This window comes from Pseudomonas sp. B8(2017) (assembly GCF_002113575.1).
GTDB classification, from domain to species: Bacteria; Pseudomonadota; Gammaproteobacteria; order Pseudomonadales; family Pseudomonadaceae; genus Aquipseudomonas; species Aquipseudomonas putida_Z.
The window spans coordinates 1-57,371 of record NZ_NEIO01000025.1 but is presented as its reverse complement, the minus strand read 5'-3'; the positions used below and the strand labels follow the sequence as shown (position 1 = coordinate 57,371).

The 57,371-nt window shown below is 62.6% G+C and carries 51 protein-coding genes and 2 tRNA genes (1 of these 53 running past the window's edge); 35 read left to right on the top strand and 18 right to left on the bottom strand.

Annotated elements, in window-relative coordinates; all coding sequences use genetic code 11:
- The 3 genes in view from carB to CAG22_RS24570 are tightly spaced (each overlapping or abutting the next) and all read left to right on the top strand, a layout consistent with a single transcriptional unit that may run on beyond the window.
- Positions 1-890: the 3' portion of a carbamoyl-phosphate synthase large subunit gene (gene carB, locus CAG22_RS24580; RefSeq protein WP_015271865.1), read on the top strand. It extends 2,332 nt beyond the left edge of the window; 890 of the gene's 3,222 nt are visible here — the last part of the coding sequence; its start codon lies beyond the left edge, outside the window; the stop codon is at positions 888-890.
- Positions 887-1,369 carry a transcription elongation factor GreA gene (gene greA, locus CAG22_RS24575; RefSeq protein WP_013974292.1) on the top strand — a complete coding sequence of 161 codons (483 nt, stop codon included), beginning with the start codon at positions 887-889 and terminating at the stop codon, positions 1,367-1,369. Before carB ends, greA begins: the two co-directional genes overlap by 4 nt.
- Positions 1,347-1,787, top strand: a complete 441-nt coding sequence (locus CAG22_RS24570) for a hypothetical protein (RefSeq protein ID WP_049798463.1) — start codon at positions 1,347-1,349, stop codon at positions 1,785-1,787. Before greA ends, CAG22_RS24570 begins: the two co-directional genes overlap by 23 nt.
- Before the next feature lie 141 nt (positions 1,788-1,928).
- On the opposite strand, the gene yhbY is transcribed toward CAG22_RS24570, so the two are convergent.
- Positions 1,929-2,237 (bottom strand): ribosome assembly RNA-binding protein YhbY, encoded by a 309-nt coding sequence (gene yhbY / locus CAG22_RS24565; RefSeq protein ID WP_003249945.1) that lies wholly within the window; start codon positions 2,235-2,237, stop codon positions 1,929-1,931.
- 102 nt (positions 2,238-2,339) lie between these two features.
- Here yhbY and rlmE point away from each other — a divergent pair, with 102 nt between their 5' ends.
- The 16 genes from rlmE to CAG22_RS24480 all read left to right on the top strand — a co-directional run bounded on the left by rlmE (position 2,340) and on the right by CAG22_RS24480 (position 18,320).
- On the top strand, positions 2,340-2,966 hold the full coding sequence (gene rlmE / locus CAG22_RS24560) for a 23S rRNA (uridine(2552)-2'-O)-methyltransferase RlmE (RefSeq protein ID WP_025340705.1): 627 nt from the start codon (positions 2,340-2,342) through the stop codon (positions 2,964-2,966).
- A 203-nt stretch (positions 2,967-3,169) separates the two neighbouring features.
- Positions 3,170-5,074, top strand: coding sequence for an ATP-dependent zinc metalloprotease FtsH (gene ftsH, locus CAG22_RS24555; protein ID WP_025340704.1), 1,905 nt, complete (start codon positions 3,170-3,172; stop codon positions 5,072-5,074).
- A gap of 8 nt (positions 5,075-5,082) precedes the next feature.
- A complete protein-coding gene (gene folP / locus CAG22_RS24550; protein WP_075046426.1) occupies positions 5,083-5,934 on the top strand; it encodes a dihydropteroate synthase in 852 nt (283 codons plus the stop codon).
- 16 nt (positions 5,935-5,950) lie between these two features.
- Entirely contained in the window at positions 5,951-7,291 is a 1,341-nt protein-coding gene (glmM, locus tag CAG22_RS24545; RefSeq protein ID WP_085591700.1) for a phosphoglucosamine mutase, read from the top strand.
- Between the two features lie 65 nt (positions 7,292-7,356).
- On the top strand, positions 7,357-8,112 hold the full coding sequence (tpiA, locus tag CAG22_RS24540; RefSeq protein WP_025340701.1) for a triose-phosphate isomerase: 756 nt from the start codon (positions 7,357-7,359) through the stop codon (positions 8,110-8,112).
- Positions 8,113-8,116: 4 nt separating this feature from the next.
- Positions 8,117-8,515, top strand: a complete 399-nt coding sequence (gene secG / locus CAG22_RS24535) for a preprotein translocase subunit SecG (RefSeq protein WP_015271857.1) — start codon at positions 8,117-8,119, stop codon at positions 8,513-8,515.
- A 21-nt stretch (positions 8,516-8,536) separates the two neighbouring features.
- Positions 8,537-8,622 (top strand) — tRNA-Leu (locus CAG22_RS24530).
- A 100-nt stretch (positions 8,623-8,722) separates the two neighbouring features.
- Positions 8,723-8,799, top strand: a tRNA-Met gene (locus tag CAG22_RS24525).
- Positions 8,800-8,929: 130 nt separating this feature from the next.
- Positions 8,930-9,388, top strand: a complete 459-nt coding sequence (gene rimP / locus CAG22_RS24520; RefSeq protein ID WP_003249960.1) for a ribosome maturation factor RimP — start codon at positions 8,930-8,932, stop codon at positions 9,386-9,388.
- Between the two features lie 59 nt (positions 9,389-9,447).
- On the top strand, positions 9,448-10,929 hold the full coding sequence (gene nusA, locus CAG22_RS24515; RefSeq protein ID WP_003258062.1) for a transcription termination factor NusA: 1,482 nt from the start codon (positions 9,448-9,450) through the stop codon (positions 10,927-10,929).
- Between the two features lie 27 nt (positions 10,930-10,956).
- Positions 10,957-13,497, top strand: a complete 2,541-nt coding sequence (infB, locus tag CAG22_RS24510; protein WP_075046424.1) for a translation initiation factor IF-2 — start codon at positions 10,957-10,959, stop codon at positions 13,495-13,497.
- Positions 13,498-13,613: 116 nt separating this feature from the next.
- Positions 13,614-14,012 (top strand): 30S ribosome-binding factor RbfA, encoded by a 399-nt coding sequence (rbfA, locus tag CAG22_RS24505; RefSeq protein ID WP_025340699.1) that lies wholly within the window; start codon positions 13,614-13,616, stop codon positions 14,010-14,012.
- A 3-nt stretch (positions 14,013-14,015) separates the two neighbouring features.
- A complete protein-coding gene (truB, locus tag CAG22_RS24500; protein ID WP_013974284.1) occupies positions 14,016-14,933 on the top strand; it encodes a tRNA pseudouridine(55) synthase TruB in 918 nt (305 codons plus the stop codon).
- A 147-nt stretch (positions 14,934-15,080) separates the two neighbouring features.
- The gene (gene rpsO / locus CAG22_RS24495) at positions 15,081-15,350 is read left to right on the top strand and encodes a 30S ribosomal protein S15 (protein ID WP_003249971.1); all 270 of its coding nucleotides are present in this window, start codon (positions 15,081-15,083) and stop codon (positions 15,348-15,350) included.
- Between the two features lie 250 nt (positions 15,351-15,600).
- Positions 15,601-17,706 (top strand): polyribonucleotide nucleotidyltransferase, encoded by a 2,106-nt coding sequence (gene pnp, locus CAG22_RS24485; protein ID WP_085706351.1) that lies wholly within the window; start codon positions 15,601-15,603, stop codon positions 17,704-17,706.
- Positions 17,707-17,969: 263 nt separating this feature from the next.
- Positions 17,970-18,320: a BON domain-containing protein gene (locus tag CAG22_RS24480; RefSeq protein ID WP_025340697.1), complete on the top strand. Its 351-nt coding sequence runs from the start codon at positions 17,970-17,972 to the stop codon at positions 18,318-18,320.
- Positions 18,321-18,398: 78 nt separating this feature from the next.
- On the opposite strand, the gene CAG22_RS24475 is transcribed toward CAG22_RS24480, so the two are convergent.
- Positions 18,399-18,701, bottom strand: a complete 303-nt coding sequence (locus CAG22_RS24475) for a putative quinol monooxygenase (RefSeq protein WP_085706350.1) — start codon at positions 18,699-18,701, stop codon at positions 18,399-18,401.
- 60 nt (positions 18,702-18,761) lie between these two features.
- On the opposite strand from CAG22_RS24475, the gene CAG22_RS24470 reads away from it, so the two are divergent.
- Positions 18,762-19,175 carry a VOC family protein gene (locus CAG22_RS24470; protein ID WP_010955354.1) on the top strand — a complete coding sequence of 138 codons (414 nt, stop codon included), beginning with the start codon at positions 18,762-18,764 and terminating at the stop codon, positions 19,173-19,175.
- Between the two features lie 121 nt (positions 19,176-19,296).
- On the opposite strand, the gene CAG22_RS24465 is transcribed toward CAG22_RS24470, so the two are convergent.
- The 13 genes from CAG22_RS24465 to dksA all read right to left on the bottom strand — a co-directional run bounded on the left by CAG22_RS24465 (position 19,297) and on the right by dksA (position 38,272).
- Positions 19,297-22,233: a DUF748 domain-containing protein gene (locus tag CAG22_RS24465; protein ID WP_085706349.1), complete on the bottom strand. Its 2,937-nt coding sequence runs from the start codon at positions 22,231-22,233 to the stop codon at positions 19,297-19,299.
- A gap of 78 nt (positions 22,234-22,311) precedes the next feature.
- Entirely contained in the window at positions 22,312-23,181 is an 870-nt protein-coding gene (locus CAG22_RS24460) for an oxygenase MpaB family protein (RefSeq protein ID WP_085617914.1), read from the bottom strand.
- 42 nt (positions 23,182-23,223) lie between these two features.
- Positions 23,224-25,158: an acetate--CoA ligase gene (gene acs, locus CAG22_RS24455; protein WP_085706348.1), complete on the bottom strand. Its 1,935-nt coding sequence runs from the start codon at positions 25,156-25,158 to the stop codon at positions 23,224-23,226.
- 242 nt (positions 25,159-25,400) lie between these two features.
- Entirely contained in the window at positions 25,401-27,065 is a 1,665-nt protein-coding gene (gene pgi, locus CAG22_RS24450) for a glucose-6-phosphate isomerase (protein ID WP_025340692.1), read from the bottom strand.
- A gap of 355 nt (positions 27,066-27,420) precedes the next feature.
- Entirely contained in the window at positions 27,421-28,284 is an 864-nt protein-coding gene (gene panC / locus CAG22_RS24445; RefSeq protein ID WP_085706347.1) for a pantoate--beta-alanine ligase, read from the bottom strand.
- Entirely contained in the window at positions 28,281-29,081 is an 801-nt protein-coding gene (gene panB, locus CAG22_RS24440) for a 3-methyl-2-oxobutanoate hydroxymethyltransferase (RefSeq protein ID WP_075046418.1), read from the bottom strand. Before panB ends, panC begins: the two co-directional genes overlap by 4 nt.
- Positions 29,082-29,343: 262 nt before the next feature.
- Entirely contained in the window at positions 29,344-29,823 is a 480-nt protein-coding gene (gene folK, locus CAG22_RS24435) for a 2-amino-4-hydroxy-6-hydroxymethyldihydropteridine diphosphokinase (RefSeq protein ID WP_013974273.1), read from the bottom strand.
- Positions 29,820-31,208, bottom strand: coding sequence for a polynucleotide adenylyltransferase PcnB (locus CAG22_RS24430; protein ID WP_015271847.1), 1,389 nt, complete (start codon positions 31,206-31,208; stop codon positions 29,820-29,822). The genes folK and CAG22_RS24430 overlap by 4 nt, the downstream gene beginning before the upstream one ends.
- Positions 31,209-32,048: 840 nt before the next feature.
- Positions 32,049-33,491 (bottom strand): sigma-54 dependent transcriptional regulator, encoded by a 1,443-nt coding sequence (locus tag CAG22_RS24425; protein WP_013974271.1) that lies wholly within the window; start codon positions 33,489-33,491, stop codon positions 32,049-32,051.
- A 4-nt stretch (positions 33,492-33,495) separates the two neighbouring features.
- Complete coding sequence (locus tag CAG22_RS24420; RefSeq protein ID WP_170929334.1) at positions 33,496-36,471, bottom strand: sensor histidine kinase; 2,976 nt, start codon at positions 36,469-36,471, stop codon at positions 33,496-33,498.
- Positions 36,455-36,631, bottom strand: coding sequence for a hypothetical protein (locus CAG22_RS28285; RefSeq protein WP_003250005.1), 177 nt, complete (start codon positions 36,629-36,631; stop codon positions 36,455-36,457). The genes CAG22_RS24420 and CAG22_RS28285 overlap by 17 nt, the downstream gene beginning before the upstream one ends.
- A 245-nt stretch (positions 36,632-36,876) precedes the next feature.
- A complete protein-coding gene (gene gluQRS / locus CAG22_RS24415; RefSeq protein WP_085706355.1) occupies positions 36,877-37,764 on the bottom strand; it encodes a tRNA glutamyl-Q(34) synthetase GluQRS in 888 nt (295 codons plus the stop codon).
- A 64-nt stretch (positions 37,765-37,828) separates the two neighbouring features.
- Positions 37,829-38,272, bottom strand: coding sequence for an RNA polymerase-binding protein DksA (dksA, locus tag CAG22_RS24410; protein WP_025340685.1), 444 nt, complete (start codon positions 38,270-38,272; stop codon positions 37,829-37,831).
- A 210-nt stretch (positions 38,273-38,482) separates the two neighbouring features.
- Here dksA and CAG22_RS24405 point away from each other — a divergent pair, with 210 nt between their 5' ends.
- Positions 38,483-39,655 (top strand): pyridoxal phosphate-dependent aminotransferase, encoded by a 1,173-nt coding sequence (locus CAG22_RS24405; RefSeq protein WP_075046415.1) that lies wholly within the window; start codon positions 38,483-38,485, stop codon positions 39,653-39,655.
- Positions 39,655-40,368, top strand: coding sequence for a DNA/RNA nuclease SfsA (sfsA, locus tag CAG22_RS24400; protein ID WP_085692854.1), 714 nt, complete (start codon positions 39,655-39,657; stop codon positions 40,366-40,368). Before CAG22_RS24405 ends, sfsA begins: the two co-directional genes overlap by 1 nt.
- Here sfsA and CAG22_RS24395 read toward each other — a convergent pair.
- Positions 40,358-40,675 (bottom strand): Rieske (2Fe-2S) protein, encoded by a 318-nt coding sequence (locus tag CAG22_RS24395; RefSeq protein WP_025340682.1) that lies wholly within the window; start codon positions 40,673-40,675, stop codon positions 40,358-40,360. The genes sfsA and CAG22_RS24395 overlap by 11 nt on opposite strands.
- 148 nt (positions 40,676-40,823) lie before the next feature.
- On the opposite strand from CAG22_RS24395, the gene CAG22_RS24390 reads away from it, so the two are divergent.
- The 4 genes from CAG22_RS24390 (at position 40,824) to CAG22_RS24375 (ending at position 44,558) form a co-directional block, all read left to right on the top strand.
- Positions 40,824-41,708, top strand: coding sequence for a hemin ABC transporter substrate-binding protein (locus CAG22_RS24390; RefSeq protein WP_085692855.1), 885 nt, complete (start codon positions 40,824-40,826; stop codon positions 41,706-41,708).
- Between the two features lie 50 nt (positions 41,709-41,758).
- Positions 41,759-42,742, top strand: a complete 984-nt coding sequence (locus CAG22_RS24385; RefSeq protein WP_162276790.1) for an iron ABC transporter permease — start codon at positions 41,759-41,761, stop codon at positions 42,740-42,742.
- On the top strand, positions 42,742-43,509 hold the full coding sequence (locus tag CAG22_RS24380; RefSeq protein ID WP_085591731.1) for a heme ABC transporter ATP-binding protein: 768 nt from the start codon (positions 42,742-42,744) through the stop codon (positions 43,507-43,509). The genes CAG22_RS24385 and CAG22_RS24380 overlap by 1 nt, the downstream gene beginning before the upstream one ends.
- A gap of 167 nt (positions 43,510-43,676) precedes the next feature.
- Entirely contained in the window at positions 43,677-44,558 is an 882-nt protein-coding gene (locus tag CAG22_RS24375; RefSeq protein ID WP_085706346.1) for a ChaN family lipoprotein, read from the top strand.
- Between the two features lie 179 nt (positions 44,559-44,737).
- Here the strand turns inward: CAG22_RS24375 and CAG22_RS24370 are convergent, their stop codons facing one another.
- Positions 44,738-45,016, bottom strand: coding sequence for a TfoX/Sxy family protein (locus CAG22_RS24370; RefSeq protein WP_013974260.1), 279 nt, complete (start codon positions 45,014-45,016; stop codon positions 44,738-44,740).
- A 240-nt stretch (positions 45,017-45,256) separates the two neighbouring features.
- A complete protein-coding gene (locus CAG22_RS24365) occupies positions 45,257-46,819 on the bottom strand; it encodes a bifunctional aminoglycoside phosphotransferase/ATP-binding protein (protein ID WP_085692857.1) in 1,563 nt (520 codons plus the stop codon).
- 116 nt (positions 46,820-46,935) lie between these two features.
- On the opposite strand from CAG22_RS24365, the gene mrcB reads away from it, so the two are divergent.
- The 9 genes from mrcB (at position 46,936) to msrQ (ending at position 56,812) form a co-directional block, all read left to right on the top strand.
- Complete coding sequence (gene mrcB, locus CAG22_RS24360) at positions 46,936-49,257, top strand: penicillin-binding protein 1B (RefSeq protein ID WP_085706345.1); 2,322 nt, start codon at positions 46,936-46,938, stop codon at positions 49,255-49,257.
- A 15-nt stretch (positions 49,258-49,272) separates the two neighbouring features.
- A complete protein-coding gene (locus CAG22_RS24355; protein ID WP_038408278.1) occupies positions 49,273-50,091 on the top strand; it encodes a M48 family metallopeptidase in 819 nt (272 codons plus the stop codon).
- Positions 50,091-50,423 carry a YqcC family protein gene (locus tag CAG22_RS24350; RefSeq protein WP_025340674.1) on the top strand — a complete coding sequence of 111 codons (333 nt, stop codon included), beginning with the start codon at positions 50,091-50,093 and terminating at the stop codon, positions 50,421-50,423. Before CAG22_RS24355 ends, CAG22_RS24350 begins: the two co-directional genes overlap by 1 nt.
- Before the next feature lie 408 nt (positions 50,424-50,831).
- Positions 50,832-52,556 (top strand): acetolactate synthase 3 large subunit, encoded by a 1,725-nt coding sequence (locus tag CAG22_RS24345; protein ID WP_015271834.1) that lies wholly within the window; start codon positions 50,832-50,834, stop codon positions 52,554-52,556.
- A gap of 1 nt (position 52,557) precedes the next feature.
- Positions 52,558-53,049 carry an acetolactate synthase small subunit gene (gene ilvN / locus CAG22_RS24340; protein WP_003250040.1) on the top strand — a complete coding sequence of 164 codons (492 nt, stop codon included), beginning with the start codon at positions 52,558-52,560 and terminating at the stop codon, positions 53,047-53,049.
- Between the two features lie 55 nt (positions 53,050-53,104).
- Positions 53,105-54,121 carry a ketol-acid reductoisomerase gene (ilvC, locus tag CAG22_RS24335; protein ID WP_013974255.1) on the top strand — a complete coding sequence of 339 codons (1,017 nt, stop codon included), beginning with the start codon at positions 53,105-53,107 and terminating at the stop codon, positions 54,119-54,121.
- Positions 54,122-54,271: 150 nt separating this feature from the next.
- Entirely contained in the window at positions 54,272-55,123 is an 852-nt protein-coding gene (pssA, locus tag CAG22_RS24330) for a CDP-diacylglycerol--serine O-phosphatidyltransferase (RefSeq protein ID WP_003250045.1), read from the top strand.
- A gap of 79 nt (positions 55,124-55,202) precedes the next feature.
- Positions 55,203-56,216 (top strand): protein-methionine-sulfoxide reductase catalytic subunit MsrP, encoded by a 1,014-nt coding sequence (msrP, locus tag CAG22_RS24325; protein WP_085706344.1) that lies wholly within the window; start codon positions 55,203-55,205, stop codon positions 56,214-56,216.
- On the top strand, positions 56,216-56,812 hold the full coding sequence (msrQ, locus tag CAG22_RS24320; protein ID WP_085692861.1) for a protein-methionine-sulfoxide reductase heme-binding subunit MsrQ: 597 nt from the start codon (positions 56,216-56,218) through the stop codon (positions 56,810-56,812). Before msrP ends, msrQ begins: the two co-directional genes overlap by 1 nt.
- Positions 56,813-57,371: the final 559 nt, after the last annotated feature.

Below are 57,371 nucleotides of genomic sequence, written 5' to 3'. Positions count from 1 at the left end.
TGCAGCACATCGAACAGGCCGGCGTTCACTCCGGTGACTCGGCGTGCTCGCTGCCACCTTACTCGCTGAGCAAGGAAGTGCAGGACGAAGTCCGCGTACAGGTCAAGAAAATGGCCCTGGAGCTGGGCGTGGTCGGCCTGATGAACGTGCAGCTTGCCCTGCAGGGCGACAAGATCTACGTGATCGAAGTCAACCCGCGTGCTTCGCGTACCGTGCCGTTCGTCTCCAAGTGCATCGGCACCTCCCTGGCGATGATCGCAGCCCGCGTCATGGCCGGCAAAACCCTCAAAGAGCTGGGCTTCACCCAGGAAATCATCCCGAACTTCTACAGCGTCAAGGAAGCCGTCTTCCCGTTCGCCAAGTTCCCGGGGGTTGACCCGATCCTCGGCCCTGAGATGAAATCGACCGGTGAAGTCATGGGTGTCGGTGACAGCTTCGGTGAAGCCTTCGCCAAGGCCCAGATGGGTGCCAGCGAAGTGCTGCCGACCGGCGGTACCGCCTTCATCAGCGTGCGTGACGACGACAAGCCGCAAGTGGCTGGCGTTGCCCGCGACCTGATCGCCCTGGGCTTCGAAGTGGTTGCAACTGCCGGCACTGCCAAGGTTATCGAGGCGGCTGGCCTGAAAGTGCGCCGTGTGAACAAGGTGACCGAAGGTCGCCCGCACGTGGTCGACATGATCAAGAACGACGAAGTGTCGCTGATCATCAACACCACCGAAGGCCGCCAGTCGATCGCCGATTCCTACTCGATTCGTCGCAATGCGCTGCAGCACAAGATTTACTGCACCACTACCATTGCGGCCGGTGAAGCCATCTGCGAGGCGCTGAAATTCGGTCCGGAAAAGACCGTTCGTCGCCTGCAGGATCTGCATGCAGGACTGAAAGCATGAGCATTACCAAGTACCCGATGACCGTCCAGGGCGCTCGCGCCCTGGAAGAGGAGCACCTGTTCCTGAGCAAGACCGAGCGCCCGCGCCTGAGCCAGGCCATCGGCGAAGCGCGCGAACTGGGCGACCTCAAGGAAAACGCCGAATACCATGCCGCCCGTGAAGAGCAGGGCATGGTCGAGGCGCGTATCCGCGATATCGAAGGCCGCCTGCAGAACTCGGTGGTGATCGACGTGACCACCATCCCTCACACCGGCAAGGTGATTTTCGGTACCACCGTGGTACTGGCCAACACCGAAACCGATGAGGAGGTGTCCTACCAGATCGTCGGCGAGGATGAAGCCGACGTGAAACAGGGCAAGCTCTCGAGCGGAGCGCCGATTGCCCGTGCCATCATCGGCAAGGAAGAAGGTGATACTGTCGTCGTCAAGACGCCTAGCGGCACGGTCGAGTACGAGATTGTCGAAGTCAAGCACATCTGACCGGCGCCTGCGGGCGCCATCCCTCGAGGGGATCCTCTGGCAGCTGGCCCAGGTTTTCTGGGTCGGTGGCTTGTGGGTGTTTCACGTGGGGCTGGTGCCCGCGCTCAAGGTCAGTGGCCTGGCGCCGCTGCTTGTGCAGGATATCGCCGGGCAGATCGACCGCTGGTTGATCGGTGTGGCGCTGCTTGGCTTGTTGACCCAGCTGGCGGTGCTGGCAAGGGTGGACGGCCTGTCGGCCTGGTGGCAGCAGTTCCGTGGCCAGATGCTGTTGCTCGGCTTCGGTGCCTGCGTGGGGTATTACACCTTGCGCTACGGTATTTCCGTTGGCGAGCGCTGGCAGCTGCTCTGTTTCCTGGTGCTGGGCTTTTCCGGCATCGTGCTGGTGGCCCAGCCGGTTCCGGTCAAGGTGCGCCGCTAAGCAGCTCGAGATCGCTGGGGCCGCTTTGCGGCCCATCGCCGGCAAGCCGGCTCCCACACCGACCGCATCGAATTCAGGCCATGCGCCGTACCTGTGGGAGCTGGCTTGCCGGCGATGGGCTGCGCAGCAGCCCCCGTGCTGTTACTTGTAACGGTGGATATTGGACAGCTGCTTGTTCGGCTGTGGGTTCTTGCGGTAGATCAGGGCTTTCTTGCCAATGGTCTGCACCAGCTCGGCACGGCCGGCCTTGCACAGTTCGGCAATGGTCTCGGCCCGCTCTTCGCGGTCTTCCGAGCGAATTTCGACCTTGATCAGCTCATGGTCGACCAGGGCGCGCTCCAGTTCGGCGATGACGCCTTCATTCAAACCGTTGCCAGCAACGATCAGGACCGGCTTCAGGTCATGACCAATGGACTTGTATTGCTTCTTCTGCTCGTTATTGAGCGGCATAATCTGACCCTTTCCGTCTGATTCTGTAAAATTGACCGGCATTTTACCCGAGGGCCACCGGCTCCGCCCAGTCAATCACGACGCATATCATCGAGGTGCCCCGTGGTACAACGTTCCAAAAGCAGCGCAAACTGGCTGCGAGAGCATTTCAACGATCCTTTTGTGAAACAGGCACAAAAGGATGGCTACCGTTCGCGTGCGAGCTACAAATTGCTGGAGATCCAGGAAAAGGACCGGCTGATCCGCCCAGGCATGAGCGTGATCGACCTCGGCGCGGCTCCTGGTGGCTGGTCGCAGGTGACCAGTCGTCTGATTGGTGGCCAGGGCCGCCTGATCGCTTCCGACATCCTGGAGATGGACTCGATCCCCGATGTGACCTTCATCCAGGGCGATTTCACCCATGATGAAGTGCTGCAGCGCATTCTCGAGGCCGTCGGCGATTCGCACGTGGACCTTGTGATTTCCGACATGGCCCCCAATATGAGTGGTACGCCTGCGGTGGACATGCCGCGTGCCATGTTCCTCTGCGAGCTGGCCCTCGATCTGGCAACCCGCGTGCTGAAGCCCGGCGGCGATTTCCTGATCAAGATTTTCCAGGGCGAAGGTTTTGACGTGTACCTCAAGGACGTGCGCAGCAAGTTCGACAAGGTACAGATGCGCAAGCCGTCGTCGTCGCGTGACCGTTCCCGCGAGCAGTACCTGCTGGGCAGGGGTTTCAAAGGGGCATGAAAGGCGTGAAGCGTGGTGGCCGATAGTTATTTCCAATCGGCCGCTGCGTCAGGATCGTCCGAACTTCGTGTAGTCTAGCTTTCACAAAGGGTTACAGACGGTGCCTGCGGCTGCGTAGGTAATGTAGTAAGTTAGGGCGATGAATATCATGCGAGGAACGGCTGCGTCGTGCGCCGACCTCAGAGGGTAGCGAATTGAACGACATGGCAAAGAATCTGATCCTGTGGTTGATCATCGCAGCTGTCCTGGTGACAGTGATGAACAACTTCTCCAGCCCTAACGAGCCGCAGACCCTCAACTATTCCGACTTCATCCAGCAGGTCAAGGATGGCAAGGTCGAGCGTGTGACCGTCGACGGCTACATCATTACCGGCAAGCGCGCCGACGGCGACAATTTCAAGACCGTTCGCCCGGCCATTACCGACAACGGCCTGATCGGCGACCTGGTCGACAACCACGTCATCGTCGAAGGCAAGCAGCCTGAGCAGCAGAGCATCTGGACCCAGCTGCTGGTGGCGAGCTTCCCGATCCTGGTGATCATCGCCGTGTTCATGTTCTTCATGCGCCAGATGCAGGGCGGCGCGGGCGGCAAGGGCGGGCCGATGAGCTTCGGCAAGAGCAAGGCGCGCCTGCTGTCCGAAGACCAGGTCAAGACCACCCTGGCCGACGTTGCAGGTTGCGACGAAGCCAAGGAAGAGGTTGGCGAGCTGGTCGAGTTCCTGCGCGACCCGGGCAAGTTCCAGCGCCTGGGCGGCCGTATCCCGCGTGGCGTGCTGATGGTCGGCCCGCCCGGTACCGGTAAGACCTTGCTTGCCAAGGCCATCGCCGGCGAGGCGAAGGTGCCGTTCTTCACCATCTCCGGTTCGGACTTCGTGGAAATGTTCGTCGGTGTCGGTGCCAGCCGTGTGCGCGACATGTTCGAGCAGGCCAAGAAGCACGCCCCGTGCATCATCTTCATCGACGAGATCGACGCCGTTGGTCGTCACCGTGGCGCCGGCATGGGTGGCGGTCACGACGAGCGTGAGCAAACCCTCAACCAGTTGCTGGTGGAGATGGACGGCTTCGAAATGAACGATGGCATCATCGTCATCGCTGCTACCAACCGTCCGGACGTGCTCGACCCGGCTCTGCTGCGCCCCGGCCGCTTCGACCGCCAGGTGGTGGTTGGCCTGCCGGACATTCGTGGTCGCGAGCAGATCCTCAAGGTGCACATGCGCAAGGTGCCGGTCGGCGAGAACGTCAACCCGGCGGTCATTGCCCGTGGTACCCCTGGCTTCTCCGGTGCAGACCTGGCCAACCTGGTCAACGAGGCCTCGCTGTTTGCCGCGCGCGCCAACAAGCGCCTGGTCGAAATGAAAGAGTTCGAGCTGGCCAAGGACAAGATCATGATGGGCGCCGAGCGCAAGACCATGGTCATGTCCGAGAAAGAAAAGCAGAACACCGCCTACCACGAGGCTGGCCACGCCATTGTCGGTCGCCTGGTGCCTGAGCACGATCCGGTCTACAAGGTTTCGATCATTCCGCGCGGTCGTGCCTTGGGCGTGACCATGTTCCTGCCGGAAGAAGACCGCTACAGCCTGTCCAAGCGCGCACTGATCAGCCAGATCTGTTCGCTGTACGGCGGCCGTATTGCCGAAGAAATGACCCTGGGCTTCGACGGTGTCACTACCGGCGCGTCCAACGACATCATGCGTGCCAGCCAGATCGCCCGAAACATGGTGACCAAGTGGGGCCTTTCCGAAAAACTCGGCCCGCTGATGTACGCCGAGGAAGAAGGCGAGGTGTTCCTGGGTCGCAGTGCTGCCAGCCAGCACGCCAGCGTTTCTGGCGAAACCGCCAAGCTGATCGACTCGGAAGTGCGCAGCATCATCGACCAGTGCTACGCCACGGCCAAGCAGTTGCTCACCGACAACCGTGACAAGCTCGATGCCATGGCCGAAGCGCTGATGAAGTACGAGACCATCGACGCCGAGCAGATTGACGATATCATGGCCGGCCGTACCCCCCGCGAACCGCGCGACTGGGATGATGACTCGGCTTCGGGCAAGCCTGCAGCCCAGGGTGATCGCCCGGAATCGCCGATCGGCGGTCCAGCGGCTCAACACTAAGGGCATCTATGAGCTCAGCGCAGTACCCGACCCGGTTGCCTTGCGGCAACCGGGTTCTTGATTTGTCGCGTACCCATGTCATGGGTATTCTCAATATCACCCCTGATTCCTTCTCCGATGGCGGGCGCTTCAACCAGCGCGACGAGGCGTTGCGTCATGCCGAAGCGATGGTTGCCGCAGGCGCCACGCTGATCGATATCGGCGGCGAGTCCACGCGTCCGGGCGCGCGCGCGGTATCGGTGACCGAGGAGCTGGAGCGGGTAGCCCCCATGGTCGAGGCGATCAACAGCCGCCTCGATGTGGTCATCTCGGTCGATACCTCCACCCCGGCGGTCATGCGTGAATCGGCGCGCCTCGGTGCCGGGCTGATCAACGACGTGAGAGCCCTGGAGCGCGATGGCGCCCTGGACGCTGCCGCGGATACCGGCCTGCCGGTATGCCTCATGCACATGCGCGGCGAGCCGGGTAACATGCAGGACGACCCACATTACGAAGATGTGACCGCCGACGTTACGCGTTACCTTGAGCAGCGAATGGCCGCCTGCGCTGCGGCGGGCATCGACGCAAACAGAATCATCCTTGATCCGGGCTTCGGTTTCGCCAAGACACTGGCGCACAACCTGAGCCTGTTCAAGCATATGGAAGCGCTCTATCGCCTTGGGCGCCCGCTGCTGGTGGGTGTTTCACGCAAGAGCATGATCGGCCTGACGCTGGAACGTCCGGTCGGCGAGCGGTTGTACGGCAGCCTCGCGCTGGCGGCGTTGGCCATGACCAAGGGGGCGAGCATCCTTCGTGTCCATGACGTGGCCGAAACCGTTGATGTGGTGCGCATGATCGCTGCGGTGCAAAACGCCGAATAAGAACATTGGAGTCCCTATGAGCAGAAAATACTTTGGTACCGACGGCATTCGTGGCCGTGTCGGCGAATACCCGATCACGCCTGACTTCATGCTGAAGCTTGGTTGGGCGGCCGGCATGGCCTTCCGCAAGCAAGGCCACTGCCGGGTGCTGGTTGGCAAGGACACGCGTATTTCCGGCTACATGTTCGAGTCCGCACTCGAAGCCGGCCTGTCCGCGGCAGGTGCCGACGTGATGCTGCTCGGGCCGATGCCTACGCCGGCCATCGCCTACCTGACGCGTACCTTCCACGCCGAAGCCGGCATCGTCATCAGCGCCTCGCACAACCCGCACGATGACAACGGCATCAAGTTCTTCTCGGGCCAGGGGACCAAGCTGCCGGACGAAGTCGAGCTGATGATCGAGGAATTGCTCGACCAGCCGATGACCGTTGTCGAGTCGGGCAAGCTGGGCAAGGTTTCGCGCATCAACGATGCCGCCGGCCGCTACATCGAGTTCTGCAAGAGCAGCGTGCCGAGTAGCACCAGCTTCGACGGCCTCAAGCTGGTGGTCGATTGCGCCCATGGCGCCACCTACAAGGTCGCGCCAAGCGTGTTCCGCGAGCTGGGTGCCGACGTGACCGTGCTGCATGCCCAGCCCGACGGCCTGAACATCAACGAAGGCTGTGGCTCGACTCACATCGAATCGCTGCAGGCTGCCGTGCTGGTCGGTCATGCCGACCTGGGCATCGCCTTCGACGGTGATGGCGACCGCGTGCTGATGGTCGACCACACCGGCGCCATCGTCGATGGTGACGAACTGCTGTTCATTATCGCCCGCGATATGCAGGAGCGGGGCAAGCTGCAGGGCGGGGTAGTGGGCACGCTGATGAGTAACCTGGGCCTGGAGCTTGCGCTGAAGGAGCTGGATATCCCGTTCGTGCGGGCCAAGGTCGGTGACCGTTATGTCATGGCCGAGCTGCTGGAGCGTGAGTGGCTGGTCGGTGGTGAAAACTCCGGTCACGTCGTGTGCTGCAATCACACCACCACTGGTGACGCGATCATCGCTGCGCTGCAGGTGCTGATGGCACTCAAACGTCGTGGCGAAACCCTGGCCCAGGCTCGTCAGGCCCTGCGCAAGTGCCCGCAGGTGCTGATCAATGTGCGCTATGGCGCCAGCAAGGTCGACCCGCTGGAGCACCCGGCGGTCAAGGAAGCCAGTGCCAAGGTGACCGAGGCCTTGGCCGGCCGCGGCCGCGTGCTGCTGCGCAAATCCGGTACCGAGCCGTTGGTGCGGGTGATGGTCGAGGGCGAGGACGAAAGCCAGGTGCGTGCGCACGCAGAAGCGTTGGCCAAACTGGTCGGCGAAGTTTGTGTCTGAAGGCGCTTGCCAGCGCAGATAGGGTTGGGTACTATCTGCGCCCACTTTGACCGACGAGGTAAAGCATGCGTCGCCCTATGGTAGCTGGTAACTGGAAGATGCACGGTACCCGCGCTAGCGTCGCTGAGCTGACCGAAGGCTTGAGAAATCTGGCCTTGCCGAGCGGAGTGGAAGTCGCGGTGTTTCCACCGGCCTTGTTCATCAATCAAGTGATCGATGGCCTGGCAGGCAAGGAAATTACTGTCGGCGCACAGAATTCTGCAGTACAACCCGAACAGGGTGCGCTGACCGGAGAAGTTGCTCCGGAACAGCTGGTTGAAGCAGGCTGCAAGTTGGTGTTGATTGGTCATTCGGAGCGTCGCCAGATCATTGGTGAAACCGACGAAGTGCTCAATCGCAAGTTTGCAGCGGCCCAAGCCAAAGGTTTGAAGCCAGTGCTTTGCATCGGGGAAACCCTTGAAGAGCGCGAGGCCGGCAAAACGCTCGAAGTTGTCGGGCGTCAACTAAGCAGTATCATCGAGGCATTCGGTGTTAAGGCTTTTGCCAATGCAGTAATTGCCTATGAGCCTGTATGGGCCATTGGCACTGGCCTTACGGCCACGCCACAGCAGGCCCAGGATGTGCATGCAGCCATCCGCGGCCAGCTGGCGGCAGAAGATGCTGAAGTGGCTGCGAAGGTGCAGTTGCTCTACGGCGGCAGCGTGAAGGCGGCCAATGCGGCCGAACTGTTCGGCATGCCGGATATCGATGGGGGGCTCATTGGTGGAGCTTCCCTGAACGCAGACGAATTCGGTGCAATTTGTCGCGCCGCAGGAAACTGAACAAATGCTGGAAACAGTCATCGTTGTTTTTCATCTGTTGGCAGCGCTGTCGCTTGTAGTGCTGGTTCTGTTGCAACAGGGTAAAGGTGCGGAAGCAGGTGCATCTTTCGGCGCGGGTGCTTCAAATACCGTGTTCGGGAGCCAGGGCTCTGCAACGTTCCTGAGTAAATTAACTGCTATACTCGCTGCCACTTTCTTTTTGACAGCACTTGGGTTAGGATACTTCGCGAAGCAACAAGCTCACCAGCTTAGCCAAGCAGGTCTTCCAGATCCAGCAGTGCTAGAAGTGAAAGAGCCGCAGAAACCGGCAGTTAATGATGATGTACCGGTGCTCCAGCAGCAGAAGAGCGAAACCACTCCTAATACGGGTGATGTACCTCCTCCAGCACAAGAGCAGAAGTAACGGGTTTCAAGTAGTAGTATTGCCGAGGTGGTGGAATTGGTAGACACGCAACCTTGAGGTGGTTGTGCCCATAGGGTGTAGGGGTTCGAGTCCCCTTCTCGGTACCAATTAAAGCTTGAGAGCCCGCTTTAGCGGGCTTTCTTGCAGGTGAAGGTTCGGATTTGACCCTCAGGAGGGTTCGGTCTTATACTTTTGCCCCAGCTTTGTCGCGGGGTGGAGCAGCTTGGTAGCTCGTCGGGCTCATAACCCGAAGGTCGTTGGTTCAAATCCAGCCCCCGCAACCAGCTTCAGCGGAGCCCCTTTTCAGGGGCTTTTTGCTAACCGAACAGTTTTCGGCGTCGTTGTCCAACGGCGCTTTCAGGGATGGGCGCTTCGCCCATTTTTTATTTGCACAGCATGCACGAGGGGGTTCAGGTGTCGAGCAAGCTAGAACAGTTGCAGGCCTTGTTGGCCCCGGTTGTCGAGGGTCTGGGCTATCAATGCTGGGGGATCGAATACGTTTCCCAGGGTAAGCATTCGGTACTGCGCATCTACATCGACAAGGAAGGCGGCATCCTGGTGGACGACTGCGAAGCGGTCAGCCGTCAGGCCAGCGCAATTCTCGATGTGGAAGATCCAATCAGCAGTGAATACACCCTCGAGGTGTCTTCTCCAGGCATGGATCGCCCACTGTTCACTCTGGAACAGTTTGCCTCGCATGCCGGCGAACAAGTGAAGATCAAGCTGCGCTCACCCTTCGAGGGTCGTCGTAACTTCCAGGGCCTTCTCCGCGGTGTGGAGGAGCAGGATGTGGTGGTCCAGGTGGACAATCAAGAGTTCCTGTTGCCGATCGACTCGATCGACAAGGCCAATATTATTCCCAGTTTTGACTGAGACGTGCCGGGCCCGGCGGACTATCCGGGCCCAATGGCTTGCGCAAGGCGAGGCGTACGATGAGCAAAGAAGTACTGCTGGTTGTTGAATCGGTATCCAACGAAAAAGGTGTACCGCCCGGCGTCATTTTCGAAGCGCTGGAAGTGGCACTGGCCACTGCAACCAAAAAACGTTTTGAGGACGAAGTCGACCTGCGTGTGGAAATCAACCGCCACACCGGTAGCTACGAGACCTTCCGTCGCTGGACCGTGGTCGACGAAGCCGATCTTGATGATCCGGCGATCGAGACCTGGTTGAGCAAGATTCACGAAACCCACCCTGAAGCCAAGGTCGGTGACGTGATCGAAGAGAAGATCGAGTCCATCGAGTTCGGTCGTATCGCCGCCCAGACCGCCAAGCAGGTCATCGTGCAGAAGGTCCGTGAGGCCGAGCGTGCCCAGGTGGTCGATGCCTACCGCGAGCGCGTTGGCGAGATCATCTCCGGTACCGTCAAAAAGGTTACCCGCGACAACGTCATCGTTGACCTGGGCAACAACGCAGAGGCCCTGCTGGCCCGCGAAGACATCATTCCGCGTGAGACCTTCCGTGTTGGCGTGCGCCTGCGTGCGCTGCTCAAGGAAATTCGCACCGAGAACCGTGGCCCTCAGCTGATCCTGTCGCGCACCGCGCCACAGATGCTGATTGAGCTTTTCCGCATCGAAGTGCCGGAAATTGCCGAAGGCCTCATCGAAGTCATGGCTGCCTCCCGTGATCCGGGTTCGCGAGCCAAGATCGCCGTCCGCTCCAAGGACAAGCGCATCGACCCGCAAGGCGCCTGCATCGGCATGCGTGGTTCGCGCGTCCAGGCCGTATCCGGGGAGCTGGGTGGTGAGCGTGTGGATATCGTCCTGTGGGACGATAACCCGGCGCAGTTTGTCATCAACGCCATGTCGCCGGCTGAAGTCGCGGCGATCATCGTTGATGAAGATGCCCATGCCATGGACATCGCCGTTGCCGAGGACAACCTGGCCCAGGCCATTGGTCGTGGCGGTCAGAACGTTCGCCTGGCCAGTCAGCTGACCGGCTGGACCCTGAACGTGATGACCGAGAAGGACATCCAGGCCAAGCAGCAGGCCGAAACCGGTGACATCCTGCGCAATTTCATCGATGAACTGGAAGTCGACGAGGAGCTGGCCCAAGTGCTGGTCGACGAAGGCTTCACCAGCCTCGAAGAAATTGCCTACGTACCGTTGGAAGAAATGCTCAACATCGATGGCTTTGACGAAGATATCGTCAACGAGCTCCGCGCTCGAGCCAAGGACCGTTTGTTGACCAAGGCCATCGCTACCGAAGAAAAACTGGCAGACGCCCATCCGGCTGACGACCTGCTCTCCCTCGAGGGCATGGACAAGGACCTGGCGGCGGAACTGGCGGTGCGCGGCGTGGTTAACCGCGAAGACCTGGCCGAGCAGTCGATCGACGATCTGCTCGACATCGACGGCATCGACGAAGAGCGTGCCGGCAAGTTGATCATGGCCGCCCGAGCCCACTGGTTCGAGTAATTAGGCGCGGCCTGAGGAGAGAAGTGCATGACGCAAGTCACGGTGAAAGAACTGGCCCAAGAGGTCGAGGCACCGGTAGAGCGCCTGCTGCAGCAGATGCGTGAGGCAGGTCTGCCGCACACCGACGCCGGTCAGGTAGTGACCGACAATGAGAAGCAGACCTTGCTGACTCATTTGAAGAGCAGCCACAAGAGCAAGGCGGAAGAACCGCGCAAGATTACCTTGCAGCGCAAAACCACCAGCACCCTGCGTGTCGCCGGTAGCAAGAGCATCAGCGTAGAAGTACGCAAGAAGAAAGTATTCGTGCAGCGCAGCCCGGAAGAAATCCAGGCTGAGCAGAAGCGTGAACTGGAAGAGCGCCGCGCGGCTGAAAACGCCGCTCGCGAGAAGGTCGAGGCCGAAGTTCGCCAGCGCAACGAAGAGCAGGCTCGCCGTCAGGCCGCCGATACCGCTGCTGCAGCCCCTGCGCCTGCCGCCAAGCCAGAGGCGGCGCCTGCCGCTGCCCCGGCCCCGGTAGTTGCCGATGCCCCGGCGTCCGAAGACGCCGCAGCCCGTGCTGCCGAGCGCAAGAAGGACGAAGCCCGTCGCAACGAAGGCCGCACCCGTGACGAAGACCGTCGTGGTGGCGAGCGTCGTGGCGAGGCCCCGCGCGTGTCGATCAAGGTCAAGGTCAAGGAGAAGGAAAAGGCTCCGACTCCTCGTGCCGCACCGCGCACCACCGATGAAGAGAGCGATGGCGTACGCCGTGGCCGCGGTGGCAAGAGCAAGCTGAAGAAGCGCAACCAGCACGGCTTCCAGAACCCGACCGGTCCAGTCATCCGTGACGTGACCATCGGCGAGACCATCACCGTCTCGGAACTGGCCCAACAGATGTCGGTCAAGGCCGCTGAAGTGGTCAAGTTCATGTTCAAGCTGGGTACCCCGGTCACCATCAACCAGGTGCTCGACCAGGAAACCGCTCAGCTGGTCGCCGAAGAACTGGGCCACAAAGTGACCCTGGTCAGCGATACCGCCCTGGAAGACTCCCTGGCCGAATCGCTGAAGTTCGAAGGTGAAGTCGAATCGCGTGCGCCGGTCGTTACCGTCATGGGTCACGTTGACCACGGCAAGACCTCGCTGCTCGACTACATCCGTCGTGCCAAGGTTGCCGCTGGCGAAGCCGGTGGTATTACCCAGCACATCGGTGCCTACCACGTGGAAACCGACCGCGGCATGGTCACCTTCCTCGATACCCCAGGCCACGCTGCGTTCACCGCAATGCGTGCCCGTGGTGCCAAGGCTACCGACATCGTCATCCTGGTGGTGGCGGCGGACGACGGCGTGATGCCGCAAACCCGCGAAGCCGTTCAGCATGCCAAGGCAGCTGGCGTTCCGCTGGTGGTTGCGGTGAACAAGATCGACAAGCCGGGTGCCGACATCGATCGCATCCGCAACGAGCTGGCCGTCGAAGGCGTGACCTCCGAGGACTGGGGTGGTGACACGCCGTTCGTCAAGGTTTCGGCGAAGATGGGTACCGGCGTCGACGAGCTGCTCGAAGCTGTCCTGCTGCAGGCCGAGATCCTCGAGCTGACCGCTACCCCGACCGCTCCAGGTCGTGGCGTGGTTGTCGAATCGCGTCTGGACAAGGGCCGTGGCCCGGTGGCTACCATCCTGGTTCAGGACGGTACCCTGCGTCAGGGCGACATGGTCCTGTGCGGTTCCAACTATGGCCGCGTGCGCGCCATGCTCGACGAGAACGGCAAGCCTGTGAAGGAAGCCGGCCCGTCGATCCCGGTCGAGATCCTCGGCCTGGACGGTACCCCGGAAGCCGGTGACGAGCTGTCCGTGGTTGCCGACGAGAAGAAGGCCCGTGAAGTTGCCCTGTTCCGTCAAGGCAAGTACCGCGAGGTCAAGCTGGCCCGTGCTCACGCCGGCAAGCTGGAAAACATCTTCGAGACCATGGGTCAGGAAGAGAAGAAGACCCTCAACATCGTCCTCAAGACCGACGTGCGTGGTTCCCTGGAAGCACTGCAGGGTTCGTTGTCGGGCCTGGGCAACGACGAAGTTCAGGTACGCGTGATCGGTGGCGGCGTCGGTGGTATCACCGAAAGCGACGCCAACCTGGCGCTGGCTTCGAATGCAGTACTGTTCGGCTTCAACGTGCGTGCCGATGCCGGCGCGCGCAAGATCGTCGAGCAGGAAGGTCTGGATATGCGTTACTACAACGTGATCTACGACATCATCGAAGACGTCAAGAAGGCCCTGACCGGCATGCTCGGCAGCGATGTTCGCGAGAACATCCTGGGTGTCGCCGAAGTACGTGACGTGTTCCGTTCGCCGAAGTTCGGCGCCATCGCTGGCTGTATGGTCATCGAGGGTACCGTGTACCGCAACCGTCCGATCCGCGTACTGCGCGAAGACGTTGTGATCTTCGAAGGCGAACTGGAGTCGCTGCGTCGCTTCAAGGACGACGCCTCCGAAGTGCGTAACGGCATGGAGTGCGGTATTGGCGTGAAGAGCTACAACGACGTCAAGGTCGGCGACAAGATCGAAGTCTTCGAGAAAGTCCAGGTTGCTCGTACCCTTTAAGGGTGAGCAGGGCGCCAGCCCCCGCCGCAGGGCGGTGGGCAGTGCCTCAGTAGGTAGCGCCCGGTCAGGCATCAGCCTGACCGGGCGTTTGCCGCTTTAAGTTACAGGTAGCAAGAATGGCCAAAGAATACAGCCGTACCCAACGTATCGGTGATCAGATGCAGCGCGAGCTGGCCGAGCTGATCCGCCGTGAAGTCAAGGACCCCCGCGTCGGTCTGGTCACCATCACCGCTGTGGATGTCAGCCGCGACCTAGGCCATGCCAAGGTCTTCATCACCGTCATGGGCGAAGAAACGCCAGACGCAGTGCAGCAGTCGCTCAAGGCCCTGAACAGCGCCGCCAGCTTCCTGCGCCTGCACCTGGGCCGCTCGATGCAGCTGCGCAGCGTGCCGCAACTGCATTTCCACTTCGACGAAAGCGTCAGCCGCGGTGTCCACCTGTCGGCACTGATCGAGCGCGCGGTCGCCGAAGACCGTCTGCACAAGGATGCCGACAAGCCGGACGCCGAGGAGTAAGCGGTGGCCCAGGTCAAACGTATCCGCCGCAACGTCAGCGGCATCATCCTGCTCGACAAGCCGCTGGGCTTCACCTCCAACGCTGCCCTGCAAAAGGTGCGCTGGCTGCTCAACGCGGAAAAGGCCGGCCACACCGGCAGCCTCGACCCGCTGGCAACCGGCGTGCTGCCGCTGTGCTTCGGCGAAGCGACCAAGTTTTCGCAGTACCTGCTCGATTCCGACAAGGGCTACGAAACGGTCATGCAGATGGGGCAGACTACCAACACCGGTGATGCCGAAGGTGAGGTGCTGCAGACCCGCGAGGTGACCGTTGGTCGCGCCGACATCGAGGCCCTGCTGCCGCGTTTTCGTGGCCAGATCAGCCAGATACCGCCGATGTACTCGGCGCTCAAGCGTGACGGCCAGCCGCTGTACAAGCTGGCACGTGCAGGAGAGGTAGTGGAGCGCGAGGCGCGTTCTGTTACTATTGGCCGCTTGGAGTTGCTCGAGTGCGAAGGCACCCGTGCACGGTTGAGCGTAGGATGCAGCAAAGGCACTTATATCCGCACTCTGGTGGAGGATATCGGCGAGGCCCTTGGCTGCGGCGCCTATGTCGCCGAGCTGCGCAGGACCCAGGCCGGGCCTTTCGCGCTGGCACAGACGGTCACCCTCGAGGAACTCGAACAGGCCCACGCCGAAGGCGGCAACGAAGCGCTCGACCGCTTCCTCATGCCCTCGGACAGCGGCCTGCAGGACTGGCCGCTGGTGTGCCTGTCCGAACACAGTGCGTTCTACTGGCTGCATGGGCAGGCGGTACGCGCGCCGGACGCGCCACAATTTGGCATGGTCCGGGTACAGGATCACAATGCACGCTTCATCGGTATCGGTGAAGTGAGCGAAGACGGGCGCATTGCGCCGCGTCGGCTGATTCGGTCGGAATGACCGAAACCGCGGGGCCAGGCAGTTGCCAGGCCCCACGGCACCAAGGGTGGCTGTCAGTAGGCACGGTCACACCTTTTTTATTAATACAGGGATTTGTCCCTGGCCTATTGGACCCCGCATGCGGGATCCGTTATCAGGAGAAGCCAAATGGCCCTCAGCGTTGAAGAAAAAGCTCAGATCGTTGCCGAATACCAGCAAGCCGCCGGCGATACCGGTAGCCCGGAAGTGCAGGTTGCTCTGCTGACCGCCAACATCAACAAGCTGCAAGGCCACTTCAAGGCCAACGACAAAGACCACCACTCCCGTCGTGGTCTGATTCGTATGGTCAACCAGCGTCGTAAGCTGCTGGACTACCTGAAGGGCAAAGACACCACTCGTTACAGCGCCCTGATCGGTCGCCTGGGTCTGCGTCGCTAATAGCGGCCTGGCCAGTGGTGTGCATGGCGTGTCGCAGGCTTCGGCAGGGCTGTTTTGCAGTGCTGCCGTTGGACACGCCACGCGTATCTCCGAGGTTGGCAGCCTGGCAATGCTGAGCGGATTTTCCGCTTGGTGCCAGGCTCCCAGCCTCGTGTTGTATCTGGACGGTCAATGGGGCCGATTCCCCGTTCTGCCCAAGAATTCGCAAGAAACCAGTTCCCCCAAGAGCCACTGAAAAAGGTAGGAAACCGTGAACCCGGTAATCAAGACTTTCCAGTTCGGTCAATCGACCGTTACTCTCGAAACGGGCCGTATTGCCCGTCAGGCAACCGGCGCCGTGCTGGTGACCGTCGACAACGACGTCACCGTGCTGGTGACTGTGGTAGGCGCCAAACAGGCCGATCCGGGCAAGGGCTTCTTCCCGCTGTCGGTCCACTACCAGGAAAAGACCTACGCCGCCGGCAAGATCCCGGGTGGCTTCTTCAAGCGTGAAGGCCGTCCTTCCGAGAAAGAGACCCTGACCTCGCGCCTGATCGACCGTCCGATCCGTCCGCTGTTCCCGGAAGGCTTCATGAACGAAGTGCAGGTCGTCTGCACCGTGGTTTCCACCAGCAAGAAGACCGACCCGGACATCGCTGCGATGATCGGTACCTCGGCTGCCCTGGCCATTTCCGGCATTCCGTTCGAAGGCCCGATCGGCGCCGCTCGCGTTGCCTTCCACGAAAGCACCGGCTACCTGCTGAACCCGACCTACGAGCAACTGGCTGCCTCGAGCCTGGACATGGTCGTAGCCGGTACCTCCGACGCTGTACTGATGGTTGAATCGGAAGCCAAAGAGCTGACCGAAGACCAGATGCTGGGCGCCGTACTGTTCGCCCACGACGAATTCCAGGCCGTGATCCAGGCCGTCAAGGAACTGGCCGCCGAAGCCGGCAAGCCGACCTGGGACTGGAAACCAGCCCCAGCCAACGTCGAGCTGATGAACCTGGTGCGTGGCGAGTTCGGCGAAGCCGTTTCGCAGGCCTACACCATCACCCAGAAGGCTGACCGTTACAACCGCCTGGGCCAGCTGCGCGACGAGGCTGTTGCCCGTCTGAGCAACGAAGAGACCGGCCCTTCCGCCGGCGCCATCAAGGACATCTTCGGCGAGCTGGAATACCGCACCGTCCGCGAGAACATCGTCAACGGCAAACCGCGTATCGACGGCCGTGACACCCGCACTGTCCGCCCGCTGAACATCGAAGTCGGCGTATTGCCGAAGACCCACGGTTCGGCACTGTTCACCCGTGGCGAAACCCAGGCCCTGGTCGTCGCGACCCTGGGTACTGCCCGTGACGCCCAGCTGCTGGACACCCTGGAAGGCGAGAAGAAAGACCCGTTCATGCTGCACTACAACTTCCCGCCATTCTCGGTGGGTGAGTGCGGCCGCATGGGCGGCGCCGGCCGTCGTGAAATCGGCCACGGCCGCCTGGCCCGTCGTGGCGTGCAGGCCATGCTGCCGAGCGACAGCGACTTCCCGTACACCATCCGCGTGGTATCGGAAATCACCGAATCCAACGGTTCCAGCTCCATGGCTTCGGTCTGTGGTGCTTCCCTGGCCCTGATGGACGCCGGTGTACCGATGAAGGCTCCGGTTGCCGGTATCGCCATGGGCCTGGTCAAGGAAGGTGACAAGTTCGCCGTCCTGACCGACATCCTGGGTGACGAAGACCACCTGGGCGATATGGACTTCAAGGTAGCCGGTACCGCCAAGGGTGTTACTGCGCTGCAGATGGACATCAAGATCAACGGCATCACCGAAGAGATCATGGAAATCGCCCTGGGCCAAGCCCTGGAAGCGCGCCTGAACATCCTCGGCCAGATGAACCAGATCATCGCCCAGTCGCGTAGCGAGCTGTCGGCCAACGCCCCGACCATGATCGCGATGAAGATCGACACCGACAAGATCCGTGACGTCATCGGTAAAGGTGGCGCCACCATTCGCGCCATCTGCGAAGAGACCAAGGCTTCGATCGACATCGAAGACGACGGCTCGATCAAGATCTTCGGCGAAACCAAGGAAGCGGCAGAGGCTGCCAAGCAGCGCATCCTGGGCATCACCGCCGAGGCCGAGATCGGCAAGATCTACGTCGGCAAGGTCGAGCGCATCGTCGACTTCGGTGCCTTCGTCAACATCCTGCCTGGCAAGGACGGCCTGGTGCACATCTCCATGCTGAGCGATGCTCGCGTCGAGAAAGTCACCGACATCCTGAAAGAAGGCCAGGAAGTCGAAGTACTGGTACTGGACGTGGACAACCGCGGCCGTATCAAGCTGTCGATCAAGGACGTTGCCGCGGCCAAGGCCTCGGGCGTCTAAGCGACTGCCACGCAACAGGAAAAGGGCCCTTCGGGGCCCTTTTTTCATGGGCGAAAGGGAACCTTTTGCGGACTTGCATCTTGCATGCAGGTTTACCGTGCAGATTGCAAAATGCACGACGACCGGAATGCTGGTTTTTCGCTAACTTATTGATTTTAAAGGAAACAAGCGAAGCGGAAAATCTGGCACAGCGCGTGCAACTACCTTCATATCTGACGCCAGGACATACGGCGCAGACCTTTCGAAAAACAGGAGTGACTCACATGAAGAAGTTCGCCATTGCTGCCGCTACTGCTACCGCCCTGACCCTGACCATGGCTAACGGCGCGTTCGCTGCAGAGCCAACCCAGGCTCCAGTCATGTTGGCCGCCAATACCGTGGACAACGCCAAGCAGGAAGGTTCTGACACCTGGATCACCACCAAAGTGAAAGCGGACCTGCTGACTGAAAAAGGTATTCCAGGCAGCGACATCAAAGTCGAGACCAGCCAAGGTGTCGTCTCGCTGTCGTCTGACGTGGCGGTGACTCAGTCCCAGAAAGAAGAAGCTGTACGTATTACCAAGAACATCAAAGGCGTCAAGAGTGTGATGTCGGACGGCCTGAAAGCCGAATAAGGAATGTCCCGTCGGCCAAAAGGATTTGGCCACCTTCGCTCCGAGCCCCGGCTATTTGCCGGGGCTTTTCATTGGTGGCTAGTACACCGGATTACGCGCAATCACATCACTCTCGAAGCATTCCTGCTCGACGATCAGCGGCTCGACCAACGGCCGGCTATCGCGAAAGTGCGCAGTCTGCGTATGCGCGTCATACGCCGCATCATCGCGGTAGATCTCGTACAGGTAGATGACCTCCGGCTCGACCCGGTCCTGCGACACATCGAACACCAGACAGCCAGGTTCGTTGGCAACGGAAGCCGCGGCATTGACCTTGATCGCAGTCAGAAATTCATCGGCGTAACCGGGCTTCACTCGGGTCTTGATGAACAGGCTATACACAAGGCTCTCCTTTTGTTTTAAATTCTATTGTGAATTGTATACAAAAATGGAGCCTCGCCAATGTCCGAATTGCCTGCACGCCCTGGCCGCCTGAACGGCCTGCGTCATATTGCCTTGTTGGTACCCAACCTGGAGGAGTGTGAACGCTTCTACGTCGATGTGCTGGGCATGGAAGTGCTGAACCGCGCCAACGAAGACCTGGTGTATCTCACTTGTGGTAACGACAACCTGTCGCTGGGGCGTGGGGCAGGGGCGGCCAATGGGTTGCAGACCCTGGACCACTATGGGTTCATCGTCGATAGCGTGGAGGAGCTGGAAGCCTGGTACCAGTACTTCAAGGCGCACGGCGTGACCTTGCTGGACCGGCCGTTCAACCATGGTGACGGGGCGCGCAGCTTCCACCTGTTGGACCCGGCAGGGAACAAGGTGCAGCCGTTGTACCATCCGGCGGTGTCGGGGCAGCGTTTGGTGTGAAGCCTGTACCGGCCTCTTCGCGGGCTTGCCCGCTCCCACAGGTACTGCACAGGCCTTGAACTGTGTGCGGTCCCTGTGGGAGCGGGCAAGCCCGCGAAGAGGCCAGACCTGCTAGTAGAAGTTACTCGGCATCCAGATGCATCGGCGTCACCACCCGCCCATCGCTCTCGGCCTGGCCCAGGTTGGTATCGATGAAGTACACCCGGTCATCTTCCAGCTGGCCTTTGTCCACCAGGTAATCCTTGATGCTGCTGGCCCGCTCCTGGCCCAGCGTGCGCAGTAGCGCAGTACTCTCGGCCCAGGACTTGATCACCGCCTCGCGCAGCTTGGCGGTGCGCTCGTCGCGGCCCAGTTGCTCCCATTCGGCAGGCGGCTGCTGCTTCAGGCGGTTACGGTAGATGCCTTCGAGCATCGCCGGTTTGTCACTGTCGTCGACCACCAGCATCGAGGCATTGGCCGGCACCTTGTCACCGCGACGCTGCAGGATCTTGTACCAGGTGGCCTGGTACTCGCGCTCCAGGCGCTGCTGGGCGATCAGCGGGCCATCGCTGGCCTGGGCGCTGGTGCCTTCGATTTCCAGGCGCAGTTCCGGGCGTTCCTTCAGGGCCGACGCCAGCTTGTCCAGCGATGCCTGGGCGTCGCTACCGAGCTCGCTGGAGCCCGGGGCGAAGGCCACGTTGCCCAGGTCTTCCGAACCACCGCCGGCAACCAGCCCGCCAATGAACTTGAACGGTGCCTGCGCCGCACGCAACACCAGGTTGCGCAGGGTTTGCCAGACGATCGGCATCACGCTGAACTGCGGGTTGTTGAGGTCGCCCGACACCGGCAGCTCGATCGAGATCTTGCCTTCGGTGTCCTTCAGCAACGCAACCGCCAGGCGGATCGGCAGGTCCACGGCGTCCGGGCTGTCGACCTTCTCGCCCAACTGCAGCTGCTCTACCACCACCTTGTTTTCGGCCTTCAGCTGGCCATTGGTGATCAGGTAGTGCAGGTCGAGGTTGAGCCGGCCCTTGCGGATGCGGAAGCCGGCGAACTTGCCGGAGTAGGGGGTGAGTGTGGTCAGCTCGACCCGCTTGAAGCTGGTGGCGATGTCCAGGCTGGCCAGCGGGTTGAACGGGTTGAGGGCGCCTTTGATGGTGACCGGCGCGTAGCGGTCGACCTTGCCCTTGACGTCGACCTTGGCCGGCACCGGCTTGCGGTTGTCGATGGTGCCGATCCGGCCGTTGAGCTGCTGGATGGCCGTGGCGAAGTTGGGGGTGAGGGACAGGTCGGCGAAGTTGGCCGAGCCGTCGTTGATGTCGATCTGGCCGATGTGGATGCCCAGCGGCTTGTCGTTGCTGGCAGCGGCCGGCTTGGCCTGGCTGGTCGCCGGGGCGCCGGCCGGCTGCGGAATCAGCAGGTCGTTGATGTTGGTGGTGCGGTCCTCGTTGATGATGAAGCGCGCATAGGGTTGCAGCAGAGTCACCTTGTCGATCGACAGCGCATCGCCGTGCACGTAGGACAGGCCGTCGACGTTCACCTGCTGCCATTTGACGAAGTCACGGCTTTTGATGGTGTCGAGGGTGTGCAGCTGGCTGACCTGTGCCTTGCCGGTAACGCTGAAGGCCAGCGGTGCGGTGTTCTTCAGGTCGACCTTGAGGTCGCTGGCGAGCATGCCGCTGCGCAGCTCCAGCAGGATGAACGGGCTGATATAGGCCTGGGCCACTCGCAGGTCGATGTCGCGGGTGCTCACGTCCAGCTTGGCCCAGATGGGCGCCAGGTTGACCTGGCCGGCCGCCTGCAGTTTGCCTTGCTTGCCCACGCCGGTATCGAGCTTGAGGGTGAAGGGCGACTTGTTGAGGCTGTCGAAACCTTGCAGGTCGGCGTTGAGCGGGCCGACGTCAAGGGCTACCGGTTCCTTCTGGGTACGGTCTGCCAAGTGCACCAGGTAATTACGCAGTTGCACATCCTTGAGCAGCACCTGCCAGGGTTTGCTCGGCTCCTTGGCGGCTTGCTGTTCGGGCGTGGGTTCGGCGGCTGCCGGCTCGGCCTTTTCCTTCGGCGTGGCCTTGGCCGGCTGGCTGGCGAACAGCTTCTGCCAGTCGAGTTGGCCGTCCTTTTCCAGCGCAGCCCAGGTTTCCAGTTTTTCGCTGCGGATCTTGCCCACGGTGACCAGCTGCTTGACCAGGTCGACCGAGGTTTCGCTTACCTCCAGGCTGGCCAGGCGTGCCAGCGGCCGGCCATCCGGGGCCTTGATGGCAAACGGGGCGATGCGCACCGACGCGTTGTCCAGCAACAGTTCGGTCTGTTTGGCGAGGTTGAGCTTGTAGTGGGTGTCGAGGCTGACCACGCCCTCTTCCAGCACCAGTGGCACGGCATCGCGCACATAGGGCCAGAATGCCTTCATCTTGCCTTCGGTGATCTTCAGTGTGCCTTCAGAGGCGATCGGGGCCAGGCTCAGGGTACCTTTCCAGTCGATACGCCCGCCGTTGGGGCCGATGGCCACCAGGGTCATGTCGGCATTGTCGTTGGGCAGGGTGCTGAGGTTTTTCAGCTCCAGGTTCATGTTGTCGTAGAGGAACTCGATCGGCTCGCTCGGGCGCAGGTCCTCGAAGTGCAGGTAGCCGTCGCTGAGCTTGATGCTGCCGATGCGTAGCGGGAACGGGTCGCTGGGCGGCTCGTCAGGCTTGGCTTCGCTGGCTGGCAGTTTGAACAGGCGGGTCAGGTTGAGGGTACCGTCCTTGGCGAACAGTACTTCGTTGCGTGGTTTGACCAGTTCCACGGCGTCCAGGTGCAGGGCACCGCTCCACAGGCTGTCGAGCGAGAGGTTGGCGTACAGCCGGTCGAAGCCGACCTGCTCCTTGCCCGGCTCGCCGATCTGCAGGCCCCACAGCGTCAGCTCGAGGCTGAAGGGGTTGAGCTCGATCCGTTCGAGGTGGGCAGGCACGGTCGCGTACTGGGCCAACTGCTGGTTGGCGATGCGCAGCACGACACCGGGGAGAACGAGAAAGCCGAGAAGGCTGTAGAGGGCTACGAGGGCCAGCAGTGCGCCAGCGGCGCGAGTCAATCCTTTGTACATGTGTCGCTTCGTCTGTCTAAGCAGGAGAGCTTGGAGTATGGCACGTTAAATCAGTTCCGCTGAGGCGACCATTTGACCTCATTCGATACCCATGCGCCGTTTGGCCCGATGCGCCGAGCCGTCGCGCATCGCCCAGCGCAGTACTGGCGCGGTGCGTTGCAGCCCCAGGCGGATCATGCGCCGCTGCAACGGGCCGTGCTGCAGGCCGAGCATGGCCTGGGCCCAGCCCGGCAGCAGGTCGATGCCGGCGTGCAGCATCAGCTTGCCCACTGGCTGTGCCAGGCGGCTGGGGGCGGGGGCATCGAGCAGGATGCTGACCACCTCATGGCTGCGGGCGTCGCAGTGCAACTGCGGCCGCATGCGCTGCAGGTAGTCCTCGACTTGCTGGCACGAGCGCGGCACGTCGCGGGCGCCAAGGCGCTCGGCAATCAGCGCGATCTCTGCGTAGTAGGCATCCTGCTCGGCGCGCGCAAGGTGCGGGTTGCGGTAACGCAGGTGGGCGGCGAGGAAGCTGCTGACTTCCGCCACATGCACCCAGGTCAGCAGGTCCGGGTCGCTGGCCGCATATGGGCGGCCATCCGGCGCAGTGCCGGTCACCTGCAGGTGGATGGTGCGCACCTTGTCGATCAGCCACTCGGCATCGCGGGTGGCGCCGAAGGTGGTGCCGGAGATGAATTGGCTGGTGCGGCGCAGGCGGCCGAGCAGGTCTTCACGGAAGTTGGAATGGTCCCACACCCCGGCCAGGGCCAGCGGGTGCAGCAATTGCAGCATGAGGGCGCTGATGCCACCGACCAGCATGCTCGGGAAGTCGCCATGTACCCGCCAGCTGATACTGTGCGGGCCGAACAGGCCGGGGTCGCCCTTGGGCGATTCCAGATCGAGCTGGCCGAGGGCCAGCCCGGTAAGGCTCATGACCTGGGTTTCGATGCGGCGGCGAAGGGCTTCCATGGCGACCTGTGGTTCAGGGCGGCCATGAACAGCGGCCGCCGGTTACTGGTTGAGGCGTTTGTCGATCAGGCCCTGCACCACGCTTGGGTCGGCCAGGGTCGAGGTATCGCCCAGGTTGTCGAGTTCGTTGCAGGCGATCTTGCGCAGTATACGCCGCATGATCTTGCCTGAGCGCGTCTTGGGCAGCGCCGGGGCCCACTGGATCAGCTCGGGCTTGGCGAAACTGCCGATTTCCTTGCTGACCAGGGCCAGCAACTCGGCCTTGAGCGCGTCGTCCGGCGTTACGCCATTCATGGGCGTGACGAAGGCATAAACACCTTGGCCCTTCAGGTCGTGGGGGTAACCGACCACCGCCGCTTCGGCGACGCTGTCATGCAGCACCAGCGCGCTTTCCACTTCGGCGGTACCGATACGGTGGCCGGAAACGTTGATCACGTCATCGATACGCCCGGTGATCCAGTAGTCACCATCGGCATCGCGGCGGGCACCGTCGCCGGTGAAGTAATAGCCGGGCATCGGCTTGAAGTAGGTGTCGACCATGCGCTGATGGTCGCCATAGACGCTACGGATCTGCCCGGGCCAGCTGGCCTTGATCACCAGCAGGCCGGCACCGGGGCCTTCGATGAGCTTGCCCTTTTCGTCCAGCAGCACTGGTTGTACGCCGAACATGGGCTGGGTGGCACAGCCGGGCTTGAGCGACTGCGAGCCGGGCAACGGGGTGAGCATGATGCCGCCGGTTTCGGTCTGCCACCAGGTATCGACGATGGGGCAGCGCTTTTGCCCGACTTCCTCGAAATACCACTCCCAGGCTTCGGGGTTGATCGGCTCGCCGACGCTGCCCAGCAGGCGCAGGCTCTGGCGTGAAGTGTTTTGCAGCGGCGCGGAGCCTTCGCGCATCAGCGCGCGCAGGGCAGTCGGGGCGGTGTAGAAGATGTTCACCTGGTGCTTGTCCACCACTTGCCAGAAGCGCGAGGTGTCCGGGTAGTTGGGTACGCCTTCGAACATCAGCGAGATCGCGCCATTGGCCAGCGGGCCATAGACGATGTAGCTGTGGCCGGTGACCCAGCCGACATCGGCGGTGCACCAGAACACCTCGCCGTCACGGTAGTCGAACACCATCTTGAAGGTGAGGGTGGCCTGTAGCAGGTAGCCGCCGGTAGTGTGCAGCACGCCCTTGGGTTTGCCGGTGCTGCCGGAGGTGTAGAGGATGAACAGCGGATCTTCGGCGCCCATCGGCTCGGGAGCGCAGTCGTCGCCGGCCTTTTCCGTTGCCTCGTGGTACCAGAGGTCACGGCCTTCGGCCCAGGCGACATCGCCGCCGGTGCGGCGCACCACGAATACACTGCTGACCGCGGGGCAGCTGGCCAGGGCCTTGTCGACGTTCTGTTTCAGCGGGATGCGTTTGCCGCCGCGCACGCCTTCATCGGCGGTGATCACCGTACGGCAGTCGGCATCGAGGATACGGTCGCGCAGGGCATCGGGCGAGAAGCCGCCGAACACCACCGAGTGGATGGCACCGATGCGGGTGCAGGCAAGCATGGCGAAGGCGGCCTCGGGGATCATCGGCATGTAGATGCACACCCGGTCGCCTTTCTTCACCCCGCGTGCTTTCAGCGCATTGGCCAGGCGGCAGACCTGGCGGTGCAGTTCGCGGTAGGTGATGGCCTTGGAATCCTTGGGGTCGTCGCCTTCCCACAGCAGGGCGGTCTGTTCGCCGCGTCGGGCCAGGTGGCGGTCGATGCAGTTGTAGCTGACGTTGAGCTGGGCGCCGTCGAACCAGCGGGCGCTGCCGGTCCTCAGGTCGCATTGCTGCACGCTCGACCAGGGTTTTATCCAGTCCAGGCGTTTGGCCTGTTCGGCCCAGAAGGTGTCGGGGTCATCCACCGACTGGCGGTAGAGGCGGCGGTACTCGTCGGGGGTGAGGGCGGCGGACTGGCTGACGGCCAGGGCCTGGGGGTAGTTGCGGATATCGAACATGGCGGGTGGTCCTGCTCTTGTAAGGGGCGATGGACTGCAACGGCTATTCGATAGGACAGTGTAGCCAGAGGTGATGTTCCTTGAGGGTAGACTCGGTCCCTGTAGGAGCGGCCTTGTGTCGCGATGGGCCGCAGAGCGGCCCCGGGATCTCAGCGCTGGCGCATCAATTGTTGGGGCCGCTCTGCGGCCCATCGCGGCACAAGGCCGCTCCTACACGGAGCGACCGTGTGACGGCTTTGGGATCAACCGCGGTGACGGCCGCGGAAGTAGTTGATCAGGCCTTGGGTAGAGCCATCTTCGGCGCTGTCTTCCAGGCTGCCGACCAGGCGTTGGTAAACGCCCTTGCCCAGCTCCTTGCCCAGCTCCACGCCCCACTGGTCGAAGGCGTTGATGCCCCAGATCACGCTCTGTACGAAGACCTTGTGCTCGTACATCGCCACCAGCGCGCCCAGGCGGCGCGGGCTGATGCGCTCCACCACCAGGGTATTGCTCGGGCGGTTGCCCGGGATCACCTTGTGCGGGGCCAGCTTTTCGATGTCCGCTTCGTTCAGGCCCTTGCCACGCAGCTCGGCTTCGGCTTCCTCGCGGGTCTTGCCCAGCATCAGCGCCTGGCTCTGCGACAGGCAGTTGGCGTACAGCCACTGGTGATGGTCGGCCACCGGGTTGAAGCTCACCACCGGCACGATGAAGTCGGCCGGAATCAGCTGGGTGCCCTGGTGCAGCAACTGGTGGTAGGCATGCTGGCCGTTGCAGCCGACGCCGCCCCAGATCACCGGGCCGGTGTCGGTTTTCACCGGGGTGCCGTCCTGCAGCACGCTCTTGCCGTTGGACTCCATGTCCAGCTGTTGCAGGTGCTTGGTGATGTTGCGCAGGTAGTGGTCGTACGGCAGGATCGCGTGGCTCTGGGCGCCCCAGAAGTTGCCGTACCACACGCCCAGCAGGGCCAGCAGTACCGGCATGTTCTTTTCGAACGGTGCGGTCTGGAAGTGCTGGTCCATGGTGTAGGCGCCGGACAGCAGTTCCTTGAAGTTGGCGGTACCGATGGCCAGGGCGATCGGCAGGCCGATGGCCGACCACAGCGAGTAGCGCCCGCCCACCCAGTCCCACATCGGGAAGATGTTTTCTTCGCGGATGCCGAAGGCCACGGCGGCGGCCTTGTTGCTGGAAACGGCGATGAAGTGGCGGTACAGCTCGGCTTCCGAGCCGCCCTGGGCCAGATACCAGGTACGCGCGGCCATGGCGTTCTTCAGGGTCTCGAGGGTGTTGAACGACTTCGACGAGACGATGAACAGGGTGGTTTCGGCGCGCAGGTTGGCCGACAGCTCGTGGAACTCACTGCCATCGATGTTCGCCAGGTAGTGGCAGCGCACACCGCGCTGGGCGTAGGGCAGCAGCGCCTCGGAGACCAGCTCGGGGCCGAGGAACGAGCCACCGATGCCGATGTTGACCACGTCGGTGATCGGTTTTTCGCTGTAGCCGCGCCACAGGCCGTCGTGGATGCGGCCGACCAGTTCGGTGATCTGGTTGAGCACCTTGTGCACTTCCGGCATGACGTTCACGCCGTTGACGCTGAGCTTGTCGCCCACCGGCCGGCGCAGGGCGGTGTGCAGCACCGGGCGGCCTTCGGAGGCGTTGATGATTTCGCCACTGAACATCGACTTGATGGCGTCCTGCAGGCCCACTTCGTTGGCCAGGTTCACCAGCAGGTCGCGGCTTTGTTCGGTGATCAGGTTTTTCGAGTAGTCGAGGAACAGGCCGCAGGAGCTCAGGGAGAACTGGTCGAAGCGCTTGGCATCGGCGGCGAAGGCTTCGCGCATGCTGAAACCTTGCATGGCGTCGCGGTGTTGCTGGAGCGCCTGCCAGGCGGGCAGGGCCGTGACATCGTGGGGTGTACGGTAATACGCCATTGCGCGGGGTTCCCTTGGTGCGTGGTGAGACCTTGGACACGGCACTCATTGCCGGGTTCAGGCTGGCACCATTATAGGCAAAGGCCACTTGCAGGGAATGGGTATGGCGGGGGAATTTGGGGGAGGCAACTGTCTTGTATTGCCTGTACTGGCCTCATCGCCGGCAAGCCAGCTCCCACAGGAATAGCGCATGGCTCGAGGCCGATGCGGTCGGGGTGTGATTTGGGGGCGCTACCGGTACTGGCCTCACCGCTGGCAAGCCAGCTCCCGCAGGGATAGCGCATGGCTCGAGGCCGATGCGGTCGAGGTGGGAGCTGGCTTGCCGGCGAATGGGCTGCAAGGCAGCCCAAGGCCGTTACGCGGTCTTCTCTTCCAGATGCAGATACAGGTTGTCGATCAACCGTGTGTTACCCAGGTAAGCCGCCGCAATTACCACCAGGTCTCGATCATCGATCACTGCCGGGCGCAGGCTCACGGCATGACGCACTTCCAGGTAATCCGGCCGGAAACCAGCGGCGGTCAACTGCGCCTGGCCTTCGGCAACCAGCGCGGCAAAGTCCCGTTGGCCACGGCCGATGCCAGTAGCGATGTGCTGCAGCGTGCGGTACAACGCTGGCGCCGCAGCACGCTGCTCAGGCGTGAGGTAACCGTTGCGCGACGACAGCGCCAGGCCGTCCTCGGCCCGCACGGTGGGCTCGCCGATGATCTGGATCGGCATGTTCAGGTCGCGCACCATGGCACGGATCACCGCCAGCTGCTGGAAGTCCTTTTCACCGAACACGGCAAGGTCGGGCTGGACCATGTTGAACAGCTTGCTGACCACGGTGGCCACGCCTTCGAAATGCCCGGGCCGGCTGGCGCCGCACAGGCCTTCGGAAAGGTGGGGCACGCTGACGCGGGTTTGCACGCTCATGCCGTCGGGGTACATCTCTTCGACACTGGGCGCGAACAGCAGATTGCAGCCAGCCTGGAGCAGGCGCTCCTGGTCGGCGGCCAGGGTGCGAGGGTACTTGTCGAGGTCTTCGTTGGCGCCGAACTGCAGCGGGTTGACGAAGATGCTGGCGACCACGAAATCGGCGCGCTGCGCAGCCTTGGTCACCAGGGCTGCATGGCCGCTGTGCAGGTTGCCCATGGTCGGCACGAAGCCGATGCGCTTGCCTTCACCGCGGGCGCGGGCGACTGCGGCGCGCAGTTCGCGGACGGTCTTGACTGTATTCATGCACTGAACCCGTGTTCGCTGCCTGGGAAGCTGACTTGCTTGACCGCCTCGACGTAAGCGACGAGGGCGCTGTGGATATCCGGCTGGCCTTGCATGAAGTTCTTCACGAACTTCGGTACCCGGCCGCTCAGCGACAGCCCGAGCATGTCGTGCAGGACCAGTACCTGGCCATCGGTGCCGCTGCCGGCGCCAATGCCGATCACCGGGATGGATACGGCACTGGTGATTTCCGCCGCCAGTTCGCTGGGCACGCATTCGAGCAGCAGCATGGCTGCACCGGCCTGTTCCAGGGCGATGGCGTCGGCGCGCATCTGCCGGGCCTGGGCTTCATGGCGGCCCTGCACCTTGTAGCCGCCCAGCACGTTGACAGTCTGCGGGGTCAGGCCCATGTGCGCGCACACCGGCACGCCACGCTCGGCCAGCAGGCGGATGGTCTCGGCCAGCCAGGCAGCGCCTTCGATCTTGATCATGTGGGCGCCGGCCTGCATCAGCGTGGCGCTGTTGGCGAAGGCCTGCTCCGGGGTGGCGTGCGCCATGAACGGCAGGTCGGCGAGGATCAGCGCGCCGTCGTTGCCACGTTTGACGCTGGCGGTATGGTAGGCCATGTCCGCGGTGGTCACCGGCAGTGTGCTGTCGTGGCCTTGCAGGACCATGCCCAGCGAGTCGCCCACCAGCAACACTTCGACACCGGCCTGGCTGGCGGCCTTGGCGAAGGTCGCGTCGTAGCAGGTCAGCATGGTGATTTTTTCACCCTTGGCCTTGAGGCCATTGAGGGTGGTCAGGGTTACTTCAGGCATGTAGGAAATTCCTCGTTCAGGCGCTGTAAGAAACGACTGCATTCAACGCGTGTAGTCATCTTCCGGAGCGGCACATCATCGCGCGTGATGTTCGGGCACAGGTCCGTCCGGGCCTAAATACGGGTATGCGGCACTTTGGTGCCACACGGGACGCCTATAGTCGTGAGCGAGGTTGGGGAAGTCAATCACCCTGTTACCGCATTGTTACGATCAGGGTGTTACTGGCGTTACCGCGCCAGTGTGCAAGGCTGGAACGCCCGGTTTACAGGCGTTCCAGGCCGACGAACGGGCAGTCGTCGAGCAGTTGCGCGAGGGCGCGGCCGTCGGCCAGGCGGAAATCGCCCGGTACCAGTTCCGCCAGCGGGTACAGCACGAAAGGCCGAGCATGCATGTGGTAATGCGGCACTTTCAGGCGCGGCTCATCGAGTACCTGGTCGCCGAACAGCAGGATGTCCAAGTCCAGTGTGCGCGGGCCCCAACGTTCCTTGCGCACGCGGCCCTGATCGTTCTCGATGGCCTGCAGTGCATCGAGCAGGGCCAGCGGTGGCAGGGCAGTGTCCAGGGCGGCGACGGCGTTGGTATAGCGCGGCTGGCCGGGCAGCAGCGAATCGCTGGTGTACAGGGCCGAGGCCGCCACCAGGCGCGTGGCTTCGACCTGGTCGAGGGCCTGCAAGGCGCTGCGCAGCTGCTCGGCAGGTGCGTCCAGGTTGCTGCCCAGGCCGATATAGGCGCGGGTACTCACTCGAACGCCTCGTCGCCACTGCGCTTGCGCTTGCCACCGCTACGCTTGCGTTTGCGCGGGCCGGCGCCGGTGCCTTCGTCACGGCTGCCCAGCTCGCGGATCATCTCGCGGCGCTCGCTGTCGTTGGCATCCTGGTAGTCGGTCCACCACTGGCCGAGGTCGTCGGTTTCTTCCCCGGCGCTTTCGCGCAGCAGCAGGAAGTCGTAGCCGGCACGGAAGCGCGGGTTGTCCAGCAGCATGTCGGCGCGCTTGCCGCTGCGGCGTGGCAGGCGCTCCTGCATGTCCCAGATCTCGCGGATCGGCAGGGTGAAGCGCTTGGGGATGGCGATGCGTGCGCATTGCTCGGCGATCAGGTCGTGGGCCGCACCGTTCATGGCCGGGATCGGTGGCACGCCCTGGTTCTGCAGGTGCAGCACGCGGGCCGGCAGGGCTGGCCACAGCAGCGCGGCGAAGAGGAAGGCCGGGGTTACCGGTTTGCCTTGCTTCACGCGCAGGTCGGTGTTGTTCAGCGCCTGGCTGATCAGCGTGTGGGTGTAGGTCGGGCGCTCGTCCAGGGCATGCGAACTGGCCGGGAACAGCGGCTCGAACAACTGCAGGTCGACCAGCATCTCGAAGACGATGGCGCCCTGGCCGGAGAGGAACAGCTTGAGGCTCTCTTCGAACAGGCGCGCTGGCGGAATCTCGCGCAGCAGTGGGGCCAGCTCGCGGATCGGCTGGACCGTGTGCTTTTCGATGCCGAAGTCGAGCTTGGCGGCGAAACGCACCGCGCGCAGCATGCGCACCGGGTCTTCCTGGTAGCGGTGGGTAGGGTCACCGATCAGGCGCAGCAGGCGGTTGCGAATATCGTGCACGCCGTTGGCGTAGTCGAGGATGCGCTCGCTGACCGGGTCGTAGTACAGGGCGTTGATGGTGAAGTCGCGACGTTGCGCGTCCTCTTCCAGGGTGCCGTACACGTTGTCACGCAGGATGCGGCCACTGGCATTGTGCGACGAACGGTGGCTGTCGCCCTGGTCGTCTTCCGAGTGGTGGGCGCGGAAGGTGGCGACTTCGATGATCTCACGGCCGAAATGCACGTGGACCAGCTTGAAGCGGCGGCCAATGATGCGCGCGTTGCGGAACTCGGCACGGACCTGTTCGGGGGTGGCACTGGTGGCGACGTCGAAGTCTTTCGGCGTGATGCCCAGCATCAGGTCGCGGACACAGCCACCGACCAGGTAAGCCTGGTAACCGGCGCTCTGCAGGCGTTCCACGATGTTCACCGCATGGCGGCTGAACTGGTGGCGTTGCAGCGAGTGCTGGCTCTTGTTGATCACCTCAGGCGTGGTGCGCCTGTGGTGCGGGCCCGGTACGGGCGGGCGGAACGACTGGAACAGCTTCTTCAGCATGGGATGCACTGTTTGAAGGAATGTTCGGCCAAGAATAGGAGAATGGCCGCATGATGGGCGGGGATTCTAGCATTTACTCAAGGAATGGTGTAGGCGGGTAGCAGGATGCCTGCCGGAAGGGTAGAAACGACAAGGGGAGCCTAAGCTCCCCAAGAAGTCGTTGCGTGCTCTTATTGTTTTTTTGCTGGGCTTCTTGTTTTTGTTGAGTGCCCTGTCCACAAATCTCGAAGCTTGTGGACGACCCCCAATCCAGGGGTTAAGAGCAAACGGATTGCTTTGGTCGCTGATGTCACGTTGATCTGTCGATCCAACCAGTTCAGGCGCTGCTTTTTAGTGCAGTTTTTATTGTTCTCTGCCTGGTTGTGGGGCAAGCCCCAAACACGCATCCTCTCCAAAAGAATCAGTTAGCTGCGCCTCCGCCGTCTTGTTTTTATTGTGCGTGAGCCGTTTCGTCTTGTTCTTATTCTGAGTTGCAGTGCTTGTTATTGTTCTTGTACCAGACATATAGCAGGTGTCGTGCCAACTTTTGCAAACCCAGTAAAATCAAGGGGTTGGAGGTGGCGAGCAGTTTTTCAGCGGTCGAAAATGTCGAAATTTCGTTACCGTACGCCTCGGGAACTGTTACGGCGGAAAGCTCGGGTAACAGATTTTTGCGGGGGCTGATGTGTTACCTGGGATGTGTGCGCTGGCTTTGCTGGCCCTTTCGCGGGCACGCCCGCTCCCACAGGGGTTGCACCACCCTTTCGGGCAGTGAAATTCCTGTGGGAGCGGGCGTGCCCACGAAGAGGACGGAGAGGTTGTAGATAGGGGCAGGAGGAGCCTCCCGCCCAGGCAGCGCGCTTACTCGCTGGTAGCGTTACTCTTGCGCCGCGGGATACCCAGGCGCTGGCGGCGTTCCCACAGGCACTTGCGGCTGACCCCGAGCTTGCGGGCCAGTTCGGTCTCGGTCATGTGGTCCTGGTGCTCGAGCACGAAGTGCTGGAAATAGTCTTCCAGCGACAGGTCCTCGGTCGGCTCATGGCTGGCATTCGCCGAACTGGCCACGACCAGGGCGTTGTCGAGGATTTCGTCCTCCTCCAGGTCACCTAGCTCGATGTCGATGCCCAGCAGGTCGGCGGAAATTTCTGCGCTCTCGCTGAGGATCACCGCACGCTCAACGGCGTTTTCCAGCTCTCGCACGTTACCCGGCCAGCTGTAGTGACGAATGGCCTGCTCGGCTTCGGCCGAGAAGTGCAGGTCGTCGCGGCCGATGCGCGCGCTCTGGCGGGCGAGGAAGGCGCTGGCGATCTCGTTGACGTCGCTGCCGCGCTCGCGCAGGGCAGGCAGTTTCAGGGCGATCACGTGCAGGCGGTAATACAGGTCTTCACGGAACTGGCCGGCCTTGGCCAGGTTCTTCAGGTCGCGGTGGGTCGCGGCGATCAGGCGTACATCGACCTTTTGCGACTGTACCGAACCCACCCGGCGAATCTCGCCTTCCTGCAGCACGCGCAGCAGGCGGGCCTGGGCTTCCAGCGGCAGTTCGCCGATTTCGTCGAGGAACAGGGTACCGCCATCGGCAGCTTCCACCAGGCCAGCGCGCCCGGCGCTGGCGCCGGTGAACGCGCCTTTCTCGTGGCCGAACAGCTCGGACTCGATCAGTGTCTCGGGGATGGCTGCGCAGTTCACCGAAATCATTGGTGCCTTGGCCCGACGCGACAGATTGTGCAGGGCGCGTGCGACCAGCTCTTTACCGGTGCCCGACTCGCCCTGGATCAGCACGTTGGAGTCGGTGGGCGCGACCTTGCGGATCTTGCTGTACATGTCCTGCATTGGCGGGCACGAGCCGATGATGCCGATTTCGCCATTGGCGGCTGCCGCGCTGCCTTTGTCGGCCGGGGCGGCCTTGCCATTGGTGGCGCGTGGCTCGGCCGCCGGTGCGGCAGCCGGGGCGTTCTGCCGGTCGCGCAGGATACGCGCCACCGCTTGCAGCATCTCGTCGTGGTCGAAGGGCTTGGCGATGTAGTCCACCGCGCCCATTTTCATCGAGTCTACTGCCGAGCGCAGGCTGGCGTAGCTGGTCATGATCAGCACCGGAGTGCCCTGGCCGAGCTTGATCAGTTCGGTGCCGGGCGCGCCTGGCAGGCGCAGGTCGCTGACGATCAGGTCGAAGGTGGCAATGCTGAAGCGTTCCTGGGCTTCCTGCACCGAGCCGGCTTCGCTGACCTGGTACTGGTTCCGTTCGAGCAGGCGACGCAAGGCCGAGCGGATGATGGTTTCGTCTTCGACGATCAGAATGTGCGGCATTGATTCAATTCTCTCGACGGTCTCGAATTTCAGGGGACGTCGCTACGACATGCCGGGGCAGGGTCACGCGGATCCGGGTGCCACGTTGCCGTTCGATATCGGCCGGGCTGTCGATGGTGATTTGCCCATAATGCTCTTCCACGATGGAATAGACCAGAGCGAGCCCCAGTCCGGTTCCTTCGCCCGGGTCCTTGGTGGTGAAGAAGGGTTCGAACAGGCGGTCCATGATGTTCTTCGGGATCCCGCTGCCTTCATCCTCGACGATCAGGTCGACGGTGTGCTCGCTGACTTCGCTGCGCACGCGCACGGCGCTGCCGGGCTTTGATGCGTCGCGGGCGTTGGAGAGCAGGTTGATCAGCACCTGGGCCAGGCGCTGCGGGTCCCCTTCGGCCCAGTGCTCCGGGTCGCAGAGGTTGAAGAACTGTACTTCGAAATTGCGCCGGTTCAACGCCAGCAGACCGATGGCGTCCTGCGCCACTTCGGCCAGGCATACCGGCTCTTCGCTGTTCTGGTGGCTGCCGCCGGCATGGGCGAAGCTCATCAGCGACTGGACGATGCGCGATACCCGCTTGGTCTGTTCGAGAATCTGGCTGGACAGCTCGATGATTTCGCCATCGCCCTCACGCTCCTCGCGCAGGTTCTGCGCCAGGCAGGCGATGCCGGTTATCGGGTTGCCGATCTCGTGCGCAACGCCGGCGGCCAGACGGCCGATGCTGGCCAGGCGTTCGGAGTGCACCAGCTTGTCTTCCAGCGCCTGGGTTTCGGTAAGGTCCTCTACCAGCAGCACCAGGCCGCTGTTGCCCGGGGCCAGTGGCTCGTCGATGGCCGCCTTGTGCAGGTTCAGCCAGCGCGGCTGGCCGTCCAGCGCCAGGCGCTGCTTGTGCAGGTGCTCGTCGGGCACGTTGATGAAGCCTTGCAGCAGGCCGCGCCAGGGTTCGCTGATGGTGACCAGGCGCGAGCCGACCACGTGCTTGGCAGCGATGCCGGTGAGCTCTTCCATGGCCTTGTTCCACATCAGGATTTCCTGGTCCTTGGCCAGCGAGCAGACGCCCATGGGCAGTTCCTGCAGTGTCTGGCGGTGGTAGCGGCGCAGGGCGTCGAGCTCGGCGGCCAGGCCGGTCAGGCGCGAGTGGTAGTCTTCCAGGCGGCTTTCGATGAAGTGGATGTCCTCGGTCACGTAGTTTTCGTTACCGGACTTGTACGGCAGGAAGGTCTCGACCATGTCCTGGGCCACGCTCGGCCCCATCAGGCCGGACAGGTTGGCCTCGATACGGTCGCGCAGGCGGCGCAAGGCATAGGGGCGGCGCTCGTCGAATGGCAGGTAGAGGTCGCGCAGGGCCTGCTCCACTTCCTTCTGCGCGGCCTTGGCACCCAGCGGCTTGGCCAGTTGGGTGGCGAACTCCTGTGGCGAGGCAGCGTGCAGTTCGCGGCGTTGCGGGCGGCGCACGTTGTCCACCGCGCAGGCTTCGGCGGCGCTGACCTCTTCGTTGCTGGCGTTGGTGAACAGCGAGATCAGGGTGAACAACAGCACGTTGGCCGCCAGCGAGGCGATGGCCGCCATGTGCCAGCTGGTGTCGTCCAGCACGTAGATCATGTCCAGCAGCGGGATGTAGAAGCCCTGCAGGTTGCCCAGCAGTGGCAGCAGCATGGTCACCATCCACACCAGGGTGCCGGCCAGCAGGCCGGCGATGAAGCCACGGCGGTTGGCAGTCGGCCAGTACAGTACCGACAGCACGCCCGGCAGGAACTGCAACGTGGCCACGAAGGCGACGATGCCCAGGTTGGCCAGGCTCTGATGGTTGTTCTGAGTCAGGTAGAACATGAACCCGGCGGTGATGATGGCGACGATCAGCGCGCGGCGGGTCCATTTCAGCCAGCGGTAGATGTTGCCTTCGGCCGGCGGCTGGTACAGCGGCAGCACCAGGTGGTTGAGGGCCATGCCCGACAGCGCCAGGGTGGTGACGATGATCAACCCGCTGGCGGCCGACAAGCCGCCGACGTAGGCCAGCAGCGCCAGTGCCTGGTTGTTGGCGGCAAGCCCCAGGCCCAGGGTGAAGTACTCGGGGTTGGTGGTGGCGCCCAGGCGCAGGCCGGCCCACAGCACCAGCGGCACGGCCAGGCTCATCAGCAGCAGGAACAGCGGCAGGCCCCAGCTGGCGCTGACCAGCGAGCGCGGGTTGAGGTTTTCGGTGAAGGCCATGTGGTACATGTGCGGCATGACGATGGCCGAGGCGAAGAACACCAGCAGCAGGGTGCGCCATGGGCCTTCCTGCAGCGGCGTATGCAGAGCCGCCAGGGCGGTCTGGTTCTGCAGCAGCCACACTTCCAGTTCGTGCGGGCCGCCGAACACGCCATACAGGGCGTACAGGCCGATACCGCCCAGGGCCAGCAGCTTGATCACCGACTCGAAGGCGATGGCGAACACCAGCCCTTCGTGCTTTTCGCGTGTGGCGATGTGCCGCGAGCCGAAGAAGATGGTGAACAGGATGATCAGCGCACAGAAGGCGAAGGCCACCCGTGCCTTGACCGGTTCACCGGTGAGGATGCTGATCGAGTCGGCCACCGCCTGGATCTGCAGGGCCAGCAAGGGCAGCACGCCGATCAGCATGATGATGGTGGTCAGCGCCCCGGCCCAGGTGCTGCGGAAACGGAACGCCAGCAGGTCGGCCAGCGAGGATAGCTGGTAGGTACGGGTGATCTTGAGGATCGGGTAGAGCAGCACCGGCGCCAGCAGGAACGCACCGGACACCCCCAGGTAACAGGCAAGGAAGCCGTAGCCGTACTGGTAGGCCAGGCCCACCGAGCCATAGAAAGCCCAGGCACTGGCGTACACGCCCAGCGACAGGGTGTAGGTCAGCGGGTGGCGAATGATCGAGCGCGGGATCAACCCCCGCTCGCTGATCCAGGCCACGCCGAACAGCACCATGAGGTACGCGGCGCTGATCAGGATCATCTGGGTCAGGCTAAAGCTCATCGGCATCTCGTTGGCTCTGCAGGATGAAGGTGACGACGATCAGGATCAGCCAGAGCAGGTAAGGGCGATACCAGGCTCCGGTCGGTTCGATCCACCAGTCCATGATGGCCGGGGAGAACAGGTAGATCCCCACGACCAGAAGCAGGACCAAACGATAGATGTACATGCTGGCCTCGATGGTTGGGCGCTGCGGGCTTGGACTTATTATTGGCGCAAATGGCTGGGCGGATGCTAGCGGGAATCCATAGTGTTCGCCAAGAGGTTGAATTTATTGGGCTTTTGTTTTTGAGGGGTGGGTTGCCTGTTCTCGCCCTATCGCCGGCAAGCCAGCTCCCACAGGATCACCACAGGATCTGAGTGCTGCGCTGTACCTGTGGGAGCTGGCTTGCCGGCGATAGGGCCGGTAATGCCTCAGCGCAAATCAGCCTCTGGCACCGTGGTCCGCTGTGCAATCGCCTCGGGCCGCCACTGCTTGCGAGCTACCGCCAATACCTCCGCCGGCGTTGCCAGCAACAACTCGGGGTCTGCTTCCTGCCCCAGCGCCCGCAACGCCCGCAGCAATAGCGGTGTCGCCTGGTCCGCCTGCAGCGGCGGCGAGCGGTACGACTTGCCCAGCTTGTGCCCGTCCGGCTGCACGATCAGCGGAATATGCAGGTAACGCGGCTGCGAAAAGCCCAGCAACTCTTGCAGGTACAGCTGGCGCGGGGTGTTGTCGAGCAGGTCGGCGCCACGCACGATGTCGGTAACACCTTGCCAGGCATCGTCCAGTACCACCGCCAGCTGGTAGGCATACAGCCCGTCGCGGCGCTGGATGACGAAATCGCCCACTTCACGCCCCAGGTGCTGCTGGAACTCGCCCTGCACGCGGTCGGTAAAGCGGTAGATCAGCTCTGGCACGCGCAGGCGGATCGCCGCGCCTTCCCGAGCATGCCCGGCGTTGCGGCAAAGGCCCGGGTAGATGCCGTTGTAACCCTCAAGCTGCTTGCGCGAGCAGGTGCAGGCGTAGGCCAGGCCCATGTTGAACAGGCGGTCGACCACCGCGGCATAGGCATCGTGCCGCTGGCTCTGGAACACCACTTCGCCGTCCCACTCCAGGCCGTAGCGCTCCAGGGTCTGCAGGATGGCATCGCGAGCACCGGGCATTTCCCGAGGCGGGTCGGTGTCTTCCATGCGCAGCAGCCAGCGGCCGTTCACGGCGCGGGCATCGAGCCAGGAGGCGAGCGCGGCGACCAGCGAGCCGAAGTGCAGGAAGCCGCTGGGGGTGGGGGCGAAACGCCCGATATAGCTTGAATCGGTCATGGTCAGGCTGGGCATATAAATGAAACGGGGCGCATGATGCGCCCCGTTCAGGTGGAAAGAAAGATCAGCCTTTGCCGACCGTCTTTTCCTTTTTCTCGGCGATTTCCTTGCAGTCGAAGCACAGGTCGGCGGTAGGGCGGGCCTCCAGGCGACGCAGGCCGATCTCGATGCCGCACGATTCGCACCAGCCGTACTCGTCGGCCTTGATCTTGTCGAGGGTCTTGTCGATTTTCTTGATCAGCTTGCGCTCGCGATCGCGGTTGCGCAGCTCCAGGGCGAATTCTTCTTCCTGGCTGGCACGGTCGGCCGGGTCGGGGAAGTTGGCTGCCTCGTCCTTCATGTGGTCCACAGTGCGGTCGACACTGTTCATCAGCTCTTGCTTCCAGGCGCCGAGAAGCTTGGTGAAGTGCTTTTTCATGGGCTCGCCCATGTACTCTTCACCCTTGGTTTCTACGTAGGGCTCGACACCGTACATGGTCTGGGCTTTTTGCTTTTCTACGGTGGACATGAATAGACCGCCTCTCACTCATCTGATCCAATGCGCAGGCTGCTCCATCTCCGGCACCCGCCGGCCCTGCGACTGCGAGCCGCCGAACTTACCAGATAGATCGGGGGTGCGCTACCCCGCCCGATCCTGGTAATTGACAGCGGCGCGAGCCGCACGTTCGGTGGCGTGCAGAGGTAGAATCTCCAGTTTAGACCCAATTGAGAGAAGGTCATGGCCCACCCCTACAGTGCGCGCAGCCGCGCCATCGAACCCTTCCACGTCATGGCGCTGCTGGCCCGGGCCAACGAGCTGCAGGCGGCCGGGCACGACGTGATCCACCTGGAAATCGGCGAGCCGGACTTCACCACGGCCGCGCCCATCGTTGCCGCCGGCCAGGCAGCATTGGCCGCCGGGCACACCCGCTACACCGCCGCACGCGGCCTGCCGGCACTGCGCGAAGCCATTGCCGGGTTCTATGGCCAGCGTTACGGCCTGAGTGTCGACCCTGAACGCATCCTCATCACCCCGGGTGGCTCCGGTGCGCTGCTGCTGGCCAGCAGCTTGCTGGTAGACCCAGGCAAGCACTGGCTGCTGGCCGACCCAGGCTACCCGTGCAACCGCCACTTCCTGCGCCTGGTCGAGGGCGGGGCGCAGCTGGTGCCGGTGGGCCCGGATGTGAATTACCAGCTGACCGCCGACCTTGTCGACCGCTACTGGGACAAGGACACGGTCGGGGCCCTGGTCGCCTCGCCGGCCAACCCGACCGGCACCGTGCTGGGGCGTGACGAGCTGGCCGGCCTGTCCCGCGCCACCCGCGAACGGCATGGCCACCTGGTGGTGGACGAGATCTACCACGGGCTGACCTATGGCATGGACGCGCCCAGCGTGCTGGAAGTGGACGACTCGGCATTCGTCCTGAATAGTTTTTCCAAGTATTTCGGCATGACCGGTTGGCGCCTCGGCTGGCTGGTGGCGCCTCCTGGCGCGGTGGCCGACCTGGAGAAGCTGGCACAAAACCTGTACATCAGTGCGCCAAGCATGGCCCAACATGCCGCGCTGGCGTGTTTCCAGCCCGAGACCCTGGCCATTTTCGAGGAGCGCCGGGCCGAGTTCGCCCGCCGCCGCGACTACCTGTTGCCTGCCCTGCGCGAACTGGGCTTCCGCATTGCCGTCGAGCCGCAGGGGGCGTTCTACCTGTATGCCGACATCAGTGCCTTTGGCGGTGACGCGTTCGCCTTCTGCCGGCACTTCCTGGAGACCGAGCACCTGGCCTTCACCCCGGGCCTGGACTTCGGCCGTCACCTAGCCGGCCACCATGTGCGCTTTGCCTACACCCAGAGCCTGCCGCGCCTGGAAGAGGCGGTGCAGCGGATTGCTCGCGGCCTGCGGAGCTGGCAAGGCTGATGCAGTTCCATCCCCCACTCGAACAGGGCCGCCTGCTGCGCCGCTACAAACGCTTTCTGGCGGATATCGAACTGCCCGGCGGCGAACAGCTGACCATCCACTGCCCGAACACCGGTTCCATGCTCAACTGCATGCGAGAAGGCGGGCAGGTGTGGTTCAGCCGCTCCAACGACCCCAAGCGCAAGCTCCCGGGCACCTGGGAAATCAGCGAAACCCCGCAGGGTCGGCTGGCCTGTGTGAATACCGGGCGGGCCAATACGCTGGTCGAAGAGGCCCTGCGTGCCGGCATCATCGCCGAACTGGCCGGCTTCAGTGCTCTAAGGCGTGAAGTGGCCTACGGCGAGGAAGGCAGCCGCATCGACTTTCGCCTGGAATTCGACGGTGCCCCGGCCTATGTCGAGGTCAAGAGCGTGACCCTGGGCTACCCAGACAGCACGGTCGCGGCCTTCCCTGATGCGGTGACCCAGCGCGGTGCCAAACACCTGCGCGAGCTGGCGAAGCTGGCCAGGCAGGGCGTGCGGGCGGTGCAGCTGTATTGCGTGAACCTGACCGGTATCGATGCGGTGCGCCCGGCCGAGGAAATCGATGCGGCCTATGCCCAGGCCCTGCGCGCGGCGGTGGCGAACGGGGTGGAGGTGCTGGCCTACGGCACGCGCCTGGACGCCGAAGGCATCGTCATCGACCGCCGCCTGCCGGTGCTGCTTACCCCTTGAACCAGATGCCCTGGCTGTCCTCGTGGCAGCCCAGGGCCTGCAGTTGCTCGCCCTCGCACGGCCCGGCCACGCATTCGCCGCTTTCGATCAGGAACAGCGCGCCATGATGGGCGCAGTGAATCAGGCTGGCGCTGTCATCGAGAAACGCATCTTCCGCCCAGTTCAGCGGGATGCTGCGGTGCGGGCAACGGTTGCGGTAGAGGTACACCTGGCCTTGGCGGCGTACGCCGAACAGTTCGATGCCGTCTACGCTGAAGGCGCGGCTTTGGCCTTCGGCCAGGCCGTGGGAGGTACAAAGGAAGTGCATGGCAAGGATGACTCGTGAAACAAGTGGTAGCTTGACGCGTCAATGCGAATAATTATCAAATTGCCCGCATTCGCTGCGCCCGGCTGCTTATGGTGCGCAGTTCCGTCGCCCGCCACAAGGCGCGCGGCCCGCCTGCAGAAGGAACCCGATGATGCGCCGTCCCGTCGCCTTGCTCGCCCTGTGCGCGAGCCTTGTGCTCTCCACCCAGGCCCCGGCGGCCGAGCTGCCGCAGCGTTGGGTCAGCGCTGGTGGTGCACTGAGCGAATGGATCAGCGCGCTGGGTGGTGAAGCGCGGTTGGTGGGTGTGGACACCACCAGCCAGCATCCGCCATCGCTGAAGTCACTGCCTAGTGTCGGCTACCAGCGGCAACTGTCTGCGGAAGGCATTCTCAGCCTGCGCCCGGATGTGCTGGTGGGCACCGAGGAAATGGGGCCGCCACCGGTACTGGCGCAAATCCGCAAGGCTGGCGTGCGGGTCGAACTGTTCTCCAGCAAGGCCGAACTGGCGGCGGTGGATGAAAACCTCAAGCACCTGGGGCAGTTGCTGGGCGCAGAACAGCAGGCCGCGGTCCTGGCGTCGGGCTACCACCAGCAGCTCGATGCCTTGCAGGCCAAGGTCAGGCAGGCCCGGGCGGAGCAGAAGGCGCCAGGGGTGTTGCTGCTGGTCGGGCATGCCGGGGCCAAGCCGCTGATCGCCGGGCAGGGTACTGCCGGTGACTGGCTGCTGAGCCAGGCAGGCGGGCGCAACCTGGCAGAACATCAGGGCTACAAGAATTTCTCCAGCGAAGCACTGGCGGCGCTGGACCCGGATGTGATCGTGTTTTCCGACCGGGCGCTGGCCGATGAGCAGGCCTTGCAGGCGTTGCTGAAAGAAAACCCCGCGCTGGCGGCCTCGCGCGCCGTGCGCGAGAAACGCCTGGTATCGCTTGACCCGACGCTGTTGGTCGGCGGGCTCGGGCCACGCCTGCCGGCAACACTGCAGTTGCTTGCGGCCACCTTCTATCCGGCTGCCAAGGCCAGCCTCGCCCTATGAAGCAACGTGTCCAGCCACGCACGCTGTTCGTTTGCCTGAGTCTGTTGTGCCTGCTGGCGGTGTGGTTGTCTTTGGCCCTGGGGCCGGTCAGCCTGCCGCTGTTCGATACCCTGCGTGCCGGCCTGCGCCTGCTGGGGCTGCCCATTGCCGCTGATGGCCTGCAGCAGGCCGAGATGATCCTCGGCCAGATCCGCCTGCCACGCACCTTGCTGGGGTTGGCGGTGGGCGCGGTGCTGGCGTTGTCCGGTGTGGCCATGCAGGGGCTGTTCCGTAACCCACTGGCCGACCCCGGGCTGGTAGGGGTTGCCGCCGGTGCGGCGGTGGGCGCGGCGGTGGCCATCGTTGGCGGCAGTTGGCTGGGCGGCATGCCGGATGTGCTTGCCCCTTACCTGTTGTCGCTGTGTGCTTTCATCGGTGGGCTGGGCGTGACTGCGCTGGTCTATCGTCTGGGGCGGCGCGATGGCCAGACCAACGTCGCCACGATGCTGCTGGCCGGTGTGGCCATGACCGCGCTGGGAGGTGCTGCCGTGGGGTTGTTCTCCTACCTGGCCGACGACGCCACGCTGCGCACGCTGACGTTCTGGAACCTGGGCAGCCTCAATGGTGCCAGTTACCAGCGGCTGTGGCCGTTGCTGCTGGTGGCTGCTGGCGTGGCAGTGTGGCTGCCACGCCGGGCCAAGGCGTTGAATGCCATGCTGCTGGGTGAGTCGGAGGCGCGCCACCTGGGTATCGATGTGGAGCGGCTCAAGCGCGAGCTGGTGTTCTGCACGGCGCTGGGCGTGGGTGCGGCGGTGGCGGCTGCCGGGTTGATCGGGTTCATCGGCCTGGTGGTACCGCACCTGGTGCGCCTGCTGGCCGGGCCTGATCACCGTGTGGTGCTGCCAGCTTCCTTGTTGGCGGGCGGTGTGCTGATGCTGTTCGCCGATTTGGCGGCGCGGCTGCTGCTGGCGCCTGCCGAGCTGCCGATCGGTATCGTCACGGCCTTTATCGGTGCACCGTTTTTCCTGTTCCTGCTGATACGAGGACGCAGCTGATGTTGCAAGCCGAGGGCCTGTACTTGCGGCGGGGCAGCAACGAAGTGCTGCATGACATTCATTTGCAGCTGAGCCCGGGGCAGGTGGTGGGCGTGCTCGGCCCCAACGGTGCCGGCAAGAGCAGCCTGCTGGGTGTACTGTGTGGTGAGCTGGCGCCTGATCGCGGATGGGTGACGCTACAGGGCAGGCCGCTGGCCAACTGGGCCGGGCAGGAACGGGCCAGGCGCCTAGCGGTGTTGCCGCAGGTGTCCAGCCTGGGTTTCTCGTTCCGGGTCGAGGAAGTGGTGGGCATGGGGCGCATGCCCCATGGCACCGGGCAGCGGCGCGATGCGGAAATCGTCGAAGCGGCCTTGCGGGCGGCGGATGCCTGGCACCTGGTGGAGCGCAGTTACCTGGCGTTGTCTGGCGGCGAGCGGCAACGGGTGCACCTGGCTCGGGTACTGGCGCAGCTGTGGCCGGGCGAGGCAGGTAGCACGCTGCTGCTCGACGAGCCAACCTCGATGCTCGACCCGTTGCACCAGCACACCACCCTGGAAGCCGTGCGCCGCTTTGCCGACCGTGGCGCCGCGGTGCTGGTGATCCTGCATGACCTGAACCTGGCGGCGCGCTACTGTGACCGTATCCTGCTGCTGGAGCAGGGGCGCTGCCATGCCTTTGCCGCACCCGAAGCCGTGCTGACGCCGGCGGCGTTGAAGGCGGTATACGGGATCGATGTACTGGTACAGGCGCACCCGGAGCGTGGGCATCCGCTGATCATCACTCGCTAACGCCGGCGCGATCTTTGTAGGAGCGGCCTTGTGTCGCGAAAGGGCTGCAGGGCAGCCCCGGCAATTTGTGCATCACTGCTGAAAATCTGGGGCCGCTTTGCGGCCCTTTCGCGACACAAGGCCGCTCCTGCAAGGGCTCGTGCAGGCCATGAATGGAGGTACTGCCCATGCGACATCCGCTGCTGTCCGCTTTCTCGCTGTGCCTGGTGCTGGTACTGGGTGGCTGCCAGGCCAGCCTGCCACCGCTGCCCGCCTGGCAGAGCAGTGAGGGGCGCAGCCATGCCGAGCTGGGGCATATCGTCGATCTCGCCGATGGCCAGCTGATCAGCCCTGAGCAACTGGTGCAGCGCCTGTCTACCGCCCCCCGGGTGCTGGTCGGCGAGAAACACGACAACCCCGACCATCACGCACTGCAGCTGTGGCTGCTGCGCGCCCTGCAAGGCCAACGTGCGCAGGGCAGCCTGCTGCTGGAAATGCTGCAACCCGAGCAGCAACCGCTGATGGACAAGCTCGCGGGGCAACCTTTGCCGGCAGACCTGCCCAAGGCCCTGGCTTGGCAGGACGGCTGGGATTGGCAGCTGTACGGGCCAATCGTGACTGAGGCTTTGCAGCAGCGGGTGCCTGTGCTGGCCGCCAACCTCTCGCCCGGCGAGATGCGCCAGGCCTATCGACAGCCAGCTCCGTTGCCGGGCGATAGGTCCAATGCGCCGACGGTCAAGGCCGCCTTGCTGGAGCATGTGCGTGCCGGGCATTGCGGGATGCTGCCAGAAAGCCAGTTGCCGGCGATGCTGGCCGTGCAGCAGCAGCGCGACCGGCGCATGGCCGAGCGCTTGCTGGCGGCGCCGCAGCCGGCACTGCTGCTGACCGGGGCTTATCACGTGCGCAAGGACCTGGGTGTGCCGTTGCACCTGGCTGACCTGCAAGCGCAGGGGGAGAGCAAGGTACTGCTGTTGGCAGAGGTCGGTGAGCAGGTCGAGGCAGGCGAGGCTGATTTTGTGTGGTACACGGCAGCGATGCCGGAGCAGGACTATTGCGCGCAACTGCGGTGACAGGGCTGCAAAGAGGCAAAAAAAGACCCGGCAAATTGCCGGGTCAATAACCGTGATTAGCCTGATGAGGAGATAATCTGAGAGTCCGAACCAGGGGCTCTTAGCTTATCCAACCAGTCTCGCGACCAGTTGTGATAATCATAACGATTCTCATTTCGACGTCAATCCCCTTCCTGAAATTATTTCTGATTTTTTTGCGCAGGGCTTTTCGCATCCAGTTGTTGGTTGAGCGCTTCTTTGCGCTCCAGCGGCAAATCGTTCCAGTGCATGTCCAGCAGGGCGCCTTCAATGGCATACAACAGCACCTTCGATGCGCGGAACCCTCGTGTCTTCACGGCCTGGTACGCACCCACCGCGCCCAGGCGGCGCAGATCCGATGCACTGTGGATGCCGGCTGCATGCAGCCACTGCGCAGAGGTCTTGCCAAGGTTCTTCAGATGCTGCAATTCATCGTTCATCGAGCCTCCTTGCGATGGCTGAACGGGGATTGGGGGATAAATCGCGAGCAGGTCAGAGAGGAGTGTAGCGGGGGATGGGAAATGCGCGGCCTTTTGCCATAGGGGGCGACGAGATGTCCTGTGCCGGCCTCTTCGCGGGTAAACCCGCTCCCACTAGGTTATCTGCAAGCCTCACGACTGACGCAGTACCTGTGGGAGCGGGTTCACCCGCGAATAGGCCGGCCCAGGAAAACGCTGACCTTACAGCCCAGGCAAGCGCTGGCGAATCTGCTCGATCACTTGGTCCATGCTCCCGGCACTCTGGGTATCGACGCGGGTGCTCTGCACCAGCTCTTGTGCACTCAGCGGCTCACGGCTGGCCTGCTGGGCCTTGACCACTTCCAGGGTGGCATCTGACGGGTCGGTGTTTTCTGCCCGGCGCTGCTCCAGCCAGCTGGCGATGACCGCATCTGGCGCATGGCAGTCGAGGATCAGGAATGGCACGCCGGTCTGGCTGGCGATGTCCGCCGCGGCCTGGCGCTGATCACGCTTGAGGTAGGTGGCATCCAGCACCACCGGGAAGCCGGCTCGCAGCACGGTCGCCGCCACCTCGTGCAGGCGCTGGTAGGTCGCGACACTGGCGTCCTGGTCATAGATGCCGGTACTCAGCTGGCCAGCGTCAGCCTGCTGCTGTTCGCCGAACAGGCGTTTGCGTTCCACATCCGAACGCACGCGGACGGCACCCAGGGCCTCGACCATGCGCATGGCGACGTGGCTTTTGCCCACTGCCGAAACACCGTGGGTAATGGCCAGCAGGCGCGACGGGATGGCGCTGTAGCTTTCTGCCAGGTTGGCATAGTTGCGGTAGGTGCGCAGGGTGGTGGCGCGCTGCACGCCATCGGCATCGGCTGGCATGCTGAACAGTGCAACCTTGGCCCGCACCAGCGCGCGGTAGGCTTTGTAGAAGTTGAGCAGTTCCAGGCCTTCGTAGTCGCCGGTCAGTTCCAGGTACTGGCTGATGAAGCGGCGGGCCAGGCATTTCAGGCCGCGGTCTTCCAGGTCCATGGCCAGGAAGCCGGTGTCGGCATACACGTCGGTCAGGCGGAACGGTTCGTTGAACTCGATGCAGTCGAAGATCACCACCTTGCCGTCGATCAGGGTGGCGTTGCCCAGGTGGATGTCACCGTGGCATTCACGGATGAAACCATTGGCCTTGCGCTTTTCCAGCAGGCCATGCAGGCGCTCGAAGCTGCTGCGTGCCCAGGCCTGCAGGGCGTCGAGTTGCTGCAGGTCGGCCTTGTCGCTGAGGAACGGGCGAATCTGCTCGAAGTTCTGTTCCACCGGCGCCATCACGCTGTCCGGCGTGCCGAGCGGGTGCTCCACCGGAACGCGTGGGGCCTGCAGGTGGAACTCGGCGATCTGCCGGGCCATCTGGTCGATGTGCGCGGCGTTCAGTTCGCCATTGGCCTGCAGGGTGTTGAGCATCTGCCCCTGGGGGAACTGGCGCATCTTCAGCACGTACTCGATGGCTTCGCCTTCACCACCGATCTGCGGCGCGTCGACGCTACCGGTGATCGGCAACACTTCCAGGTACAGGCCGTCGGTCAGGCGCTGGTTGAGGCGCAATTCTTCGTTACAGAAATGCTGGCGCTGGTCCAGGCCGGTGAAGTCGAGGAAGCCGAAGTTCATCGGCTTCTTGATCTTGTAGGCATACTCGCCAGTGAGCAGGACCCAGGAGATATGCGTCTCGATGAGCTGGAACCCATCCACGGGGTGAGGGTACAGGGCGGGGTTCTGCAACGCAGTGATAAGGGCTTGGCTCACGGGAAATCCTTCCGGGGGCAGGGAATTCGAATGCGCCATTATGGTCAATGGTGCCGTCCCTGCCTACCGCCGGGGGCGTCTGCCCAGCCTTTATAAAGTGCGTATAATCCGCCGCCATGACCCGAACCCGAAATCCCCGTACCCCTCAGAAACGCCCGACCGGCCGCTCCCGCGCCTGGCTGGGCTGGGCTTTGAAGCTCAGCCTGGTCGGCCTGGTGATCGTTGCCGGCTTCGCGGTTTACCTCGATGCTGTCGTCCAGGAAAAGTTTTCCGGCAAGCGCTGGACCATCCCGGCCAAGGTGTATGCCCGGCCGCTGGAGCTGTTCTCCGGCCAGAAGCTGAGCAAGAACGACTTCCTCACCGAGCTGGACGCGCTCGGCTACCGGCGTGAAAGCGCGGCCAACGGCCCGGGCGCGGCGGCAGTCAACGGCAACACCGTCGAGCTCAATACCCGTGGCTTCCAGTTCTACGAGGGCATGGAGCCGGCGCAGTTCGTGCGTGTGCGCTTCTCCGGCGATTACGTGGCGGGCCTTTCCGGCGCCAACGGCAAGACGCTCGACGTAGTGCGCCTGGAGCCGCTGATGATCGGCGGCATCTACCCGAAAAACCTCGAAGACCGCATCCTGATCAAGATCGACCAGGTACCGCCGTACCTGCTCGAAACCCTGGTGGCGACGGAAGACCGCGATTTCTACAGCCACTTCGGGGTGTCGCCCAAGTCCATCGCCCGGGCCATGTGGGTCAACACCTCGGCAGGTTCCATGCGCCAGGGTGGCAGTACCCTGACCCAGCAGCTGGTGAAGAATTTCTACCTCACCAGCGAGCGCAGCCTCAGCCGCAAGCTGACCGAGGCGATGATGGCCGTACTGCTGGAGCTGCACTACGACAAGCGCGAGATCCTCGAGGCCTACCTCAACGAGGTGTTCGTCGGCCAGGATGGCCAGCGTGCGGTGCACGGCTTCGGCCTCGCCAGCCAGTTCTTCTTCAGCCAACCGCTGTCGGAGCTGAAACTGCACCAGATCGCCTTGCTGGTGGGCATGGTCAAGGGGCCGTCCTACTACAACCCGCGTCGCTATCCGGACCGCGCCCTGGCCCGCCGCAACCTGGTGCTCGACCTGGTGGCCGAGCAGGGCGTGACCAGCCAGGCCGAAGTCGATGCAGCGAAGAAGATGCCGCTGGGCGTGACCAAGCGCGGCAGCCTGGCCGACAGCTCGTTCCCGGCATTCCTCGACCTGGTCAAGCGCCAGCTGCGCCAGGACTACCGCGATGAAGACTTGACCGAAGAAGGCCTGCGCATCTTCACCAGCTTCGACCCGATCCTGCAGATGAAGGCCGAAACCTCGATGAGCGAGACCTTCAAGCGCCTGGCGGGCCGCAAGGGGGCGGACGAGGTGGAGTCGGCGATGGTCGTGACCAACCCGGAAACCGGTGAAGTGCAGGCGCTGATCGGCAGCCGCCAGGCCGGTTTCGCCGGCTTCAACCGCGCCATCGATGCCGTGCGGCCGATCGGCTCGCTGGTCAAGCCGGCGGTTTACCTGACCGCGCTGGAGCAACCGACCAGGTACACCCTGACCAGCCTGGTGCAGGACGAGCCGTTCTCGGTCAAAGGTGCCGACGGCCAGGTCTGGCGCCCGCAAAACTACGACCGCCGCCCGCATGGCACCATCTACCTGTACCAGGGGCTGGCCAACTCCTACAACCTGTCGACTGCCAAGATCGGCCTGGATGTGGGCGTGCCCAACGTGATCAAGACCATTGGCAGGCTGGGTGTGAATGTCGACTGGCCAGCCTTCCCGGCCATGCTGCTGGGTGCCGGCGGCATGTCGCCGATGCAGGTCGCGACCATGTACCAGACCATCGCCAACGGCGGCTTCAATACCCCGATGCGTGGTATCCGCAGCGTGCTCACCGCCGAGGGCGAGCCGCTCAAGCGCTACCCGTTCCAGATCCAGCAAACCTTCGACCCGGGGGCCATCTACCTGGTGCAGAACGCCATGCAGCGGGTGATGCGCGAAGGCACCGGCCGCTCGGTGTACAACACTTTGCCGCGTAATCTCACCTTGGCGGGCAAGACCGGTACCAGTAACGATTCGCGCGATAGCTGGTTCTCCGGTTTCAGCCAGGACCTGCTGGCCGTGGTATGGATGGGCCGTGACGATAACGGCAAGACGCCATTTACCGGTGCTACCGGTGCCCTGCAGGTGTGGACCAGCTTCATGAAGAAGGCCGACCCGCTGCCGCTGGACATGCCGCAACCGGACAACGTGGTGCAGGCCTGGATCGACCCGTACAGTGGCCACGGGTCTGATGGCAGCTGTCCGGGAGCGGTGCAGATGCCGTATATTCGCGGCAGTGAACCGCCCGCCGGCGCGACCTGTGGCGGCGAGCAGGATCCAGTTGAATCGGTCATGGACTGGGTCAAGGGCTGGATGAATTAAGCACAGGCTGCATTGATGAGGTGTGACGTGAACAAGTGGCTGTTTCCTGCCGTGACGGCGCTGGCTGTGCTCCAGGGGTGCGCCAGCGTCCCGCGCGGCAATATTCCGGTGGTCGACTCGAGCACCCGCGTGTCCAACAGCGAACGCGTGACGGCCAACCGCTCTGCGGGTGGCTATAACGCGGGCACCGCGCAGGCGCAAACGCTGCCTGAAGACTCCGGCGTCACCGTGATGATCCCGCAGGGCGCTGGCGCTTCGGGCATCCAGACGTTCCCGGCGGCCAATGGCGCGGCGCCGATCAGCACCTCGCCGATTACCCCGGGGCCGATCACCCCGGGCCCGATTACCACAGGGCCGGTCACTTCGGCACCGATGACCACCAACCCCAACCCGATCGCCGACGAACCCTTCGACATCGCGGCGATGAACAGTGCCCCGCAAACCACCAGCGCGCCAACCGGTATCCCGCGTAGCAGTGCCGCTGCAGGTGGCCTGTCGGCCGACGAGCAGCTGGACGGCCCGGTGCTGGCGCTGCTGACCACCGCGAAGACCCAGCAGGGCAGTGGCGACTTCAACGGTGCCGCCTCGAGCCTGGAGCGTGCCCAGCGCATTGCCCCGCGCGAGCCGCAGGTGCTGTACCGCCTGGCCCAGGTACGCCTGTCGCAAGGTGATGCGCCGCAGGCCGAGCAACTGGCGCGTCGTGCCCTGACTTACGCCAATGGCCGCCCGAGCCTGCAGGCCGAGCTGTGGAACACCATCGCCCAGGCCCGCGAGAAGCAGGGTGATAACGCCGGCGCCGCACTGGCCCGGCAAAAGGCACGGGTCAATTCGTGATGATCGAACAGCGCATTCTGGATATTGCCGACCACCTGCTGCTGATCGAGCGTGAGCTGCAGGTGCAAGGCTGGTGGGATGACGAGCCGCCAAGCGACGAGGCACTGGCCAGTACGGTGCCTTTCGCTGTCGATACCCTCAGTTTCGAGCAGTGGCTGCAATGGATCTTCCTGCCGCGAATGAAGATCATCATCGAGCTGGGCCACCCGTTGCCCAACGCCTCCGGCATCCTGGTCATGGCCGAAACCGTGTTTACCGACCGGCCAGAGCAAAGTCGTGAGCTACGCCGCCTGTTGGCAGCATTTGACCAATTGATTGCTCCTTCCGCCTGATTTCTTCAGTTTTTCCTTCAAGGGCCGCAGATTGTGGCCCTTTTTTGTGGAAATCTTATTTATTCTGCTGCTGAAGCGATTTTTAGTGGTGGCAGGAATTCATCTTGGGGAAAAATTGGCAATAATTTTTCTTGACTTGTTGGCGCCGAATCAGAAGAATCCAATCTCCGCTGTAGAGGGACTGCCAGAAGCAGACCCGCTAAGCAGATCATGAGGCGCACACCCGCGCCGACCTGTTACACCCCGCAACGCGTTACCTCGCGCTGGGTGGGAAAACCCCGCAACACTCTGGGGCGCTCCCAATACTTGCTCAGTCAGTGCTGACGTTCGCTCATGCTCTGCTTGGCAGTAAACCTATTAAGACCCGTCCAGTGAGGGCGGTATTCTGGCGTTTTAGAGGTGAACAACGTGGAGCTTTTATCTGGCGCTGAGATGGTCGTCCGCTTCTTGCGTGACGAAGGCGTTAAGCACATCTACGGGTACCCTGGTGGTGCTCTCCTGCATGTTTACGACGCGCTGTTCAAGGAACCGGAAGTCGAGCACATCCTGGTTCGTCATGAGCAGGCAGCTACCCATATGGCGGACGGTTATGCCCGCGCCACCGGCAAGGCCGGCGTGGTGCTGGTAACCTCCGGCCCGGGCGCGACCAATGCCATTACCGGTATTGCCACCGCCTACATGGACTCGATTCCGATGGTCATCCTGTCCGGCCAGGTGCCTAGCACCATGGTGGGTACCGATGCCTTCCAGGAAACCGACATGATCGGTATTTCGCGGCCGATCGTGAAGCACAGCTTCATGATCAAACATGCCAGCGAAATCCCCGAAGTTCTGAAAAAAGCATTCTACCTGGCGCAATCCGGTCGCCCAGGTCCGGTCGTGGTCGACATTCCAAAAGATATGACCAACCCGGCCGAGAAGTTCGAATACGTCTACCCGAAAAAGGTCAAGCTGCGCTCCTACAGCCCGGCGGTACGCGGTCACTCCGGCCAGATCCGCAAGGCTGCCGAGATGCTGCTGGCGGCCAAGCGCCCGATCGTCTACTCCGGTGGCGGCGTGATCCTCGGTGGTGGCTCCGAAGCCCTGACCGAAATCGCCAAGTCGCTGAACCTGCCGGTCACCAATACCCTGATGGGTCTGGGTGGCTTCCCGGGTACCGACCGCCAGTTCCTCGGCATGCTCGGCATGCACGGCAGCTTCACTGCCAACATGGCCATGCACCATGCCGACGTCATCTTCGCCGTCGGTGCCCGTTTTGACGACCGCGTGGTCAACGGCCCGGCCAAGTTCTGCCCGAACGCCAAGATCATCCATATCGACATCGACCCGGCGTCGATCTCCAAGATGATCAAGGCCGACGTGCCGATCGTCGGCCCGGTCGACAGCGTGCTCAGCGAAATGCTCGGCATCCTCAAGGAAATCGGCGAGCAGCCTGACAAGGCGGCGCTGGATGCCTGGTGGAAGCAGATCGACGAATGGCGTGGCAATGGCGAGCTGTTCCCTTACGACAAGGGTGACGGCAATGTCATCAAGCCGCAGAAAGTCATCGAGACCCTGTGCGAAGTGACCAATGGCGATGCCTTCGTCACCTCCGACGTGGGCCAGCACCAGATGTTCGCGGCGCAGTACTACCGCTTCAACAAGCCGAACCGCTGGATCAACTCCGGTGGCCTGGGCACCATGGGCTTCGGCTTCCCGGCGGCGATGGGCGTCAAGCTCAACTTCCCGGACCAGGACGTGGCCTGCGTGACCGGCGAAGGCAGCATCCAGATGAACATCCAGGAGCTGTCCACCTGCATGCAGTACGGCCTGCCGGTGAAGATCGTCAACCTGAACAACGGTGTGTTGGGCATGGTCCGCCAGTGGCAGGACATGGCCTACAACGGTCGTCACTCGCACTCGTACGTCGAGTCGCTGCCTGACTTCATCAAGCTGGCCGAGGCCTATGGCCATGTGGGTATCCGCATCACCAGCCTGAAGGACCTCAAGCCGAAGCTGGAAGAAGCGTTTGCGATGAAGGACCGCCTGGTGTTCATCGACATCGCGGTTGACCGCAGTGAGCACGTCTATCCGATGCAGATCAAGGATGGCTCGATGCGTGACATGTGGCTGAGCAAGACGGAGCGTACCTGATATGCGGCACATCATCTCCCTGCTGCTGGAAAACGAACCAGGTGCGCTGTCCCGCGTGGTCGGCCTGTTCTCCCAGCGTAACTACAACATTGAAAGCCTGACCGTGGCGCCGACCGAAGACCCGACCCTGTCGCGTCTGACGCTGACCACCGTTGGCCATGACGAAGTGATCGAACAGATCACCAAGAACCTGAACAAGCTGGTCGAAGTGGTCAAGCTCGTCGACCTGTCGGAAAGCGCTCACATCGAGCGTGAACTGATGCTGGTCAAGGTCAAGGCCACCGGTGCCCAGCGCGCCGAGATCAAGCGCACCACGGATATCTTCCGTGGCCAGATCGTCGATGTGACCGCCAGCGTGTACACCGTGCAGCTGAGCGGCACCAGCGACAAACTGGACAGCTTCATCCAGGCGATCGGCACTGCATCGATTCTCGAAACCGTGCGCAGCGGCGTTACCGGCATTGCCCGTGGCGACAAAGTGCTCAGCATCTAAATTCAAAAATTAGCGATGGCTCCGCAGGGGCCGAGATATAACCAGGGGTATTTTCATGAAAGTTTTCTACGATAAAGACTGCGACCTTTCCATCATCCAGGGTAAGAAAGTCGCCATCATCGGTTACGGTTCCCAGGGCCACGCTCAGGCGTGCAACCTGAAGGACTCCGGTGTAGATGTCACCATCGGTCTGCGTAAAGGTTCGGCCACAGTTGCCAAGGCAGAAGCCCATGGCCTGAAAGTGACCGACGTTGCCTCTGCCGTCGCTGCTGCCGACCTGGTCATGATCCTGACCCCGGACGAGTTCCAGGGCCAACTGTACAAGCAGGAAATCGAGCCGAACATCAAGAAGGGCGCTACCCTGGCCTTCTCCCATGGCTTCTCGATCCACTACAACCAGGTCGTTCCACGTGCCGACCTCGACGTGATCATGATCGCGCCGAAGGCCCCGGGCCACACCGTTCGCTCCGAGTTCGTCAAGGGCGGCGGTATCCCTGACCTGATCGCCATCTACCAGGACGCCTCCGGCAACGCCAAGAATGTTGCCCTGTCGTACGCTTCGGGCGTAGGCGGCGGCCGTACCGGCATCATCGAAACCACCTTCAAGGACGAGACCGAAACCGACCTGTTCGGTGAGCAGGCTGTTCTGTGCGGCGGTACCGTAGAGCTGGTCAAGGCCGGTTTCGAAACCCTGGTCGAAGCTGGCTACGCGCCGGAAATGGCCTACTTCGAGTGCCTGCACGAACTGAAGCTGATCGTTGACCTCATGTACGAAGGCGGCATCGCCAACATGAACTACTCGATCTCCAACAACGCCGAGTACGGTGAGTACGTAACCGGTCCGGAAGTCATCAACGAAGAATCCCGCAAGGCCATGCGCAACGCCCTGAAGCGCATCCAGGACGGCGAGTACGCGAAGATGTTCATCTCCGAAGGTGCTACCAACTACCCATCGATGACCGCCAAGCGCCGCAACAACGCCGCTCACGGCATCGAAATCATCGGCGAGCAACTGCGCTCGATGATGCCGTGGATCTCGGCTAACAAAATCGTCGACAAGACCAAGAACTAAGTCTTATCGAAAGATGAAAAACGCGGCTTCGGCCGCGTTTTTTCGTTCTGACAGTCAGCTTCTGGTATAAAGCAGACCAGTGGCCTGCCGTCAGAACCTGTTTTGCAGGCCCGTGTCGAACATTTTCCATCCTGTTGCAAGGTACCCTCCATGAGCGAACGTCCCGAAGAGCCGAACAAGCCCTCCGACGCCGAAAGCCTGCTACCTGTCGATGAGCACGTTGAAGAAGGGCATGACGCCGAAGGGCGCAAGGTGCGCCATCGTGGCATCTACCTGCTGCCCAACCTGTTTACCACCGCCAACCTGTTTGCCGGTTTCTATTCCATCATCAGCTCGATGAGCGCGCAGAGCGCCCTGAGCGCCGGTGACCCGCGCGAGGCGAGCAAGTACTTTGCCTTCGCTGCCATCGCCATCTTCGTGGCCATGGTGCTCGACGGCCTCGATGGCCGTGTCGCGCGCATGACCAACACCCAGAGCGCCTTTGGTGCCGAGTACGACTCGCTGTCGGACATGGTCGCCTTCGGTGTGGCTCCGGCCTTGCTGGCCTTTGGCTGGGCGCTGGGCGACATGGGCAAGGTCGGCTGGATGGTCGCCTTCATCTATGTGGCCGGTGCAGCACTGCGCCTGGCACGCTTCAATACCCAGGTCGGCACCGCCGACAAGCGCTACTTCATCGGCCTGGCCAGCCCGGCTGCCGCGGGCGTGGTCGCGGGTACCGTGTGGGCGTTCAGCGACTACGGCATCCAGGGCTCCAAGCTGTCGTTCCTGGTGGCGCTGCTGGTAGCTGCTGCCGGCATGCTGATGGTCAGCAACATCAAGTACAACAGCTTCAAGGAGCTGGACCTCAAGGGCCGTGTACCGTTCGTGGCTATCCTGGCCGTGGTACTGGTGTTTGCCGTGGTGTTCAGCGACCCGCCGCGTATCCTGCTGCTGATCTTCCTCGCCTATGCGGCTTCGGGGCCGATCCAGTTCCTGCTCAAGGCACGCCGTCGCAAAGCGTGACAATCATTTAATGCAGGAATAACCCGCCGGCTCCATAGTCTTACTGGTACATCCGTTATCCAGTGCTGTGGAGCCGCTCATGCTCATCAAGCTACCCAGGTCTTCCGAGTGCAAGGCGTCGGAGATCACCCCCGAAGGCATCTACCTCTCCCGTCGTACCCTGCTGGGTGGCTCGTTGGCCGGCCTGGCCTTGGGTGCCTTGCCGAGCATGGCGCGCGCAGCTGAAGCCAGCCGTTACGCCGATGTCGAGGCGGGCAAGGCGCCTGGCTGGTTCAGTGAAAAGCTCGCGGCCACCCGATGGCAGGCAGTAACGGTCAAGGGTGAGTCAATCACGCCTTTCAAGGATGCCACCCACTACAACAACTTCTACGAGTTCGGGCCCGACAAGGGTGACCCGGCGGCCAATGGCGACAGCCTGAAAACCGAACCGTGGAGCGTTGTGGTCGATGGCGAAGTGGGCAAGCCCGGGCGCTATGCACTGGAAGACTTCGTCAAGCCGTACCAGCTTGAGGAGCGCATCTACCGGCTGCGTTGCGTCGAGGCGTGGTCGATGGTCATTCCGTGGCTGGGCTTCCCGTTGGCGCAGTTGCTCAAGCAGGTCGAGCCGACGTCCAAGGCGCGCTATGTGCGCTTCGAAACCCTGAAAGACCCGGAGCACATGCCGGGGCAGCGTTCGGGGTTCGCCTTGATCGACTGGCCTTATAGAGAAGGCTTGCGTCTGGATGAGGCGATGCATCCTTTGGCGATCCTGGCGGTTGGCATGTATGGCCGGGAGCTGCCCAACCAGAATGGCGCGCCGTTGCGGCTGGTGGTGCCGTGGAAGTATGGCTTCAAGAGCATCAAGTCGATCGTGCGTATCAGCCTGGTGGCCGAGCAACCGGGCACCACTTGGGAAGGGTTGGCGCCGGATGAATATGGGTTCTATGCCAATGTGAACCCGACGGTCGACCACCCCCGTTGGAGCCAGGCGCGTGAACGGCGGCTGCCCAGCGGGCTGTTCAGTCCCAATGTGCGGGAAACCCAGATGTTCAATGGCTATGCCGATGAAGTGGCGTCGCTGTATACCGGGCTTGATCTGCGGAAGAACTATTGATGCGTTACCCCTGGTTTCGTCTGGCCATCTTCATCGTGGGGTGCCTGTTCCCGGTCTGGTGGTTGTATGAGGCGGCGATGAATCTGCTAGGGCCTGACCCTGGAAAGATCATGATGGACCGGCTTGGGCTCGGGGCGCTGACCTTCCTGCTGGTTACCTTGGGCATGACGCCGCTGCAGAAGCTGACGGGATGGTCGGGCTGGATCGTGGTGCGCCGGCAGCTGGGGTTATGGGTGTTTGCCTATATCGTGCTGCACATCCTGGCTTACCTGTTCTTTATCCTTGGGCTGGACTGGGGGCAGTTGGCGGTTGAGTTGCGCAAGCGGCCTTACATTATTGTGGGTGCGCTTGGGTTTCTTGGGCTGCTGGCCCTGGCGGTTACCTCGAATCGGTATAGCCAGCGGCGGTTGGGTGCGCGTTGGAAGAAGCTGCACCGGTTGGTGTACGTGATACTTGGGTTGGGGTTGCTGCATTTCTTGTGGATCGTGCGCTCGGATCTGCGGGAGTGGGCGATCTATGCGGTTATTGGGGCTGTGTTGATGGTGTTGCGGGTTCCTGCTGTTGCGCGGGTGCTGCCCAGGATTGGCCGGAGATAGGGTAGGGGGCAAGGGCCTGTCTTGAGATGGCATTGCCTTTGAAATGTGCCTGCCTTGAGTTTTCTGGCGCCTGTGAGATCGAGCGCCGCGCGGGCGGCGCTCGATCTCATAGGCGCAGAAGGTGTTGTGGCGAGCACCTGGTAGCCTTGATAAGGTCTTCGCCTGGAACATTTCAAATAAATGAAATTAAAGGTTGACGCCCTCTCGAATCCCCTTATAATGCGCCCCACTTCCAGCGACGCCGGAACGACAAACTCCTTGAGATTCAATGAGTTAGATAGTTGAGGCGAAGTTGAAAGGGCTACGATCGAATGATCGACAGCGGTTGAGATGATGGTTGACAGCGCTTCCAAACGCTGTATGATTCGCCTCCCGCTACGAGAGATCGCAGCGAGTCAAGTGTTTGAAGCTAAACGAGTTTCTCGCAAAAAAAACTTCAAAATAAACGCTTGACAGCAAATGAGGAAAGCGTAGAATGCGCGCCTCGGTTGAGACGAAAAGCTCTTAACCAAACGCTCTTTAACAAATCGAATCAAGCAATTCGTGTGGGTGCTTGTGA

Coding starts and splice junctions, on each gene's coding strand:
- msrP (WP_085706344.1), top strand. CDS start 55,203: ATGCTCATCAAGCTACCCAGGTCTTCCGAGTGCAAGGCGTCGGAGATC.
- ftsH (WP_025340704.1), top strand. CDS start 3,170: ATGGCAAAGAATCTGATCCTGTGGTTGATCATCGCAGCTGTCCTGGTG.
- rpsO (WP_003249971.1), top strand. CDS start 15,081: ATGGCCCTCAGCGTTGAAGAAAAAGCTCAGATCGTTGCCGAATACCAG.
- tpiA (WP_025340701.1), top strand. CDS start 7,357: ATGCGTCGCCCTATGGTAGCTGGTAACTGGAAGATGCACGGTACCCGC.
- secG (WP_015271857.1), top strand. CDS start 8,117: ATGCTGGAAACAGTCATCGTTGTTTTTCATCTGTTGGCAGCGCTGTCG.
- msrQ (WP_085692861.1), top strand. CDS start 56,216: ATGCGTTACCCCTGGTTTCGTCTGGCCATCTTCATCGTGGGGTGCCTG.
- CAG22_RS24460 (WP_085617914.1), bottom strand. CDS start 23,181: ATGGAAGCCCTTCGCCGCCGCATCGAAACCCAGGTCATGAGCCTTACC.
- CAG22_RS24355 (WP_038408278.1), top strand. CDS start 49,273: ATGAGGTGTGACGTGAACAAGTGGCTGTTTCCTGCCGTGACGGCGCTG.
- CAG22_RS24350 (WP_025340674.1), top strand. CDS start 50,091: ATGATCGAACAGCGCATTCTGGATATTGCCGACCACCTGCTGCTGATC.
- panC (WP_085706347.1), bottom strand. CDS start 28,284: ATGAATACAGTCAAGACCGTCCGCGAACTGCGCGCCGCAGTCGCCCGC.
- ilvN (WP_003250040.1), top strand. CDS start 52,558: ATGCGGCACATCATCTCCCTGCTGCTGGAAAACGAACCAGGTGCGCTG.
- CAG22_RS28285 (WP_003250005.1), bottom strand. CDS start 36,631: ATGTACATCTATCGTTTGGTCCTGCTTCTGGTCGTGGGGATCTACCTG.
- infB (WP_075046424.1), top strand. CDS start 10,957: ATGACGCAAGTCACGGTGAAAGAACTGGCCCAAGAGGTCGAGGCACCG.
- glmM (WP_085591700.1), top strand. CDS start 5,951: ATGAGCAGAAAATACTTTGGTACCGACGGCATTCGTGGCCGTGTCGGC.
- dksA (WP_025340685.1), bottom strand. CDS start 38,272: ATGTCCACCGTAGAAAAGCAAAAAGCCCAGACCATGTACGGTGTCGAG.
- pgi (WP_025340692.1), bottom strand. CDS start 27,065: ATGGCGTATTACCGTACACCCCACGATGTCACGGCCCTGCCCGCCTGG.
- CAG22_RS24425 (WP_013974271.1), bottom strand. CDS start 33,491: ATGCCGCACATTCTGATCGTCGAAGACGAAACCATCATCCGCTCGGCC.
- CAG22_RS24375 (WP_085706346.1), top strand. CDS start 43,677: ATGCGACATCCGCTGCTGTCCGCTTTCTCGCTGTGCCTGGTGCTGGTA.
- CAG22_RS24370 (WP_013974260.1), bottom strand. CDS start 45,016: ATGAACGATGAATTGCAGCATCTGAAGAACCTTGGCAAGACCTCTGCG.
- CAG22_RS24395 (WP_025340682.1), bottom strand. CDS start 40,675: ATGCACTTCCTTTGTACCTCCCACGGCCTGGCCGAAGGCCAAAGCCGC.
- acs (WP_085706348.1), bottom strand. CDS start 25,158: ATGTTCGATATCCGCAACTACCCCCAGGCCCTGGCCGTCAGCCAGTCC.
- CAG22_RS24430 (WP_015271847.1), bottom strand. CDS start 31,208: ATGCTGAAGAAGCTGTTCCAGTCGTTCCGCCCGCCCGTACCGGGCCCG.
- CAG22_RS24480 (WP_025340697.1), top strand. CDS start 17,970: ATGAAGAAGTTCGCCATTGCTGCCGCTACTGCTACCGCCCTGACCCTG.
- yhbY (WP_003249945.1), bottom strand. CDS start 2,237: ATGCCGCTCAATAACGAGCAGAAGAAGCAATACAAGTCCATTGGTCAT.
- nusA (WP_003258062.1), top strand. CDS start 9,448: ATGAGCAAAGAAGTACTGCTGGTTGTTGAATCGGTATCCAACGAAAAA.
- CAG22_RS24465 (WP_085706349.1), bottom strand. CDS start 22,233: ATGTACAAAGGATTGACTCGCGCCGCTGGCGCACTGCTGGCCCTCGTA.
- CAG22_RS24405 (WP_075046415.1), top strand. CDS start 38,483: ATGGCCCACCCCTACAGTGCGCGCAGCCGCGCCATCGAACCCTTCCAC.
- CAG22_RS24420 (WP_170929334.1), bottom strand. CDS start 36,471: ATGCCGATGAGCTTTAGCCTGACCCAGATGATCCTGATCAGCGCCGCG.
- greA (WP_013974292.1), top strand. CDS start 887: ATGAGCATTACCAAGTACCCGATGACCGTCCAGGGCGCTCGCGCCCTG.
- pssA (WP_003250045.1), top strand. CDS start 54,272: ATGAGCGAACGTCCCGAAGAGCCGAACAAGCCCTCCGACGCCGAAAGC.
- folP (WP_075046426.1), top strand. CDS start 5,083: ATGAGCTCAGCGCAGTACCCGACCCGGTTGCCTTGCGGCAACCGGGTT.
- sfsA (WP_085692854.1), top strand. CDS start 39,655: ATGCAGTTCCATCCCCCACTCGAACAGGGCCGCCTGCTGCGCCGCTAC.
- ilvC (WP_013974255.1), top strand. CDS start 53,105: ATGAAAGTTTTCTACGATAAAGACTGCGACCTTTCCATCATCCAGGGT.
- CAG22_RS24390 (WP_085692855.1), top strand. CDS start 40,824: ATGATGCGCCGTCCCGTCGCCTTGCTCGCCCTGTGCGCGAGCCTTGTG.
- CAG22_RS24380 (WP_085591731.1), top strand. CDS start 42,742: ATGTTGCAAGCCGAGGGCCTGTACTTGCGGCGGGGCAGCAACGAAGTG.
- gluQRS (WP_085706355.1), bottom strand. CDS start 37,764: ATGACCGATTCAAGCTATATCGGGCGTTTCGCCCCCACCCCCAGCGGC.
- rbfA (WP_025340699.1), top strand. CDS start 13,614: ATGGCCAAAGAATACAGCCGTACCCAACGTATCGGTGATCAGATGCAG.
- mrcB (WP_085706345.1), top strand. CDS start 46,936: ATGACCCGAACCCGAAATCCCCGTACCCCTCAGAAACGCCCGACCGGC.
- panB (WP_075046418.1), bottom strand. CDS start 29,081: ATGCCTGAAGTAACCCTGACCACCCTCAATGGCCTCAAGGCCAAGGGT.
- CAG22_RS24470 (WP_010955354.1), top strand. CDS start 18,762: ATGTCCGAATTGCCTGCACGCCCTGGCCGCCTGAACGGCCTGCGTCAT.